This is a genomic window from Streptococcus sanguinis, from assembly GCF_008329445.1.
Lineage (GTDB): Bacteria > Bacillota > Bacilli > Lactobacillales > Streptococcaceae > Streptococcus > Streptococcus sanguinis_O.
In genome coordinates this window covers 460,984-518,654 of the sequence record NZ_VIBR01000001.1, presented here as the reverse complement: position 1 = coordinate 518,654, position 57,671 = coordinate 460,984, and the positions used below count along the sequence as shown (strand labels likewise).

At 42.3% G+C, this 57,671-nt stretch carries 59 protein-coding genes and 3 pseudogenes (2 of these 62 only partly in view); 6 read left to right on the top strand and 56 right to left on the bottom strand.

Annotated features, from left to right (window positions below; genetic code table 11):
* From FKX92_RS02670 to lepA, 13 genes are all read right to left on the bottom strand, one after another.
* Positions 1-1,064 carry the 5' portion of a TrkH family potassium uptake protein gene (locus FKX92_RS02670; RefSeq protein WP_149565450.1) on the bottom strand. Its footprint begins 286 nt before the window's first position, so only the first 1,064 of its 1,350 coding nucleotides appear in the window; the start codon lies at positions 1,062-1,064; its stop codon lies off the left edge, out of view.
* Positions 1,061-1,612: a putative immunity protein gene (locus FKX92_RS02665; RefSeq protein WP_002900218.1), complete on the bottom strand. Its 552-nt coding sequence runs from the start codon at positions 1,610-1,612 to the stop codon at positions 1,061-1,063. The genes FKX92_RS02670 and FKX92_RS02665 overlap by 4 nt, the downstream gene beginning before the upstream one ends.
* A 252-nt stretch (positions 1,613-1,864) precedes the next feature.
* Positions 1,865-2,104 carry an RNA-binding protein KphA gene (gene kphA / locus FKX92_RS02660; protein ID WP_002895313.1) on the bottom strand — a complete coding sequence of 80 codons (240 nt, stop codon included), beginning with the start codon at positions 2,102-2,104 and terminating at the stop codon, positions 1,865-1,867.
* Positions 2,105-2,123: 19 nt separating this feature from the next.
* On the bottom strand, positions 2,124-2,396 hold the full coding sequence (rpsP, locus tag FKX92_RS02655; RefSeq protein ID WP_002895310.1) for a 30S ribosomal protein S16: 273 nt from the start codon (positions 2,394-2,396) through the stop codon (positions 2,124-2,126).
* 127 nt (positions 2,397-2,523) lie between these two features.
* Positions 2,524-3,351: a hypothetical protein gene (locus tag FKX92_RS02650; RefSeq protein ID WP_149565449.1), complete on the bottom strand. Its 828-nt coding sequence runs from the start codon at positions 3,349-3,351 to the stop codon at positions 2,524-2,526.
* Positions 3,352-3,362: 11 nt separating this feature from the next.
* Positions 3,363-4,052 carry a YjjG family noncanonical pyrimidine nucleotidase gene (locus tag FKX92_RS02645; RefSeq protein ID WP_149565448.1) on the bottom strand — a complete coding sequence of 230 codons (690 nt, stop codon included), beginning with the start codon at positions 4,050-4,052 and terminating at the stop codon, positions 3,363-3,365.
* Positions 4,053-4,257: 205 nt separating this feature from the next.
* Entirely contained in the window at positions 4,258-5,184 is a 927-nt protein-coding gene (locus FKX92_RS02640) for a cysteine peptidase family C39 domain-containing protein (protein ID WP_149565447.1), read from the bottom strand.
* Positions 5,185-5,237: 53 nt separating this feature from the next.
* Complete coding sequence (locus tag FKX92_RS02635; protein WP_149565446.1) at positions 5,238-6,071, bottom strand: AraC family transcriptional regulator; 834 nt, start codon at positions 6,069-6,071, stop codon at positions 5,238-5,240.
* 197 nt (positions 6,072-6,268) lie between these two features.
* Complete coding sequence (locus FKX92_RS02630) at positions 6,269-6,763, bottom strand: YkgJ family cysteine cluster protein (protein WP_125409360.1); 495 nt, start codon at positions 6,761-6,763, stop codon at positions 6,269-6,271.
* Positions 6,764-6,929: 166 nt separating this feature from the next.
* Entirely contained in the window at positions 6,930-7,574 is a 645-nt protein-coding gene (locus FKX92_RS02625) for a hypothetical protein (protein WP_149565445.1), read from the bottom strand.
* 104 nt (positions 7,575-7,678) lie between these two features.
* The gene (gene pnuC / locus FKX92_RS02620) at positions 7,679-8,470 is read right to left on the bottom strand and encodes a nicotinamide riboside transporter PnuC (RefSeq protein ID WP_149565444.1); all 792 of its coding nucleotides are present in this window, start codon (positions 8,468-8,470) and stop codon (positions 7,679-7,681) included.
* Positions 8,471-8,798: 328 nt separating this feature from the next.
* Positions 8,799-9,431, bottom strand: a complete 633-nt coding sequence (locus FKX92_RS02615) for a hypothetical protein (RefSeq protein WP_149565443.1) — start codon at positions 9,429-9,431, stop codon at positions 8,799-8,801.
* Between the two features lie 42 nt (positions 9,432-9,473).
* Positions 9,474-11,297, bottom strand: a complete 1,824-nt coding sequence (gene lepA / locus FKX92_RS02610; RefSeq protein WP_149565442.1) for a translation elongation factor 4 — start codon at positions 11,295-11,297, stop codon at positions 9,474-9,476.
* A gap of 122 nt (positions 11,298-11,419) precedes the next feature.
* Between lepA and FKX92_RS02605 the strand changes: the two genes are divergently transcribed.
* Positions 11,420-12,235, top strand: a complete 816-nt coding sequence (locus FKX92_RS02605) for a Cof-type HAD-IIB family hydrolase (protein ID WP_149565441.1) — start codon at positions 11,420-11,422, stop codon at positions 12,233-12,235.
* Positions 12,236-12,313: 78 nt separating this feature from the next.
* Here the strand turns inward: FKX92_RS02605 and FKX92_RS02600 are convergent, their stop codons facing one another.
* The 6 genes from FKX92_RS02600 to FKX92_RS02575 all read right to left on the bottom strand — a co-directional run bounded on the left by FKX92_RS02600 (position 12,314) and on the right by FKX92_RS02575 (position 17,827).
* On the bottom strand, positions 12,314-12,679 hold the full coding sequence (locus FKX92_RS02600; protein ID WP_002918883.1) for a TIGR02328 family protein: 366 nt from the start codon (positions 12,677-12,679) through the stop codon (positions 12,314-12,316).
* Between the two features lie 51 nt (positions 12,680-12,730).
* Complete coding sequence (gene hemH, locus FKX92_RS02595; RefSeq protein ID WP_187759367.1) at positions 12,731-13,825, bottom strand: ferrochelatase; 1,095 nt, start codon at positions 13,823-13,825, stop codon at positions 12,731-12,733.
* 194 nt (positions 13,826-14,019) lie between these two features.
* Positions 14,020-15,303 (bottom strand): glycosyltransferase, encoded by a 1,284-nt coding sequence (locus FKX92_RS02590; protein ID WP_004186629.1) that lies wholly within the window; start codon positions 15,301-15,303, stop codon positions 14,020-14,022.
* Positions 15,272-15,919 carry a hypothetical protein gene (locus FKX92_RS02585; RefSeq protein ID WP_187759366.1) on the bottom strand — a complete coding sequence of 216 codons (648 nt, stop codon included), beginning with the start codon at positions 15,917-15,919 and terminating at the stop codon, positions 15,272-15,274. The genes FKX92_RS02590 and FKX92_RS02585 overlap by 32 nt, the downstream gene beginning before the upstream one ends.
* On the bottom strand, positions 15,912-17,054 hold the full coding sequence (locus FKX92_RS02580) for a glycosyltransferase (RefSeq protein ID WP_187759365.1): 1,143 nt from the start codon (positions 17,052-17,054) through the stop codon (positions 15,912-15,914). Before FKX92_RS02580 ends, FKX92_RS02585 begins: the two co-directional genes overlap by 8 nt.
* A 2-nt stretch (positions 17,055-17,056) precedes the next feature.
* On the bottom strand, positions 17,057-17,827 hold the full coding sequence (locus FKX92_RS02575; RefSeq protein WP_149565437.1) for an SDR family NAD(P)-dependent oxidoreductase: 771 nt from the start codon (positions 17,825-17,827) through the stop codon (positions 17,057-17,059).
* 138 nt (positions 17,828-17,965) lie between these two features.
* Here FKX92_RS02575 and pepT point away from each other — a divergent pair, with 138 nt between their 5' ends.
* Entirely contained in the window at positions 17,966-19,189 is a 1,224-nt protein-coding gene (gene pepT, locus FKX92_RS02570) for a peptidase T (RefSeq protein ID WP_149565436.1), read from the top strand.
* 45 nt (positions 19,190-19,234) lie between these two features.
* Here pepT and ifs read toward each other — a convergent pair whose 3' ends face one another.
* The 25 genes and pseudogenes from ifs to FKX92_RS02445 all read right to left on the bottom strand — a co-directional run bounded on the left by ifs (position 19,235) and on the right by FKX92_RS02445 (position 43,827).
* Complete coding sequence (gene ifs, locus FKX92_RS02565; RefSeq protein ID WP_149565435.1) at positions 19,235-20,122, bottom strand: NAD glycohydrolase inhibitor; 888 nt, start codon at positions 20,120-20,122, stop codon at positions 19,235-19,237.
* Between the two features lie 129 nt (positions 20,123-20,251).
* Complete coding sequence (locus tag FKX92_RS02560; RefSeq protein ID WP_149565434.1) at positions 20,252-21,130, bottom strand: DUF4299 family protein; 879 nt, start codon at positions 21,128-21,130, stop codon at positions 20,252-20,254.
* A gap of 26 nt (positions 21,131-21,156) precedes the next feature.
* A complete protein-coding gene (locus FKX92_RS02555) occupies positions 21,157-21,588 on the bottom strand; it encodes a hypothetical protein (protein ID WP_149565433.1) in 432 nt (143 codons plus the stop codon).
* A gap of 33 nt (positions 21,589-21,621) precedes the next feature.
* Positions 21,622-22,044, bottom strand: a complete 423-nt coding sequence (locus FKX92_RS02550; protein WP_061589062.1) for a hypothetical protein — start codon at positions 22,042-22,044, stop codon at positions 21,622-21,624.
* A gap of 11 nt (positions 22,045-22,055) precedes the next feature.
* Positions 22,056-22,478 carry a hypothetical protein gene (locus tag FKX92_RS02545; protein ID WP_061589063.1) on the bottom strand — a complete coding sequence of 141 codons (423 nt, stop codon included), beginning with the start codon at positions 22,476-22,478 and terminating at the stop codon, positions 22,056-22,058.
* A 282-nt stretch (positions 22,479-22,760) separates the two neighbouring features.
* Positions 22,761-23,420: a DUF6572 domain-containing protein gene (locus FKX92_RS02540; RefSeq protein ID WP_149565432.1), complete on the bottom strand. Its 660-nt coding sequence runs from the start codon at positions 23,418-23,420 to the stop codon at positions 22,761-22,763.
* Positions 23,421-23,504: 84 nt separating this feature from the next.
* Positions 23,505-23,933 carry a hypothetical protein gene (locus FKX92_RS02535; RefSeq protein ID WP_149565431.1) on the bottom strand — a complete coding sequence of 143 codons (429 nt, stop codon included), beginning with the start codon at positions 23,931-23,933 and terminating at the stop codon, positions 23,505-23,507.
* Between the two features lie 47 nt (positions 23,934-23,980).
* A pseudogene (locus FKX92_RS02530) lies at positions 23,981-24,727 on the bottom strand (PoNe immunity protein domain-containing protein).
* A 40-nt stretch (positions 24,728-24,767) separates the two neighbouring features.
* Positions 24,768-25,244 (bottom strand): hypothetical protein, encoded by a 477-nt coding sequence (locus FKX92_RS02525; protein WP_149565430.1) that lies wholly within the window; start codon positions 25,242-25,244, stop codon positions 24,768-24,770.
* Positions 25,245-25,340: 96 nt separating this feature from the next.
* Positions 25,341-25,880, bottom strand: coding sequence for an ankyrin repeat domain-containing protein (locus FKX92_RS02520; RefSeq protein WP_235787720.1), 540 nt, complete (start codon positions 25,878-25,880; stop codon positions 25,341-25,343).
* Positions 25,867-26,412 carry an ankyrin repeat domain-containing protein gene (locus tag FKX92_RS02515; protein WP_149565429.1) on the bottom strand — a complete coding sequence of 182 codons (546 nt, stop codon included), beginning with the start codon at positions 26,410-26,412 and terminating at the stop codon, positions 25,867-25,869. Before FKX92_RS02515 ends, FKX92_RS02520 begins: the two co-directional genes overlap by 14 nt.
* A gap of 311 nt (positions 26,413-26,723) precedes the next feature.
* Positions 26,724-26,930, bottom strand: a complete 207-nt coding sequence (locus tag FKX92_RS02505; protein WP_262405210.1) for a hypothetical protein — start codon at positions 26,928-26,930, stop codon at positions 26,724-26,726.
* Between the two features lie 83 nt (positions 26,931-27,013).
* A complete protein-coding gene (locus tag FKX92_RS02500; protein ID WP_149565428.1) occupies positions 27,014-27,220 on the bottom strand; it encodes a hypothetical protein in 207 nt (68 codons plus the stop codon).
* Positions 27,221-27,257: 37 nt separating this feature from the next.
* Entirely contained in the window at positions 27,258-27,737 is a 480-nt protein-coding gene (locus FKX92_RS02495) for a hypothetical protein (RefSeq protein WP_149565427.1), read from the bottom strand.
* Between the two features lie 216 nt (positions 27,738-27,953).
* Positions 27,954-28,475 (bottom strand): annotated as a pseudogene (locus tag FKX92_RS12265) (pneumococcal-type histidine triad protein); the annotation flags it as partial.
* 984 nt (positions 28,476-29,459) lie between these two features.
* Positions 29,460-31,499 (bottom strand): annotated as a pseudogene (locus tag FKX92_RS12260) (pneumococcal-type histidine triad protein); the annotation flags it as partial.
* A gap of 9 nt (positions 31,500-31,508) precedes the next feature.
* On the bottom strand, positions 31,509-32,438 hold the full coding sequence (locus FKX92_RS02485) for a metal ABC transporter solute-binding protein, Zn/Mn family (RefSeq protein ID WP_149565425.1): 930 nt from the start codon (positions 32,436-32,438) through the stop codon (positions 31,509-31,511).
* Positions 32,439-32,719: 281 nt separating this feature from the next.
* Entirely contained in the window at positions 32,720-35,899 is a 3,180-nt protein-coding gene (gene carB / locus FKX92_RS02480; protein WP_149565424.1) for a carbamoyl-phosphate synthase large subunit, read from the bottom strand.
* 23 nt (positions 35,900-35,922) lie between these two features.
* Entirely contained in the window at positions 35,923-36,999 is a 1,077-nt protein-coding gene (locus FKX92_RS02475) for a carbamoyl phosphate synthase small subunit (protein WP_187759364.1), read from the bottom strand.
* A gap of 114 nt (positions 37,000-37,113) precedes the next feature.
* On the bottom strand, positions 37,114-38,031 hold the full coding sequence (locus FKX92_RS02470; protein ID WP_002895276.1) for an aspartate carbamoyltransferase catalytic subunit: 918 nt from the start codon (positions 38,029-38,031) through the stop codon (positions 37,114-37,116).
* 107 nt (positions 38,032-38,138) lie between these two features.
* A complete protein-coding gene (locus FKX92_RS02465) occupies positions 38,139-39,422 on the bottom strand; it encodes a uracil-xanthine permease family protein (protein WP_002906386.1) in 1,284 nt (427 codons plus the stop codon).
* Between the two features lie 8 nt (positions 39,423-39,430).
* Positions 39,431-39,949 (bottom strand): bifunctional pyr operon transcriptional regulator/uracil phosphoribosyltransferase PyrR, encoded by a 519-nt coding sequence (gene pyrR / locus FKX92_RS02460; RefSeq protein WP_125356853.1) that lies wholly within the window; start codon positions 39,947-39,949, stop codon positions 39,431-39,433.
* A 234-nt stretch (positions 39,950-40,183) separates the two neighbouring features.
* The gene (locus FKX92_RS02455) at positions 40,184-42,712 is read right to left on the bottom strand and encodes a pneumococcal-type histidine triad protein (RefSeq protein WP_149565422.1); all 2,529 of its coding nucleotides are present in this window, start codon (positions 42,710-42,712) and stop codon (positions 40,184-40,186) included.
* Positions 42,713-42,848: 136 nt separating this feature from the next.
* Entirely contained in the window at positions 42,849-43,481 is a 633-nt protein-coding gene (locus FKX92_RS02450; RefSeq protein WP_125444935.1) for a Pr6Pr family membrane protein, read from the bottom strand.
* 7 nt (positions 43,482-43,488) lie between these two features.
* Positions 43,489-43,827 carry a zinc ribbon domain-containing protein YjdM gene (locus tag FKX92_RS02445; RefSeq protein ID WP_125356852.1) on the bottom strand — a complete coding sequence of 113 codons (339 nt, stop codon included), beginning with the start codon at positions 43,825-43,827 and terminating at the stop codon, positions 43,489-43,491.
* A 275-nt stretch (positions 43,828-44,102) separates the two neighbouring features.
* Here FKX92_RS02445 and FKX92_RS02440 point away from each other — a divergent pair, with 275 nt between their 5' ends.
* A complete protein-coding gene (locus tag FKX92_RS02440) occupies positions 44,103-44,627 on the top strand; it encodes a hypothetical protein (RefSeq protein WP_149565421.1) in 525 nt (174 codons plus the stop codon).
* A gap of 20 nt (positions 44,628-44,647) precedes the next feature.
* A complete protein-coding gene (locus FKX92_RS02435) occupies positions 44,648-45,199 on the top strand; it encodes a transcription repressor NadR (protein WP_187759363.1) in 552 nt (183 codons plus the stop codon).
* 101 nt (positions 45,200-45,300) lie between these two features.
* Here FKX92_RS02435 and FKX92_RS02430 read toward each other — a convergent pair whose 3' ends face one another.
* From FKX92_RS02430 to FKX92_RS02380, 11 genes are all read right to left on the bottom strand, one after another.
* Positions 45,301-45,597: a hypothetical protein gene (locus tag FKX92_RS02430; protein ID WP_149565420.1), complete on the bottom strand. Its 297-nt coding sequence runs from the start codon at positions 45,595-45,597 to the stop codon at positions 45,301-45,303.
* 44 nt (positions 45,598-45,641) lie between these two features.
* Positions 45,642-46,109, bottom strand: coding sequence for an 8-oxo-dGTP diphosphatase (locus FKX92_RS02425; RefSeq protein ID WP_149565419.1), 468 nt, complete (start codon positions 46,107-46,109; stop codon positions 45,642-45,644).
* A gap of 22 nt (positions 46,110-46,131) precedes the next feature.
* Complete coding sequence (locus FKX92_RS02420; protein ID WP_262405208.1) at positions 46,132-46,557, bottom strand: hypothetical protein; 426 nt, start codon at positions 46,555-46,557, stop codon at positions 46,132-46,134.
* A 73-nt stretch (positions 46,558-46,630) separates the two neighbouring features.
* The gene (locus FKX92_RS02415; protein ID WP_125338534.1) at positions 46,631-47,074 is read right to left on the bottom strand and encodes a hypothetical protein; all 444 of its coding nucleotides are present in this window, start codon (positions 47,072-47,074) and stop codon (positions 46,631-46,633) included.
* A complete protein-coding gene (locus FKX92_RS02410; protein ID WP_149565418.1) occupies positions 47,052-47,588 on the bottom strand; it encodes a hypothetical protein in 537 nt (178 codons plus the stop codon). The genes FKX92_RS02415 and FKX92_RS02410 overlap by 23 nt, the downstream gene beginning before the upstream one ends.
* Positions 47,578-48,123 carry a DUF1697 domain-containing protein gene (locus tag FKX92_RS02405; RefSeq protein ID WP_149565417.1) on the bottom strand — a complete coding sequence of 182 codons (546 nt, stop codon included), beginning with the start codon at positions 48,121-48,123 and terminating at the stop codon, positions 47,578-47,580. Before FKX92_RS02405 ends, FKX92_RS02410 begins: the two co-directional genes overlap by 11 nt.
* Before the next feature lie 35 nt (positions 48,124-48,158).
* On the bottom strand, positions 48,159-48,656 hold the full coding sequence (locus tag FKX92_RS02400; protein ID WP_149565416.1) for a GNAT family N-acetyltransferase: 498 nt from the start codon (positions 48,654-48,656) through the stop codon (positions 48,159-48,161).
* Between the two features lie 30 nt (positions 48,657-48,686).
* Positions 48,687-49,463: a hypothetical protein gene (locus FKX92_RS02395; RefSeq protein ID WP_149565415.1), complete on the bottom strand. Its 777-nt coding sequence runs from the start codon at positions 49,461-49,463 to the stop codon at positions 48,687-48,689.
* Positions 49,464-49,569: 106 nt separating this feature from the next.
* Complete coding sequence (gene uvrB / locus FKX92_RS02390; protein WP_002904675.1) at positions 49,570-51,558, bottom strand: excinuclease ABC subunit UvrB; 1,989 nt, start codon at positions 51,556-51,558, stop codon at positions 49,570-49,572.
* 161 nt (positions 51,559-51,719) lie between these two features.
* On the bottom strand, positions 51,720-52,667 hold the full coding sequence (locus FKX92_RS02385) for a CPBP family intramembrane glutamic endopeptidase (protein WP_149565414.1): 948 nt from the start codon (positions 52,665-52,667) through the stop codon (positions 51,720-51,722).
* 75 nt (positions 52,668-52,742) lie between these two features.
* The gene (locus FKX92_RS02380; protein ID WP_149565413.1) at positions 52,743-53,678 is read right to left on the bottom strand and encodes a CPBP family intramembrane glutamic endopeptidase; all 936 of its coding nucleotides are present in this window, start codon (positions 53,676-53,678) and stop codon (positions 52,743-52,745) included.
* A gap of 195 nt (positions 53,679-53,873) precedes the next feature.
* Between FKX92_RS02380 and FKX92_RS02375 the strand changes: the two genes are divergently transcribed.
* Both FKX92_RS02375 and FKX92_RS02370 read left to right on the top strand, forming a co-directional pair.
* Positions 53,874-56,042: an ABC transporter substrate-binding protein/permease gene (locus FKX92_RS02375; RefSeq protein ID WP_149565412.1), complete on the top strand. Its 2,169-nt coding sequence runs from the start codon at positions 53,874-53,876 to the stop codon at positions 56,040-56,042.
* Positions 56,042-56,782, top strand: coding sequence for an amino acid ABC transporter ATP-binding protein (locus FKX92_RS02370; protein ID WP_002895249.1), 741 nt, complete (start codon positions 56,042-56,044; stop codon positions 56,780-56,782). Before FKX92_RS02375 ends, FKX92_RS02370 begins: the two co-directional genes overlap by 1 nt.
* Positions 56,783-56,839: 57 nt before the next feature.
* Here the strand turns inward: FKX92_RS02370 and FKX92_RS02365 are convergent, their stop codons facing one another.
* Positions 56,840-57,671, bottom strand: the final stretch of a protein-coding gene (locus FKX92_RS02365) for a serine hydrolase domain-containing protein (RefSeq protein ID WP_125382372.1). It continues 947 nt past the right edge of the window; only the last 832 of its 1,779 coding nucleotides appear in the window; the start codon falls outside the window, past its right edge; it ends in the stop codon at positions 56,840-56,842.

Genomic DNA, 57,671 nt, shown 5'->3' with positions numbered 1-57,671 from the left:
ACTGTCACACCAAAAGCCTTCTGCACTAGCTGAGGAGACAGCGTTCTCCGTCCCATATTGGTATGAGGCAAGCCCAGGATTTCCTTTCGAGCAAAAAGCAAAAGAACTAGGAAGGTCGTAATTTTCAGACCGCCCGCTGTACCACCCGGAGCCCCTCCCAGAAACATCTGGAGCAGATAGATAAACAGGGTTACTGGACGAGCAGCTGTATAATCAATGGAAGCAAAGCCAGCTGTCCTCATACTGACTGTCTGAAAAAAGCTGACCAGTAGCTTATCGCCAAAGGAAAGATTGCCAATCGTTCCAGGATTATTGTACTCCGTCCAAAGACTCGTGACCGTCCCAAAGACGAGAAGACCAGCAGTTAGCAGCAAGACTACCTTAGTATGAAAGTGAAGCCCCTTCTGTTTTCCTCCCAATTTAGTCGCCAAGTCAAACCAGACCATAAAGCCCAGTCCCCCAGTGATGATGAGGAGAGCCAAGGTGATATTAACCAAAACATCTGTCTGAAAGCCCAGTAGGCTATCATTACCAAAATTATCAAAGCCCGCATTACAAAATGCAGAAACGGCTAAAAAGATAGAATTAAAAATCCCTTTTCTCATACCAAACTTGGGAATGAAGCGAATCATGAGAAGGAGCGCACCCAGTCCTTCGATAGCAAAAGTCGTGATAAAAATCGAACGGACAAATTGACCTAAGGTACGATTGTTACCATAACTAAAACTATCCCGCAGAATACGGCGATCCTTGAGGCTGAGCTTTTTCCGACTTTCCATGGTGAAAAATCCGATAAAAGTCAGGATTCCCAAACCACCAATCTGAATCAGCAACATACAAAGGAGCTGTCCCCAGACATTGTATGTATCCACAACCGATTGAGTAAAAAGCCCTGTCACACAGACCATCGAGACAGCTGTAAAAAGATGATCCAGATAGCTCGCTTGGGAACTTGCCGTCTGCACCCAAGGCAGACTGAGTAGCAAGGAGCCACAGAATATCACCAGAAGAAAAGACAAGATAATCTTTTGCGCTGGTGACAAGCGTGAAAATAAATGCTTCATAAAGTTTCCTTTCCTGATCTAATAAAAGCAGAGGCCAGCTCTATCTGTCTTTCTCTTTCCTTGACAGCCCGCTGCATATCATCTGGACTCTGCAAATTTCTGACTTTGATGGCATAATCCGCTGCGACAATAGCATGGCCCCGCATGTGGCCTGTTGCAACTGCTTGGGCAAAGACACGCGCAGCATATTTACCGATTTGTGATTGGGCTTGCTGCGACAGTTTGTTAGCCAAGAAACCAGCCTGCCTTAGTTCATAGGCAGATGCCCTACCATCAAGTCGAGCCTGAAAAATTGCTCTTACCTGAGTCAAAATCTTCTGCTTTTCAGACTCATCTTCCGCATCTATCAGAGCTATAAAGCTTGACGCCATTTTCATAGCCCATCGAGCCAGTTGCCCCTGAGGAAGCTGTTCCAAAACAAGCTCCAATTCCAATCTCTCCTCACCATCATCCAGGATTTTCAGCTTGTATGGACTCGGTAAAATCACTTGGCTATTCTCATAACACTTGCGCTCATGAGCGTTCCAAGCATAATCTTCTGGCTTCATATGTCCTCCAGTTTCGAATTTTTCTAAACTCGCCCCTGCATTTCGTTCTTCTCTTAAATGAAGTGTCTAGTTCTCACATACGCTCGAACTGCATCAATTCCCCTAAATTCAACTGCGCCTAACGGCTTATTTCATTAAGGGGCTTGTACCCACGCTTTGCTGGGCATCAATTTCTCTAAGCTCACTTGAGTGCTGTGCACTCAGTTCGCTAAGAGAAATAGAAAAAAACGGGACATACTGGTCCCGTTCTTCTTATTTCTCATCAATGACGATGCGAACTTTTTTGTACTCGGTTGGGACAGAGTAAACAATCGTCCTTATAGCGGAGATAGTACGACCTTTACGACCGATTACACGTCCAACATCACTCTGATCAAGATCCAGGTGATATTCTAAAAATTCAGGTGTATCCTCAATCTTGATAGTTAAGGCATCTGGCTGTGAAATCAAAGGTTTCACTATCGCAATAATTAGATTTTCAATCGTGTCCATATGTCAACCTACGCTTCTATTATTTAGAGTATTTTGAATCGTGGAATTTCTTCAATACACCTTCTTTTGAAAGGATGTTGCGTACAGTATCAGAAGGTTGTGCACCATTACCCAACCACTCAAGGATACGGTCTTCCTTCAAAGTCACTTGGTTTTCAGCTACAAGTGGGTTGTAAGTACCAACTGTTTCGATGAAACGTCCGTCACGAGGTGAACGTGAGTCTGCAACATTGATACGATAGAAAGGTTTTTTCTTTGAACCCATACGAGTCAAACGGATTTTTACTGCCATTATTAAGGTCTCTTTTCTTTATTTTTTCTTTTGGTGAAATAGCAGAGCTATTAAGCACATGTTCTATTATAGCAGATTAAAAACAGCTGTCAAGTTTTTTTCTTGACAGAGTTAAAATTTTTTTAGATTAGTCTTTCTCGTTATTTAAAATAATCTGTTCAGACAAATTTTCATATTTTTTAAAATACAATTTGACTGAAGCGTCTTTAGGAAAAGCACCTAAATCCATATACTTATTAATGGTCTCCGGTGCATAATACTCTGTGTCTCCACTACGACTATTATAGGACCTGCTTTTTACCTCGTCTTCTGATATATTTTTCTCATCCAGTACTTGGTCTGAATGAAATTCGAAAGACCATTTTAAAAGACCAGCTTTATCCATTTTTTGGACAATCTCTTTTAGCTTATCATGATTTTCTGGATTCTTCCTGAATTCGACTAAAAACTTACTATATAGCATGAGATATTTATTTAGGCTTTCTGAATCATCAACCTTTTTAGAGGACGAAACGCTTATAGTCTGAAATAGAGCTCTGTCAAATCCTGATTTTTGCTGGTATACAGCAGTCATATCATCTTCCATTTCGCCCTCAATCTCATCAATTAAGCTAGTTATTTCTTGGTCTACCAAACAATCCAGCAGCTGATCTGCTGTTCGCTCTCCATAAAATATCTCATAAAATTCGATTTTACTGCCTTTTCGATCTGGGTGGTATTTTAGAATAGAGTACTTTTGGATATCTTCCTCGGTGAAATACAAATCAATTGTCGCACCGCCTCCCTCGTAATGATAACTGCCATCAGAACTAACCTTGACGGGCTGAAAAGGGAGCTTTTTAAAAAGAGCCTTCGTTGTTCGTATGCTTTCGTCGACTTCTTCTTTCTTAGCATAACAGGCTGTCAGTAGCAACAAACTGGCAAGAATAGAAAACAAGGCAAGGATTTTTTTCATTTGAAGTCTCCTTATGGAACCAATAGTCTGATAATGTCGTCATAAGAATAAGCGGTATAGGTCGGTTGAAAAAGACTTTCATTTTCTAGCTGCTTGGGATTGTACCAGATAGAGTCCAATTCAGCATTATTAGCGCCAGCAATATCAGCTGTCAAGGAGTCTCCAATCATCAAAGTCTGAGACAGGTCAAAATCTGGTGTCTGCTCTGCTATTTTTTCATAAAATAAAGCTTCAGGCTTCTGAGTCCCCATCTTTTCCGAGATAAAAATATGATTAAAATAAGGAGAAATGTCGGAATGGGCCATGCGGCCAGTCTGAATAGCCGTGATGCCATTGGTCGCTCCGTAAATCTCATAATCAGCTTCTGTCAGACTGTCCAAAAGCTCGCTTGCACCAGCGTAAGTTTGTCCTTGCTGAGCAATATGCTGCTGATAAAGGAAGGCTAACTCGGCGCCATCCTTCTCAATGCCAAAATGGGCAAAAAGACGAGAAAAGCGAGTGTTGACCAGCTCTGGCTTGGTGATTTTCCCCTGCTCCAGTTCCCGCCAAAGCCCCTTGTTCATGGGAATATAATAGTCTTTGTAGGTCTGAATCTCCGTCACGCCCTGCTCCTCCAAAAACTGAGTCAAGGCGATGTCTTCTGCCGTATCAAAATCCAGCAACGTATGGTCAAGGTCGAAAAGTAGAAATTTGTATGACAAGGTAGAAATCCTTTCTGAAACTGTAGTAGCTTCATTATACCACAATGCATAAAAAACCAGCCGCTCAAAAATAAACGGCTGATTCTCATTTTATTTCACCACAGGTATCCAGAGTTCCATTTGATAGTCTGGCACCCCTGGTTTCAATCCTGCTGCATTACATTCTTTTATTTCCCAAACAGCATCTTCGTTTTTCTCACTTCCTCTACTCTTCTTTATAGTGAATACACAAATCTCTAAATTTACTATCTAACGCTGCAATATCATACAAGACTTCTGACAGTTTCTGATAATCTTCCTTGATACAAAATAGATGAGCTTGGCCGAACAATCTTGCTAAATTTTCTTTTATTTCTGATCTGACAGCATCGTATTCTTTTAAGAAGTTGCTCATGTATAGATTTCTGATAGAAGCTAATTTGAAACTAAAGTATTGATGAAGATGCTTTTGTTCTTCATTCAAGCCATTGTCCGCTACCGACTTAGCATATTTTGCAATCACATTCTCCTCGCCGTACTCATATCGTTGCTTCATCAGTATAGATGTTTTCTGGTAAATCTCTTTGGAAGTAGGAGATTTGATTTTTTTGAAGTTTCCCCACATGGAGAAAGAACCTCTTTTATAGTCGATATTTTTAGCTTCCCAGGCTTTTAAAAATTCTGAGAAACTCATTTTCATACTAGCAAAGCCTGCTGGATCATGGAAATAGATAAACTCATCATCTAGATCATAAACTGAAACAAAATGGTCCACCCCATACAAATGAATATGATTGGGGTTATAAGTCAGATAACCCATGTCCAAAGGGCCAAGAACAACTGACCCGCTGAGCAAGAACTTACTTAAGATCTCTCTGATAGAGGGAAGATTCAAATCATTTGAATCCTTTATATAGTATTCATCATATGTAAAACCCAGAATGTTTAAAGAATGGCTGATAGAACTATCTGGCATTCCATTATCAAAGAAAACTAAGGGGTGTTTTTCATCTTCCTTTACAATACTGGCGCCATTTCCCATTACCATAATGGCTTCCAAAAACTCAGGGCGAACATCATAACCGTACGAATGCAGCGCCATCGCAAGTGAATATGTATAACAAAGAGAAACGTCCCCAAAATACATCTGCATAGCATCATCCTCCTCTGTAATCAACGCCTAAAAAATGACTTGCAATCACCATTTTATTTCACCACTGGTATCCAGAGTTCCATTTGATAGTCTGGCGAGGACATGTCTCCCTCGGTGTAAACTTCAAAGTCTGGTGCTCCTGAGTGGCGATAGCCAGTTTCTGGGAAAAAGACTTCCAAAACATATTTCCAAGCATGGTGGATGCTGCCTGGTATAGCGCCTTTGACGGGTACGATGGCATATTCAGCTTCTGCGATTTCTTTGATTGACAGACCTAGTTCTTCTGCTTTAGCTTTATCCTTCACATCATAGGCAGCCATATAGTTGATGATTTCGCCTTCTTTGACATCCGAGCAGACACCAAAGGATTGGCCACTGCCCAGACTTTCTAGGCTTTCAAAGGTGTGATTTACATAGAGCTGCTCCCATGCAGACGGGCACTGGCTATTGTCAATAGCTTCCAATAGGACGCCTGCCACGGTAAAAGCAGGTTTCTTTTGAATCTTGATATCCATGTTCTTTCCTCCTGTAATCTTTAAGGATAATTGAAGTCTAGGAAAGACCCGATAAGGTTTTCCATTTCGAACTTCCGAGGGAGTAACACCATGGAATTTCTTGAAGGCTGCGCTGAAGGCATCCGCAGACTCATAGCCGTATTTCAGTGCTATATCAATGACTTTCTCAGATCTTTCCCGCAAGTCTGTCACTGCTTCTGACAGCCTGCGATTGCGTAGATATTCTGCTAAAGTCATATCTGCTAGGATGGAAAAGAGCCTGCTAAAAAGAGCATAAGAATAGCCTGATAATTGCTGGAATTTCTGCAAGTCCACTTCTGCATCCAACTTACTTTCCAGATATTCCATGGTTCGATTGAATTGATGCATCATATTCTTTTTCACCTCACAAAAGATACTAAGACCGTTAAAAGCAAAGTGAAAATAGGAAAATTAACGGAGGGGCTCCTGCTCCAAGAAAATTTTATCTTTTTCACACAGCTTTTAGGCCGTGTTCAATTCTAACTATAATCTAACAGATATAAGATACTTCCGCCCTAGAATTTTTGTACAAGATTTAGAGGAGGATTTTACAAACTATCCCGCAGCTTCTCCACAAAGAGATAAGCCGCAGGACAGGTCAGGGTATTTTTGATTGTCAGATGATTAATCTGATGAATCTTCTTGCGGTCTGTATGGGGGAACTCACGGCAGGCCTTAGGACGGACATCATAGATTGAGCAGAGATTGTCTCCACCTAAAAAAGGACAAGGCATGGCCTTGAAAACCTTGTCACCGTCTTCGTCTACCTGTAGAAATTCCTCTTCAAAAGCCGGCAGCTTCATCTTGAAATACTTGGCAATTCGGACAATGTCAGCTTCCTTAAAGTCTGGCCCCAGAGTTTTACAGCAATTGGCACAGGCTGTACAATCAATCTCCTCAAAGACCTCATCATGGATTTGCTGGGCAATCTTATCTAGGTTTTTTGGTGGCTTTTTCTTGAGACTGGCTAAAAATTTTCGATGCTCTTTCTGCTTCTGCAAAGCTAGCTGATGATATTTTTCAAGGTCGATTTCTTGGGTCATATATTTTTCTTTCTGTATTCAAATTGTTTTTATTATATCATAAAATGAGCGCTCTTAAATGTTGTCAAATTTAAAGAATATTAGATATCTCATCTAACAAAAAATCTGAGAACGAGTCCCAGATTTGCTTTTTATGAACTTAGAGAGCAATCATCAAATGCGGTCGCTAAATGCTTTTTCCACCGTCCTTGCTGACGCTCCATGTATCTTCGATATAGGGGATAAACTCATACAGAGTGTCTTCATCACCTTCAAAGGACATCATATAGACCTTATCGCCTTGTTTGAAGACCCAAACCGTTAGGTTTTGAGTGGATTTTAAAACAACATTAATCTGAAAGGCTTCATTTCCAGCTACGGTACTCTTTGCTCCCCAAAAATCATCGACTTCCTTATTATCCTTCCAGTGATAAGCAATGCGTTGGGCAATGGTTTCAGCGTTGAATTCTTCACCCTCTCCGATATTGGCTTTTTCTTTTGTATAAGCGTTCATCGTGACAATGTTATAGCCACTTCCATCCGTATACTGGACGCTATCGCCACCATCTACATCTGTAAACTTAATCCAATTATCAGGAATACTAATATAGCCATAATCATCAGAGCCAACCCGCTGCGTACCAGTAGTCTTTGACGAATCTTTTTCTTTACGACTGCTACTACTTGTATCGCTGTCATCTCTCAGGGAAACTCGACTGGAAGAATTAGATGGTTTCCGACTGCTATAGCTCTTAATAAGGCTACAAGAGGACAGGGAGAGGCCGGCTAAGATTATCAGGGAGAGCAGAAAGTACTTCTTTTTCATGGTCATTCCTTCCTAAATCTAATAAATTTTACTAATACTAGTTTACCATATTTTTAGGACGAAAGGAAAGAGAGACATTGTCACATCCGATTGCTTTTCCGTTTGTAGGACTATGATTTTTTAGCAGCCTTATTCCACTGGTACCATCCGACCAAGCTGTTGATTAAATAGATCAAATATTTCCCTTGAATCTGAAGGCTTTCACCCCACCAAAGGTAGATAGAAAAAATATTGGTCGCTGCCCAGAAAATCCACTGTTCGCGATAAACAGCCGTCATCAGGATTTGCCCTACACCATTTGTCGCATCCGTGATTGAATCACGATAAGGACGATTGGCACCCACAGACTGATAAATCAAGCCAAAGACCAACCACCAAAGCACACTAAGCGATAGATACTTTGTCCATCCTTTGGCATCTAGCTTACGAGCAACAAACTCTTGCTTTTCTTTTTTGAACTGACCTTGGTAAATCCACACCAAGAGTCCAATTGGCTGCATGATTGTAAAGTAAAGAGTCGTCAGGACCTCACCATAGAAACCTTTCTGCAAAGCCAAAATCAAGTAAATCACAGAATTGATCAAGCCAAAGAGGTAATTGCTAGCCCGTCCTTCAGAAACGAAAATTACACAGATAATCCCGGTTAGACTGCAAATCATCCCCGTCCAATCCACGATGCGATGTTCATATATCAGCTCCAGCCAGAGCGGAAAACTCCCTAGAATCAAGAGATAGGCCCATTGACCTAGACTGCGATGAGCAAACAAATCGTCCCAGATAAGCTTCAAGGTACCAGAAAAGCCGAGCTTCTTCATACTAGTCACCATGCGTTTATAGCCACCAGACATTTCAGAAAGCGTCAGCTTCATGTTTGCGATTTTCTTTTGGATATAAGTATTCATTCTTTCTCCTTTTGTTTTTTAAGAGCCGTGTCAAATTGACTTACGGATGCAACGCTCTATTATTTTCGAACACGCATAAGATTTGTCTTATGCAGTGTTCACATTTTATCATATTCCTATTTCAGAAAATGTCAAGTAAAATCAAAAAAAGATTTTCTAACGTTCGGATTTCAAGAAAAGACCTACAAATTTTTGTAAGTCTTTTTACTTGGATTCGTTAGTGGTTGAACGTTTTTTCGATTTATTGCTATATTTTTGTGAAACATAATTAGCTTCTACACTGAAAAAACAAGAGACTTAATAAATAAGCCTCTTGTTTTTTAAACTATTATTCGCTGACTGCTCCCTTGCCATCAAGGCTCCAAGTATCTTTCATGTTTGTAATGAAATCATCAAGAGTTTCTTCGTCGCCTTCAAAGGATAGTATATAGACTTTGTCATCTTTTTGAAAAACTAATGTATTAGCAAGTTGCCCCGATTTCAGAATGATGTTTATTTGAAAGGCTTCTATTCCTGAGACAGTACTTTTAGAGCCCCACATCTTCTCAATATTATCTTTTTGACTCCAATTATAGGCTACATGCTGAGCAATTGTTTCTGCATTGAAAGTCTCACCATCTGATACTTCAGCTTCTGCCTTGGAAACAGCATTCATGGTAACGATATTATAAGCAGAACCGTCGGTGTATTGGATAAGTCCCTCAACCTCTGCATCAAAAAATTTAATCCATTTACTTGGGATATCGATATAACCAAACTCTGGAGAACCAACACGTTTTGTTTCTTGATTGGTTTTGTTCTTGCTTTTTTTAGAAGAAGAATTTGAAGACTTCTTTTTCACTTGTGCACTGGAACTAGTCGAAGAACTAGATTGATCAGGCTTTTGTCCAGACTTGGCACACGATACAAGAGTAAGTGAAGTTAATACTAGAACTGCTCCAAGCAGATACGATTGTTTCATGTTTTTCTCCTTTTGGGATATATTACCTAGAGATATAAGGTTTTATTCCTCATCCATACTCAGGACACTGAGGAAGGCTTCTTGTGGGACTTCGACAGATCCGATAGCTTTCATCCGTTTTTTACCGGCTTTTTGTTTTTCAAGGAGTTTCCGCTTCCGAGAAACATCACCACCGTAACACTTGGCCAAGACATTCTTACGCAAGGCCTTGATGTCTGTCCGAGCCACGATTTTCTGTCCGATGGCTGCCTGAATGGGTACTTCAAACTGCTGACGAGGAATGATTTTCTTGAGCTTGTCTACAATCAGCTTACCACGCTCATAGGCAAATTCCTTGTGAACGATAAAGCTAAGAGCATCAACCTTGACGCCATTAAGGAGAATATCCATCTTCACCAACTTGGACGAGCGATACTCAGAGATTTCATAGTCAAAGCTAGCATAGCCACGAGTAGAGGACTTGAGCTTGTCAAAGAAGTCAAAGACGATTTCAGCAAGCGGGATCTGATAGATGACATTGACCCGATTATCATCGATATAGTCCATGGTCACAAAGTCACCGCGCTTGCGCTGAGCCAACTCCATCACCGCTCCGACAAATTCCTGGGGCACCATAATCTGCGCCTTGACATAAGGCTCTTCAATGGAATCAATCTTAGTCGGATCCGGAAACTCGCTCGGATTGGACACATCAAGGGAAGCACCATCCGTCATATTGACCTTATAGATAACGGACGGCGCCGTCATGATCAGATCAATATTAAACTCACGCTCCAAACGCTCCTGAATGACGTCCATGTGCAGCAAGCCCAGGAAACCACAACGGAAACCAAATCCTAGCGCCTGCGATGTTTCTGGCTCAAACTGCAGACTGGCGTCGTTTAACTGGAGCTTTTCAAGCGCCTCACGCAGGTCATTGTATTTATTGGACTCGATGGGATAGAGACCAGCAAAAACCATCGGGTTCATCTGCTTGTAGCCGTGCAGAGGTTCTGCGGCTGGATTGTCCGCCAAGGTCACTGTATCTCCGACCCGCGTATCCTGTACCGTCTTGATAGAGGCTGCGATATATCCAACATCCCCTGTTGCTAGGAAATCGCGGCCAATAGCCTTGGGCGTAAAGATACCGACCTCAGTCACGTCAAAGGTCTTGCCATTGCTCATGAGCTGAATGGTATCCCCCGGCTTGACCACACCGTCCATAACCCGTACTTGCAGGATTACCCCACGATAGGCATCGTAGACTGAGTCAAAAATCAAGGCTTTTAGTGGTGCTTCAACATTTCCAGTCGGTGCTGGAACTTTCTCCACAATCTGCTCTAAAATTTCCTCAATTCCGATACCAGCCTTGGCAGAAGCTAAAACTGCTTCGCTAGCATCCAGACCAATCACGTCTTCAATCTCTGCCCGCACCCGCTCTGGATCCGCAGCTGGCAGGTCAATTTTATTGATAACTGGCAGGATTTCCAAGTCATTATCCAGCGCTAGATAAACATTAGCTAAGGTCTGAGCCTCAATCCCCTGAGCCGCATCCACGACCAAAATGGCCCCTTCACAGGCAGCTAATGACCGCGATACCTCATAGGTAAAATCCACATGTCCAGGCGTGTCAATCAAGTGGAAGATATAGGTTTCGCCGTCCTTAGCAGTATAATTGAGCTCGATAGCATTAAGCTTAATGGTAATGCCGCGCTCCCGCTCTAAGTCCATGCTGTCTAAAAGTTGGGCCTGCATTTCCCGGCTGGAAACCGTTTCAGTTGCCTCCAAAATCCGGTCAGCCAAGGTTGATTTCCCATGGTCAATGTGGGCAATGATGGAGAAATTGCGGATCTTCTCCTGACGTTTTTTTAAATCTTCTAAATTCATTTTTCTCATCCTTTTAGGGTATTCTATTTATTATAACACAAGACCAGTGATTTTTCCTATAAACTCGGACTTTCTCTGTAAATTATGCTATACTAGTCAGAGAATAATTTTGGAGACACTTTATGATTAAAATTCTTGCACTTGATATGGACGGCACCTTGCTCAACAGCAAAAAAGAAATTCCTCAGGCTCACATCGAAGCTCTGCACCGAGCTATTGAAAAAGGGGTTAAATTAGTCCTCTGCACAGGTCGCCCCTTGGTCGGCGTCAAGCCCTATTATGACAAGCTAGGTCTGGCACAGGAAAACGAATATGTCATTGTGGACAACGGCTGCGCTACACACCAGACCAGCGACTGGAGTCTGGTAGATTGGCAGGAGCTGAGCGGTCAGGATATTCGCTATCTCTACTCCCTGTCTGAAAATAGCCCTGTTCAGTTAACTCTCTTTGATGAAGAGCATTATTTCGTCGTCGGAGAAAAAGCCAGTTCCTATGTTGTGAATGACGCTAGCTTAGTCTTTACTAGTCCAACCGAGATTAGTCTGGAAGAGGCATGCAGCGGTCAATACAGAATGTTTCAAGCTATGTTTTTAGGCAGCCAAGAGCAGGTAGATGCTTTTGAAGCCGACTTTGGCCAAGAAATCTGCCAGCGTTTCAGCGGCGTTCGTTCTCAGCCAGTCATTTACGAGGCCATGCCAGCCGGTGTGACCAAAGCCTTTGCCCTAGAGCGATTGGCTAAACAATTGGACGTCAATCCTCAGGAAATCATGGCAATCGGTGATGCTAACAACGATATCGAGATGCTGGAATATGCAGGTCTCGGTGTTGCTATGGGTAATGCTTCAGACTATATCAAAAACCTAGCCGATGCCGTCACAGACAGCTGTGAAGAAGATGGCGTCGCTACAGCTATTGAGAAGTTTATTTTGAACCCATAAAAGTCAAAAAGGAAGAGCAATGTCTCTTCCTTTTTTTGTTCTATAACCTTAATACTATGCCGTCTTGGCACTTGGAAATCAGACAATATCTATTCCCTTCTCTTTCAGATTTTCCAAGCATTCTTGCAGATAGGCTGCGTCATGCTCCGGATAAATGGGATGTTCAAGCTCCTCAGCTGGTAACTGCCGGTACGGAGGACATGACTTCCCACGGTAGTCTTTATCCAGCCAAAGGCTGTCTGACTGATAGCCCCGTCGTTGCATCTCCTCCATAATCAAGAGATGATAAGAATACAGGCAATAAGGGCTGTGCTCAAAAACATAGTTGACCGTCGCATGCGGCTTGCCCCAACCTCGTCCACGTAAGGCTGCACACTCTCGGTGCTGGCCTAAAAGCTGCTGGCGCGGAAGTTTTTCAATTAAATCTTGGTGCCAAAGTCTCACGGTTTTCTCCTTCTAGAATAATCTTATAAAATCATCAACGAATATGAACAATCAGCTCTTGGGCAGTTTTCCTGCTTTCTCCAGCATTTTTTTGACAAAATACGGCATCTTAACATTCTCGCGCCCCTTTTTCTCAATCAGCTTCTTGACGAAATCTGGCATTTTCAGCTCTGCATCCTCTGCAAGAATCTGGCTGCTCTCCTCCGACGGCTGCAATTCATTGAAGGTTTCTTCTTCTGGAAAACATTCTTTGAAGGGTTCATGCTCATGGTGGCGGATAGTTTGAATCAGGGCCTCAATTAAACGGTCGTCTGCATTGGGCATAGGCGGTCTGTGATAAGCAACACCCAGAACATTGCAAAGTTCCTTACACTCCACGTCATTGTCAAAAAGGACCTCTATATGCTCACTGATAAAGCTAATCGGCACAAAAATATAATGCTGCGGATGTGTTTCTTGCTGTCGCATGTAGTCCAGCACGTCAGGTTTGATCCAAGGGAGTCCGATGTCACTCTCACTTTGCCAAACATTGAGATAATCCTCTTCTGTCAGACCTAACCTTTCAGCAGTCAAACGGGCATTGTCATAGATCTGATCAATGTAAGGATCTCCAAAATCCAAGGCCAGAATAGGCACACTGTGGGCTGAGAAGAAAATCTTGAAGGTCTCTTCTCTAACCTCTTCTGTAAGAATCTTTCTCAGCTCCTCTGCCCAATAATCAAGAATAGCTTCTTCCTGATACCATTCCTTAATGATATTAAAGCGGATGGAATCACTCTGGATAAACTTCTCATAGCCCATGACAGAATAGTAAGAAAAATGCGGCTCTAGAATCAAACAGATACAATCCTCAATACCATCCTCTTCCATCTGCTCAATCACATCTGGTATAAAAGGATGTGAAAATTTATTGGCAAAATAAACCGCATACTCGCCAGCCAAACGCTGACGAACCTTTTCCACCTCTTCTAGACTGATACGCTGCAGAGGCGTTCCACCGATGAGGACATAGTTATCATAGAGGGTCTGAATTTCATGGTCTTGCGGCCTGACACCGCGGCGAATATTGGTAAAAAATTCAGCCACTCCCTCAAAGCTAATCTCCTCTGGCGAGCCAAAAGTCATCATTAGAATTGCTTTCTTCATTATCTTTCCTCTTCAGTCACTCCGAGAAAGCCAAGCTGGCTTTCCAACGACTTTCTTGTAATCACTTTCATTTTAACATCTTAAAAAAGACTTGAATAGACCAAAAACCTATTCCTTGAAAAGAATAGGAAAATTTAATAATTCAGACACTTTAATATTAGAAGTATGCTTTAATAGTTTGTTGAGTTTTCCATTTATAAATTAAGCTTGAGCAGGCGCCCCAGCTCTTGATAGAGAATTTCTGTAGGCTCATATTCTTTACTTTGCTGGGCAAGAGTTTTCAACTGAGACCAGTCCGTGCGATCTGTCAATTCCTTAAAAAGCCGCAGAACTTCTGTATCGGTCTTTTTGCGAGAAACCAACCCCACCTGAGCTAGCTCAGCACGAACGGCATTGTCAAACTGGTCATAATCCTGCGGCAAAATGAGACTGGGAATCTCCTGCTCAATACAAGCCATCATGATACCCGTCCCTGCATGGTGAATGGCAAAATCTATCTTGTCCAAGATATCTGTATAAGGCAAATAGTCAAAGAGCAGCAGGTTTTCAGCAAGTCTCTTCGGAGCATTGCCCAAGCCACTAGCTTCACCCAAGGTAACGTAAAATAGGTAATCTGGGTAGAGCTGACTTAGCTTTTTCGCTCGCTCCACCATGCGCTCCTTCTCCCATTTCAAATGAGTGCCGCAAGTCACTAAAACCCGCTTCTTTTCGGTCTCAAAATAAGACTCATGTGCTTCAGGTAGACGATCAAAGGACAGGCATTTGTAGCCAACCCAGCGAAGATGCTTAGGAAAATCATCTCGAAATTCTAGCTCTTTCATGCCCAAAGCCAAGATAGAGTAAGGCGAGTAAATAGCTTCTGTGCCGTCTTCCCGATAGAGTTTAAAATCTTGATAGTCTCCCAAACTCTTCCGGACTAAAGCAAAGGCCATTTTCTTTCCACAACGAATAGCTTGCCTGCCTAAAGCATCTCTGAATTTGTACAAGACACCTTGGTGAGGTTTCCAGCCTCCTAAATAAGTCGGAGTTGTCGTCCGGCACTCAATCGCAACCGGACTCGGAATCGTGGTTATCCAGGGGATGCCAAAGCGATCAGAAATCAGGCCTGCTGGTGAAGCAACAAAATCCGCTATGACCAAATCCGGTTGATCTCCCTCTTTCCAAATTCGATTTAATTCGTCTATAACTTCTGGAATTAGTCTAGAATTGGCTCGAAACTGCTGATAGGTAATCAAAGGATTGCTTTGCTGCGGGGTGTTGGCGATGTCCTCCATCACCGTCGGTCTTTCTGGAAAGAGTGCTAGACAATCAAAACCGATTTCCTCTACTAACTCTTTCTTTTGACAGCCAGTGATAACCCGAATCTGAAAACGTGGATCCGCTAGCAGAGGCTTGACTACGGTCAAAGTAGGCAGCAGGTGGCCACTAAATGGCACACTAATCACATCAATCTTTATCACTTTTTCTAATCCAGTCATAAACTAATCCTTTCACATCTTCCCTGTATTCATAATCAAAATGGTTGCTACCCACTATCACATCAGCTAGATGGCCATCTAGACATCTGCTGTAAATATCCTTCCTGCCCTTGATGACCAGCGAGTCAATATCCTTGCGATTTAGGAGTCTCCGTGAAACAGGCCCCAGCGCAATCACTCTCAGTCTGATCGGCAGATTTTCCTCACCCAAGCTCTCCAGCCACTGGGTCAGGATATTGAGTCCCGAGCTCTTGCAGATAATGACAGCATCCTCAACATCCAGTAAAGGAGACAAATGCCGCTGCAAAGCCTCCTGAAAGCGAGAATTGTAGAGAGTATGCCAATAGTAACGGATATTGGAAATGGAAGCTGTCAACAAGGAAACTTGGGTTAGTCTCCCGTGCTCAAATCTCTGGTTAAACGGAAAATTACTAGCCACCACTGAGAAATCCGATGGACAAATCTGTTCAAGAAACTCAAGCTGTCCTGCAGTTAAACTAGCGCTCTCCAAATGGCTGCTGCCACTGAGAAAAAGCAAGACTTTGCTTGATTTTAGCAAGGTTTGGTCTGGCGACAGAGCATCCAATTTATCCAAATACTGCTTCATCTTACTCATAGCGGATTTTCCCATCCGTCACTCGAATCTTCCTTCCCCGCCAGTTAATCACCCGCGGACTGAGCAAGACATAGAGGAAAAGCCAAGGCAAGACTAGGTCATTCAGCACCTCGTAGAACACTTCATCAGGATACGGCCGAGCAGTTAGGATAAGGCGACGATAAGCTAACATCCAAACTGCCTTGACCAAGAGCAAAAGCAAAGCCAACAGCTCAAAAGGCCAGCCAAGAAAGAAACTAATGAGCAAGGCAGGAAAGGACAGAAAACTAGGAAGAACAATTAAAATAATAACCTTCCAGTCCAAGTGTTCCTTCAGATAGATAGAGCTAAAAAGCAGCCAACGCTTCATTTGTAGCAAATATTGCTTGGCATCCTTGATCGTAGTCCGAACATTACAAGTCACCCGCGTCTGGATAATCTCCACTCCCTTGCTGCGCAGAAAATCCGCTACAGCCAAATCATCACAAAGATAGTCTTTTATAGCACTGAAGAGCTTCTGCTCCCTAGCCAGTTCAAGTGGCAGGATGTAGAACATTCCATTAATCGAGTGATTAGCTTTAACTTCTGCCATGGTAAAATAGGTAATGAAAGAATTTCCATTGACAAAAGCTGCTACTAGCTTGGACCAGAAATTGCTTCGCTCTTGATTATAGGGAATGCCGGTCAAAATAACACTCTCACCTAGATAATCTGTCAACTCTCCCATTTTTGAAAAATCAATGACACTGTCGTCATCGAGAACAATCAGATATGGCCGGGTCAGCCCATCTATAATCTGCTCAATTTTATAACTCTTAGGATTAATCCCCTGGGGGACATCCCCCATGAGAAAAACGCGAATACGCTGGGCATAGGAAGGATTTTGACAAATCTTATCAGCCACTCGCTGCGCCTCTGGATCAGACTGATCAATCAGCCAGTAAAACTCCACTGCTTCTGTCTGCCGGAGATTGGCTAGTAAGTCATTTTCCAAACGAGGGTCACCAGATAGGATGGGCTGGACCACCGTATAAAGCTCCTCTTGAAAGTCCGATGAAGAGCTCTGCCCTTTTTTCAAATAAGCCAAAGATAAGAGCCAACGCAAGATAAAGAGAAGCAAATAGGCAGCAGCCAGCAAGAAAAAAATAAGTTTCATGATCAAAGCCCCTTTCGTAGATAAGCGCCAATCAAACGGATAATCCATCTTTGTGGAAGTAACTTCATGAGCCAAGCCAGTAGTCGATATCTCTTGCCCACTATAGCATAGGAACAGCCTTGCTGAAGGAGTCTGATGATGCGTCGTGCTGCTATCTCCGGGCTCATTTGCAACTGACTTCCACCCAAAGTATCCTGCAGCTCTGGAGGAAAGATAGCAGTCTGAACCGGTCCTAAAATGTAACAACAAACTGTCACTTCAGAGCCTTTGAGGCGCAGCTCTTCTTGCAAGGCTAGACAGTAAGTCTGCAAAGCGGCCTTACTGGCGCTGTATGCTGCCAGATAAGGATGGGGACAAAGGGCTGCCAGAGAGGAAAGCTGGACAAGCCTTATCTTGCGATTGCGCTCCGCAACTTGCTTGATCAGTCGAATCGGCGCTTGGTAATTGACCCGCCAGAGAGCCTTTTCATCAGCTTCCGAAAGAGATAGCGCTGGACCAAAATTAGCCAGACCGCAGCAATTAATCAGTAGATCCGCATCTAGCTGCTGAGCAAAATCATCTACCGCAGCTGCATCCAGCAAATCCAAAACTCTGCAGGAAAGCTTGGCCTGAACCCCAGACAAGTCCTCTTGCAACTGAGTGAGTTTAGCTTCATCTCTGCCAACCAAGACCAGCTGGTCTGTCCTTTGAGCCAGTTCTATAGCCAGCTGACGACCTATACCTCCCGAAGCCCCCAAAATCACAGCTTTGCTGATTATTTTTTCCATTTGCATAGATATAGTTTACCAGATTTTGACAAGATATAAAACTAATTGCTAGATTTTGCCTTTATACCCAAGAAACGAAAAACATTTCTCACTCTCTCCTGAATATGCTAAAATAGATTTAAATGAAATGAAAAAGGAGCATTTATGAAATATCCTAATCTTTTAGAGCGTTTCCTGACCTATGTCAAGGTCAACACGCGCTCAGACGAGACATCTACTACTACACCCAGCACCCAGAGTCAAGTGGACTTTGCCAACAAGGTCCTCATTCCTGAAATGAAGAGGGTTGGCTTGGAAAATGTCTACTACCTGCCTAACGGCTTTGCGATTGGAACTCTGCCAGCCAACGACCCTAGCTTTACCCGCAAGATTGGCTTTATTTCCCACATGGATACGGCGGATTTCAACGCGGAAAACATCCAGCCGCAGGTCATTGAGAATTATGACGGTGGAGTGATTCCGCTGGGGCAATCTGGCTTTAACTTAGATCCTGCGGACTTTTCCAGTCTCCATAAATACAAGGGCCAAACCTTAATTACAACTGATGGAACCACTCTTTTGGGAGCAGACGACAAGTCAGGTATTGCTGAAATCATGACTGCTATCGAATACCTGTCTGCCCATCCAGAAATCAAGCATGGAGAAATTCGAGTTGGCTTTGGACCGGATGAGGAAATCGGTATCGGGGCTGATAAGTTTGACGCTGAAGACTTCGATGTGGACTTTGCCTACACAGTGGATGGCGGACCTCTAGGTGAGCTCCAGTACGAAACCTTTAGCGCTGCTGGAGCAGAGCTGACCTTCCAAGGCCTCAATGTCCATCCAGGAACTGCTAAAGACCAGATGGTCAATGCTCTCCAGCTGGCTATTGACTTCCACAACCAGCTGCCAGAAGCCGACCGGCCAGAGAAGACTGAGGGCTACCAAGGCTTCTACCACCTGATGAACCTGATCGGTACTGTCGAAGAAGCTCAAGCTAGCTACATTGTCCGCGACTTTGAGACAGAGGCTTTTGAAAATCGCAAAGCTGCTATGCAGGCTATTGCTGAAAAGATGAACCAAGAGCTGGGCAGCGAACGCGTTATCCTGACCCTCAAAGACCAGTATTACAACATGAAGCAAGTCATTGAAAAGAACATGACACCTATCCATATCGCCAAAGCAGTCATGGAAAGTCTGGACATCCAGCCTATCATCGAGCCTATCCGAGGCGGAACTGATGGCTCTAAAATTTCCTTTATGGGCATCCCGACACCTAACCTCTTTGCCGGCGGCGAGAACATGCACGGCCGCTTCGAATATGTCAGCCTAGAAACCATGGAACGCGCTGTCGATACCATCATCGGCATTGTTTCCTATCAAGAGTAAAAAAATAAACCACAGAAGTTCAAGAGGGATTTCTGTGGTTTTTTCTCACTCTGGCAATTCTACCTTCAAGCTCATATCTGTAGGTTGTAACACTTTCTGAACAGCTGCGAGAAAGGCCAAACCGTTGTCAGATGGAGAATACTGGAATGTGATATGGATGACTTTTTTATCAAAGTTATCGCCATATCGTTCCACATACTGCTTGCTTTCGAGGAAGTAGATATAGTTATTGAGTTTTTCTTGAAGTTTCAAGAGATGCTCCTCTTCTAATGACTCTATCCATTTGTTTTCATCAATCAACAACAACTCTAGATGGTCATCTGCAACACCCATCGCATCAATACTTGTAACGTCTAGTTCAATTTTCTCAACTGTTTTAATGGTTTCTACTACATTAGGTGGATTGTAGTATTTTTCCTTGAATTCCTTGAGAATCTTCTCTACCTTTTCTTCGTCACACTGTCTGTATTCTGGATTACGTTCTAATACATTACACAACCCTTCATAGGTATACGTTCGTTTTTGATCATCTGATAGGTGGGAAGTGCTTTCTATAATATTTCTTACCAATTCATCTGTTTCAATAACAAAGGGAATATCATAATAATTCGTTACAAACCATTTTTGATTAGAAATATATTGAGTGACCTTCTTTAATTTCATTAGATCATTAGATAAGCTAAAATCTTTCAAGATTTCAAAAGTTCTGCGCGCTATATCCCTATCACCTTCCACATACAAAGGATATAAGCAATATTCTATCAATACTCCAATATCTGTACTATCAAGTTCATAAGAATCTCGTTGTCGAAAACGATACCTAGCTTCCGTCCCTAGAAAAACTTCAGCTTCTTTCCCTTCTTTCATTATTTCACGATAGTCTTTTACAAAATTTTGATAATTTTCTTTATTTTTCAATTTATATGTCTGCATTTATTTACTCCATTGATTAATTCTGAAAATTTCCAAACTTGGCTGATTTTTCAGCCTGATAGAACATATTTGTCGGAATGTAAAATCATATCAAAGAAGATTTCTCAAAAGATATTTTTATCCGACTTTTTAAATTTTGGCTAGTATCTGCTGCAAAGTATCAGGTGAAATCGGGTCAACAAGAACATATTTGGCATCCAGCATATAGATACCTTCAGTCAATGACTCCAAGTACTGACGATAAGGAACTTCGGCTAGTTTTTCCCCATTGGCTGTCATGATAAATAGTCGTGCAACTGCAACCTTACTTCCTTGATACTGTTGCAAATATTGAGGTTCTAGCTCTGGATGAGATGGTAAGATTGTTCGTCCTTCACTATTTAGATAGTTGACAGGAATGATGATATCCTCACCATCCTGCTCTACTTTAAAAACTTGTTGCTCAGAGTAATAAGCATTCAGCTGTTGGGTAAAGCGCAAACGCTGGTCATAACTATTTAAGAGTTGCTCGTCCGGCACATGGATAATCTGCCCTAGGTAGAGTTCATTGATGTAAATAGGACGTTTCACTCCCATAATTTCCACGATGGGATGAACTTTTACTTCCTTAGTCAATTCTGAAAGAGCTGATAAGAAAATATCTGTGAAATGAAATTCTAGAATAGAATCTTTATCATACGCCACACCATCATGTTCACATACAGTTACGTCTAAGAGAATGAGCAAGGTTTTCAAGAACATCAAGGCCCCAGTCCAGTCAGAAGCTGTCGCCAAATCTGGAACAGATACCTGATAAGCTTGACCATCAAAAGATAGACGGAACCCTAAACTAGACTTCTCTTTGACCCCAAACTGAACAGAATGGAAATCCGAAATAAGAGAGTCTGCAGATGGCTTTAAGTCCGCATCCTTAGCGGAAACGCTGTAACATTCAAAAAGTTCTGCTTGAAGCACCTCACCAATCCTTAATGATTGGTTGCTTTTTATTGAAAAAATAACTGATTTCATAATAAACTACTTTCTTACTATCTTGACTATATAGGGAGATTTTTTCGAGTTCGAATTAGAGAAAACTTTTCTGCCTCGATTGGTAAAGAACAATAATACAAATGTCCATACCTACTTTCAACTAAATTCTCCTTCTTCCATAGTCCATTTCTATTTAAAAATTCTATATCGTCAGAAACAATCGTTACCCATGAATTAGGCTTATCTAAATTATCATCACTTCGTTGAAAAATATCCCATTTCTGTTCATTAAACCAAATATGATCTATAATTTTATATTTTTTTTCAACCTGTTTTTCTGTCAAATATTTTCTATATTGTTTCAACTCTGAATCAAATAATTTATAGCCATTAGTCTCTGATAAAGGATCATAAGAAATCAAATAATATCCTGTACTATCACGATCAAAGTATTGGTGTTCAATTCCATCAACCACTATGTATAATTTATCCATCATCCCTCCATGTATTCAATATATAACAGTCATTTTCTACTTTATTGGTGATACATAATCATCTGGAAGTTTGCCTTCAGATTCTATCCACTGTTTCTCAGCAATTGGAATCAATTCTTCAAGTTCTTCCTTAGAAAACAGTTTCCTATTTTTAGGGACATCTATCAAAGAACCTGGATATTTACTTATAAATTTTCTTCTAGACTCTTTTCTCTCTTCTTCCGTCGGTGGCCAACAATCGTTTTGAACCTTCCAAGATACTTCATGTAGCGTTCTTTCCCCACTCTCTAGTAAGGCAAATAACTCATTTGGTAATTCATAAACTACTAACCAAGAAGCTACGGTTCCCTCTTCTGAAACTAAATAATATTTATCCTTATTTTTCCAGATGGATTTCCCATACCCTTCAATTTCCTCAAACTGGATAACATCTTCCCATTGTAGTCTTGTTGGTTTCATTTATACATTCCTTACTTAAGTGGTGATACATAATCATCTGGAAGTTTGCCTCTCCAGTCAATCCACATTTGCTCAGCAATTGGAACTAATCTTTCAAGCTCTTCCTGAGTAAATAACTCTCTAGTTTCAGGTAAATCAATTAATGATGTAGGGCTCTCTTCTATGAATCGTTTCTCACTAGCTTTCTTTTCTTCTTCTGTCGGTGGCCAACAATCGTGCTTAACCTTGCAAGATATTTCAAGTAGAGTCCGTTCTCCACTCTCTAGTAAGGTAAATAATTCTTGTGGTAATTCATAGACTACTAACCAAGAAGCCACAGTTCCCTCTTCTGAAACTAAATAATATTTATCCTTATTTTTCCAGATAGATTTCCCGTATCCTTCAACTTCTTCAAACCGAATAACATCTTCCCATTGTAGTTTTGTGGGTTTCATTTGTATTCTCCTAGTACAAGTTCTACTCTCAGCATTAAATATCATAAAAATCAGGCTTCTATTTCTCTTCCTCAATAGGCTACGCCATCTTTTATTCATTTTCTAGTTTCTAAATCCAAATAAAAATAGAAATCTCTTCGACTTTTCCGACACATCAAAAGGTACTAATCGGAAATTTTACCTTTGCTTATTATAACATATTGGGACTTAGGTGGTACTGAAAAAACACAGTGCTCTAAAAAAAGAGAAGATGATTATTTCCTCTATATTTCGCTAGTCTTTTCACTCCGGCAATTCTATCTTCAAACTCATATCTGTATTCTGTAATGTCTTCTGTACAGCTGCTAGGAAGGCTAAACCATTGTCAGAAGGGGAATATTGAAAGGTGATATGGATGACTTTTTTATCAAAGTTATCTCCATATCGTTCTACATACTGCTTGCTTTCGAGGAAGTAGATATAATTGTTAATTTTTTCCTGCAGAATTTCCAGATGGACTGCTTCTATTTCTTCCTCCCAGCCAACTGAATCCACCAGAAGAAGCTCTAAATGACTATCAACTATACCAATAGCGTCAAGCTCGCTAGGTTCCAGTTCTGAAACAATGGCTTGGGTGACAATTTGTGTAAATTCCTCTGCTGTGAAAAGACGACGGCTATTTTTAGGATTCTTCAAAATAAAGGAAGGATGATTTTCGATGAAGAGCTTACCAGACTCATCTTGTGTATACTGTTTTTTAGATTTCCAAAAACCATACTGCGCATAATTCATCAACTCTTTGCCAGTATGTTCTCCCGACATGTAACTATCTGCAGCTTCTTTGGGAATTTCTCTAATCACTTCTGGATAAGTAATATTAAAAGTTGGGTAACGCAAGAAATACTTATCACCATCTTGACAGATTTCCAACATGTCTTTTTGACTTACATAAATTGATTCCACTCTTATCTCCTTTGTCGTTTACCAAATATCTACTAATTGTTTATTCCCTATTTATTGGCTGTTCTTATGATGTAGTCCAGCTTACTATAAAGGCCAGTGCCCTGTTTCAGCATAAATCATAACTTCATATGCTCCTCTAGAGGATTCAAATGCTTTATCCATCAGTTCTTTAGTAATAGGATAGCGAACTTCTGGACCCATAGCCCCGCCAATTTCTTTAAAGAAGCTAATTTCGTAATAGCCGTCTGTCTCATATACAATAAATCCGTTACCTCTATGTACAATCGTATCCAATCGATTATAGTCTTCTAACTCATCTGCTTTAGGCCAACGATGATGTTCACAATAAAACATTACTTCTAAAGAATCTTTTTCTGATTTTGAAACACATTCTGCTAATTCTTGACTAATGTGAAAGTTAAGCACTTCTTTCCCTCTACTCCACAAAATCTGATAATCATTATTGTTTTTTAATATCGTACAATTTTTGTATTGTTGAATTTCTGTTGTCATATAAACACCTATTCAAATACCTTTATTATTAGTTAAATTAAAATACTCTAAACTTCAGCCCTTTTCGCAATCAAATCATAAGGGAAATACGGAATGCCTTCCAATTCCTTGTAATACAAGCCCTTGAGTTTGCAGAGAGCGCCAGATTCAAAAGACCAATAACCTACATGATTTTTGACATTCTGCTTATGCAAATCATACCATCCTGCATCTCTGCTCCCTTGATACCATTTCTTGATCAAATATTATTGCAACAGTTTGAGGGCCTGTTCAGAATTCTCTTCTTCAATAATTTTCCTAGTAAAGCCATAGGGTCTTGGAAAATTATAATTAATCCGAATCTTCCAAGCTGGATAACGATATTGAATCAGGTAGTCAATCAAATAATCCTCTGGATCATCTTTTTTGATCAAATCTACCAGCTGTTCAAAAATCTCCTTATCAATCTCTAACAGAATACCAATAGAAAGCGCCCATACCATTTGTTCATATCCCCATTCCTTATGCCATACTGGAACTAAACAAGCCACAAATGAGATGTATTCCTCTTTAAAATCTGACAAAGAAGCCCCACTAGAATAAGTTGCAAATAAAATATCTCTCTGATAAGACAAGATAGTCGCTAAAGTTGAATGATACACTTCTATTGTTGGCTTCTTATAGTTTTCGATTCCATTATCTAAATCAATTTGAAGTTTTATTAATTTCTCTTGAAAATACTGCAATGCCTCTTTATTTGACATTAGACCATCTTTATAATTCTTTTCTGTACTTAAAGTATCGCGTATATTCATATTATATTTCCTTTATTAAGGCCAAACAACCTTTATCTCTCTAACCTTCTTCAGTTGGAAGATGATCTAGATTTATTGGTTTAGGATTTAAACGTTTCAATACTAATTCACAGAAAAAATTATTATTTAACCTATCAGGTGAACTTAAAGTAAAGTTATTCATAATTAATAAGGGAATAAATTCTGAACCAATTGTATTATAACCCGTCAAATACTCTAACCCATAATTTAAGTTTTTCGGATTTTCAGTACCAACTGTCCAGTAGGCTCCTTTGGCTTGTAAGCGAAAAACCTCACCAAGATAGACCCAGCAATTAAAGAAATCGTCAATATTTTCAGGATCATTTTTGACATCATTCTCTCGAACGAATTGAGCCAAATCCTTCAAGCTTTCTAAACTCATATCTAGATGATAACCTTGCTTACTAGCTTTTTGCTTTATTGCATCCAAGGTATCATCAATATAAAACATAAATTCCTCAAAATTTTCCTGTATTTTTTCTTTGTTTAATACCATGTGGCCTACCTTTTTTACTTTCGTTTAATTGTGAGATAGCGAATAAATTTATCAAAAAGAATGTTATTTGAAGTAGAAAAATCGCTCCAATCATTCTTATTTCCTCTGAAAATCTTCCAGCAAGGGAAGTAATTCTGCTCTCCAAGGAAAAATTTTTGTCAACTCTAAACAAGAAGGTACACAAGAGCGCTCATCGACATATGCTCCAGCGTTTAAAAGAGCTTTGTACATAGGAAGTAAATCTTCAGTGGAGGCTTTTAATGTCGCAATTGCATATGATAGAGGCGTTCCACCGTGAGAATCCTTCAAATTCACATCTGCTCCATTCTTTATAAGTAATTCTGCTTCCTGTAAGAGATATTGGGGATCAGCAGACCAATTTGCCTTTGCAGATCCTAATAGTAAATGAAGGGCAGTACTCTTAGTTTTTGATTGATGATTTACATCAATTCCTTGATGAATCAGATATTCTGCGATTTGCATTCTATTGCCACAATTACTAGATTCCGTAAATAGTAACTCTAGCATGGAAAGATTATCATTCGTAAATTCTTGATGTATTTCTCCATTATGGTATTTCTGAAACGATTTTAAATCTGCATTTCTAATAGACGACTCTAAATCATAAACTCTCATTACTTCTACCTTCTTCATAGTCTTTGATAATATCAAGCAGACTACTTCTCCAAGAATATTCTTTCGCATAGTCTAGACACGATTTAACAGATTTGTTTTTTAACTTATAATCCGAACCGGCCTCTAGTAAAAGCATATATAGAGGTTCTAACTCTTCCGTTGCTAATTTTAATAACGTTACTGAGTAAGTCATCGGAATAGAACCAAATTTGTCAACTGCATTTACATCAATTCCTGCATCAATGAGTAATTTCGCCACCTCATATGCATATTCTATTTTAGGCCACCAATTAGCTTGGAAGAAATAATGAAGAGCATTTCTGTTTTCTTTTTTTGACAAAAAATTTACCTCTACCTTCTCAGACAGCAGATATTTAATAATTTTCAATTTCTCTTCCGGTAAATTATTGTTAAGCATAGCCGTACATAACAAATTAAGTTTTGTATATTTATCAATTTGTGTTATGTCTCCATTGTAACTTTCTATAAACTCATTATATGTTCCATCTTGAACAATATCGAAAATATCCATCTCATCTCCTATTCAAACTTATGACTTCTATTAGCAGAAGGTGTTTCAATTCAAAAATTATCTGGATTAAATTGGAAATCCTTCAATTCTTGTAAAGTAATTTCACGATTTTTGTATCTAACAAATCTCATTTAAATCTCAGTCCTAGTATTGTCAAATCTCATTATACCATACAAGAGATGAAGGCCCAAAGAGCATAAAAAGAGAGCAAAAATTCGCTCCCCTTAAATCACTCTGATAAGCATGCTCTCATCTCTCTTAATATCCAAAAGAGAGAACCGATTTGATTCTCTCATACTCATAATTTTTTACTATTTTTCTCTCAATATACTTTCTAAACCGACAAAAACAATATCTCTCAAGACTTCGTTATAATTACTATAGTCTTTTTTCGTTTTAATCGCATCAAATGCAGTCTTAATTTGTCCATCTACAATTAAAGTTAAACCTTCGACTTTCTGATCTGAGCCTTCCTTGCCAAATGTCTCGTTTAAAATAATTAATTTATTATCTGACATTATATTTACCTTCCTTTACTATCCAATAGCGTTCGTTTTCAGGAATCAACTTTTCAAAATTTTGACGGTAAGATTAGCCTAATTTATTCGCGATCAATTATTGTTGAAATGCCTTTAAAGATAATATCAGATATAGCTTCTGGATATCCGTCATAACCTTTTTGTTCCATCAAGATATCAATCACACCTTTAATTTTTCCGTCCAGTATCACAGTAACTGCAGGAACTAATTCATCTGTTTCACCTTTTTTAAACATCTCTTGAATTACAGTCATTTTGTCGTCATTCATTTATTTTATTCCCTCTATTCTCTTTATTTTCTTTGTTCTATCCACGTTTTATGTTTTTGTCAAACACATTATCCCCTATGTCTGCCCAAAACTTATATTCTTTCGGAATTAAATCTAGGAAATGTTGATATTTCCCTATCCATGGAGCTGAGATATATTCCTCAAAAGAAATATATTCTGCATAATTAGAATATAGTAACAAATTATCCATATCAACTAATAAAGATGGAGCGAAATCATAAATAGCATTCAGTTTATCCATTTTATACTCATTAGCAAAGACTTTCCTTAGCTCTGACAGATCGCAACTATATTTTTGCATATCTTCTAAAAAATAGAGAATATTCTCAGGCAATAAAATCGGAGAACGTAATCTCTCTTTATCAATCTGATCTAAATTATATCCTGTTTCTTCGTAATTAATATACCATAGCTCCAAGTCAGAAATATACCAAGAATACTGATTTTTGTACTTAAAAGCGACAACAATATTTTCACCATATTTTGCTCTAATCATTTTTTCACACATTTAATTATTCTAGCATTTTGTCCATATTCAATAAACCATTAGTTTATTGAATATGGAAGATCAACATCTATCAGTCTCTGTTTATTTTAACACAATATCAATCAAATAAGTATAGGCTTGTGAAAATCAAAAACGAATGATGGTCTTAGACTTAGTTTAGTCTTCATCATTCGTTTTATTGTTGTTTTACATCAAAATATAATATTAACTAATCTGAACAGTTTTCAGTTGGCCATCAGCTCCTGTAAAGCTGATGCTTCTGCTGGCTGGATTATAGCTGAAAGTCTCTGAGCTGACACCGTAGAGCTGAGAAAGCTCCTGCAATTTCTGGTTGAATGCTTCCTCTGACATGCCAAAACTCGCTGCTAAGCTTGATTGACCAGTTGGGTTTGCAGCTGTCGAAGCTTCAGCCGGTTTGTCAGATTGGTTTTGGGCTGCTTCTCCAGTGGCAGATTCGGAAGGTAGATTGCCATTTTGCGCAGTTTCTGGAGCACTGCTGCTTGCTAGCTGACCAGAAGCAGGCTGTTCAGCCGGTGCTTTCAGGAAGCCTTTTTGCACCGCATAGGCATCTGCAGCTTGACGATCAGCTTCTGACAAGTCTTTCTTGTAGATATAATGCTCGTGGTCTAGATGGGCTACTCGATAGCCTTGCTCGTCCGCTCCGACCATATCCTGCAGATTAAAGTGATAGTCATCATCGTTGCTATGCTGAGAATCGGACTCGCTTGTTCCCTTAGGATTGACAAGTGACTTCTGGAAGGCCAGGATTTCCTTGAGCAGCTCTTTCTTGTCAGTAGCTCTCTGTCCAAGCTTATCAAAAAGCTGGTCCAGCTGCTGGTATTGCTGCTCACTTCCTTGATTCTTTTCCAAATACTGATGAATAGACATGAGCAGATTATAAAGCTGTTGATAAACTTCCTGATTTTCCGTATTAGCTGGCTCTTCCTTTTGTCCGGCAATGGTCCGGCTCATCTGATCCAAAAGCTTCTGACTGGCTGCCAGCAAAGCTTGCTTATCTGAGCTGCTGCTCTTTAATTCCTTGTCTAATTCTAAGATTCTAGCCGCATAGTCTGCTCGGCTATTTTGGCTCTTTACTTCTCCAAGCAATTCCTGCGCTTTTCCAAGAAAGACAAGGGCTTGAGCACTCTTCTCGCTCTCATCCGAGGTGCCAAAATCATCATAAATTCCTTTCAAAAAGTCATAAATCATGGCCTTATAGGTTGGTTGATCAGGCTCTCCCTGATCTAGTTCTGTCTTTTCAGAGGACGCAGAAGGTTGGCCGCTAGCAAGGGCTGCTGCAATCTCTTTCTTAGTCTGATAGAGGGCAGGGAAAAGCTGTTGGAGATTGGTCGCTTCTATAAAGGCTTGGGACTTATAGAGAGTCAAGGTCAGCCCAGCCGCTTTTCTGCGCAGCTCAGGGCTCAAGCGCCCATCCTCTAACGCTTGGTAGAAATAGCGAATATAATCAACCGCTGTGACGCCTGTCCGATCATGATAATCTTCTAAAGCGGATAATACTTGTCCTAGCTCTGCCATTTCAGCTTGATTCTGGCCAGCATAAGCATTTTGCAGACGCTGCAGCAAGTCAGCTTTCTTCAGCCCATAGCTATCCGTATCAAGCCGGTTCATTCTCTCCAAAAGTCCTTGATAGGTCTTGTCTAGCTCGGTCTCTTGGATTGGCTTGACCGTCTGATCCACATGGATAAACTGCTTATCAAAGTTATCCAGACTGCTCAGATAACCAGCTGTTGAGTTGCTAGGCAGCTTCTTCATGGTTTCTACAAACTGCCCCAAAGCAAGCTCAATCCGCCGCTGCATAAGAGGATCATCGGCATAGAGACGCTGACTGTCCGCTTTTAGGCTTTCTACTTTTTGTAAAACAGCAGCCTCATCATAATCGCCCTGCTCATACTTAGATTGAATCTGAGGCAGACGATTTTTCAAGGCTTCTGCTGCGCCCTTGGACTGGATCTTGATATAGTGATTGTGGTCGCCATGAGGAATGACAAATTGACCATCTTCTACCTGCAGACTGTAAGGCGAAAGACCTGAGCGCAAGGCTGTTGTGTAGAGCTCATTCATGAAGTCCAGCTCTGCATTGCCAGTTACTAAAGGAATGCGAACATGCTCCTTGCGGACAGCATAGGGGTGGATATGTGTCGGATCGTAGGCCTGGTCAGGGTTATTAAAGACAAAGAAGCCATTTGAGATGCGAACCGCTTCCTTGGGAACGCCATAGGTTTGGCAGATATAAGCAATCTTTTCCTCATCGCTGGCATCGCGTGAATAGCGTTCAGCGTCATTGACTACTGCTGATGGTTTTACTGGTTGCTGCTTAGCCAAGACCCGCTCCGCTGCTTGAATCTGTTCAGAAGTCAAGTCTTTCCTGTAAAAGTAATGCGCATGGTCTCCGTGCGATACCATGTAGCCTTGGTCGTCCTTGCCAATGACAGCCTCCGCATGAAAACCATGATCGTGCTCAGGCTGAGACGGTAGCTGAGGCTTCAAAGCTTGCAGTGGATCGCCCAGCGGCTCGTAAGTATATCCAATAGGAATCAAGCGGGCAATATTCGCCTCTAAGTCTGACAGCTTGTCATAAGGAATGAAATGATGGTGATCTCCGTGGGGAATAACGATTCCATTTTCTGTCCGACGGCTGATTTTCAGCGGATCAAACACCACGCCGTCCCCTTCATGATAGCGCTGAGATTGAGGCAGGGCATAGAGTTGCTGCAGCAAACTTGGCAAGGATGGCTGAGATGGTTGAGACGGCTGGAGCGGATTGGACGGACTCGGCTGAGTAACCACTAAGCCCGGACTTGACTGCTCAATCTTTGAATGATTTGGTAGCTGTGGAGACGGATTTGAGACTGATCCACCCTGATTGCCAGCACTATTTTGATTCCATGTGTTAGAAGATACTATCGGCCTACCGTAGTTAGGCGGATTCACCCGTCCGCCGGCCTGCCTGCTATTCCAGTAGCTCTGAGCCGCAGCCAATTCTGCTGGTGACAGGTCGCTCTTAGGAATGTAGTGAAAATGCCCGCCATGTGGCACGATAAAAGCATCGCCAGTATCTTCGATGATATCAGACGGACTAAACGTATAACCATCATCCGTCCTATATCCCCCTTGGCCTTGGTAAGAAACTCCTGCAAGGTCTGTTGCCGTCTTTCCCGCAGCGAGGGACTTGCTAGGCTGGCTGAAATCGCGAGTCTTGCTTGATTTTGTTGCGGAAGATTTGCCACTATCGCCTTCTTCCTTGGTCTTATGCAGCTTCTTCTGCCGAGCAATCTCATCTACCGAGCGGACATTGCTGGTATGTTTGGCATCCTTGAGGTAGAGATAATACTTCCCCTCCACCTTAATGATATAACCATCCTTGACCTCATTGACAATATCTGCTTCCTGCAGCGTGTAGTTAGGATCTCGGATAATCAGCTCTTCGCTGATAATGGCATCAAAAGGCACCTTCCCGTCAAAGTAATGATAATGGTCTCCATGGGAAGTGACATAGCCCTGATCTGTGATTTTCACGACGATTTGTTCTGCTTCGATACCTTCTTCATCATTGATTTGATCAGATGTCAAATTTTTATCCGTCTTGTCGCCCGAAGTCTTGTCCTCAATATAGGCTACTTTGTTATCTTTGGTCTGAGGTCGGGGCTGAGCTTGCCATTGGATAAGACCGTAAGTTCCGATACCAAGAGCTAATACAGCAGCTGAAGCAAGAAAATATTTCTTTTTCATGGTTGTCTTTTATCCTTTCAAATCTTTAGCTAAAACAGCTAGATTTTCTTCTAAATTTTCTAAATAAGATAGTTGGTTGGCTGGGTCTGCTTCCAGAGGATTCAGCTCCTTGATTTGTACACCGGTCGCCTTGACCAAGGTTTGAGCCACTTTGGAAGAAGCATTGCTTTCCACAAAAATGGTCTTCACCTTGTGCTCTTTGACAAAGTCTTCTATCTCTGTCAGCTGGCGCGAACTAGGCTCCTGCTCCGGTGAAATACCGGCAATGCCCAACTGGGTCAGCCCGAAGCGCTTGGCTAGATAAGAAAAGGCTGTATGTTGCGTGACAAAGGTCTTGTTGGGCACTTTATCAAAAATCTCCTGATAGCGTTCTGTCAGCTTTTTGGCCTCTTCTTGAAATTTTCGAGCATTGGCCTGATAAGTATCCCGATGGTCGCTATCCAGCTCCGACAGTCTGTCAGCGATAATCTGAGCTTCCTCCGCAGCCTTCTGAGGATCCAACCAGGTATGGGGGTCATAGAGCGTCTTCTCATCCACTCCCTCTCCCGCTTGGACATCTTCCAAGCCAGCGACTCGATCCAGCTTCATACCCTGGGAAGCCTCAAGGACTTGAACCTTGGAATTCTTGAGACTAGGATTCAGCTCGCCAGCCCAAGACTCCAAGGTCCGTGAGTGATAGACAAAGACATCTGCATCATAGATGGCTGCCACGTCATTGGCCGAAGGCTCAAAATCATGAATACCGCTACTAGACTGAATCATGCGCACGTCATTCAGATTGCCTGATATAGCCTTAACCATGGAGTAAATAGGATAAAAGCTAGTTACAATTTTCAATCCTTGCGAGGGACTAGATTCCTTTTGAGACTGACACCCCCAGAGACACAAGGCCATAGCCAGCAGACTAAGGCAAGCTGAGATTTTTAAAGCGCGTTTCATAATATCTCCTTAACTTATTATTAACCGGTTTATTAACCGGTTAATATCATACACTTTGTCAACTTCTTTGTCAAGTTTTTTAAGAAAATAAAGCAAAAAAGAAGTAGAATTCCTTCCCGCTTCCTCTTTGCTTTTAATTCCAATATATTGAAAGGTTATTTATTATGACTATTCAAGGACAGAATAAGCTTGGACAGATGCATTCTCAAGCTTAACCGTATGAGATTACTTTTCCGACGTACAGACAGTCAAATGACAATCTGGAATTGAAAACTCCATCTCTATATCGCCTCTGTAGTGAAACTGCGGCTTTCCAGCACTTTCAGCATGGCATCGGCCGTGTCCAAGGCTGTGAAGAGTGGAACTCCATGCTCAATAGCTGAGCTGCGGATAATTTGACCATGTTTGTCAGCTGTCCGCTTGGTTCCGACCGTGTTGATAATAGCCTGAACCTTGCCCTTGCGGATATAGGCTGGGATGTCCTTGTTATCATCACTGCCGATTTTTTCCACCAGACGGACGTGTAGACCATGATTTTCAAAATAAGAGGCTGTCCCCTTGGTTGCCCAGATACCATAGCCAATATTAGCAAAACGCTGAGCCAGCTGCAGGGCTTCTTCCTTGCTGTCGTTTGCAATAGTAAAGACGACATTTCCAAAGTTTGGCAGATGGAGATAAGAAGCTTCAAAAGCCTTATAGAGTGCTTTTTCGAGCGTACGGTCACTGCCCATGACTTCACCAGTAGACTTCATTTCAGGTCCTAATAGACTGTCGACCTTCGCTAGCTTGGTAAAGGAGAAGACTGGCGCCTTGATATGAACCATTGAACTTTCTGGATGAAGGCCATCTTCATAGCCCAGCTCTGCCAAAGTTTCCCCAAGAATCAAACGACTCGCTACTTGCGCCATCGGAATATCAGTCACCTTGGACAAGAAAGGAACAGTCCGGCTGGCCCGTGGATTGACCTCAATGACATAGACCTGCTCATCCTTGATGACGAACTGAATATTCATCATGCCAATACAGTTGAGTCCCAGAGCCAAACGCTTGGTATAGTCTGCAATAGTATCCTTGACTTTCTGAGATAGGGTTTGTGGAGGATAGGCCGCCATGGAATCCCCTGAGTGAACTCCTGCCCGCTCGATATGCTCCATAATCCCAGGAATCAAGACCTGACGGCCATCAGAAATGGCATCCACTTCGCACTCATCACCAACAATGTAAGAATCCACCAAAACCGGATGGTCTGGACTGGCCTTAACCGCTGTCCGCATATAAGAGCGTAGATCCGCTTCGTTTTCTACGATTTCCATGGCACGGCCACCCAAGACATAGGAAGGCCGCACCAGAACGGGGAAGCCAATCTTACGAGCAGCCTCTACTGCCTCCTCTTCATTAGTGGCCGTCTGACCCGGCGGCTGCGGAATATCCAGCTCTTTCAATGCCTGCTCAAAGAGATCTCGGTCTTCAGCTCGATCCAAGTCCGCTACTTGGGTACCTAAAATCTTCACACCTGCCTTGGACAGTGGCTCCGCCAGATTAATGGCTGTCTGTCCGCCAAACTGAACGATAACACCTTTAGGCTGTTCCAGCTCAATGACATTCATGACATCTTCAAAGGTCAGTGGCTCAAAATAGAGCTTGTCAGAGACAGAAAAGTCAGTCGATACAGTCTCTGGATTGCTGTTCATGATAATTGCTTCGTAGCCAGCTGCCTGAATAGCCTTTACAGAATGAACGGTCGCATAGTCAAACTCGACTCCCTGCCCGATTCGGATAGGACCAGAACCCAATACAAGAACAGATTCCTTGCTGGATTTGATAGATTCATTTTCAAAGCCATAGGTAGAGTAGAAATAAGGCGTCGCAGACTCGAACTCAGCAGCACAGGTATCCACCATCTTGTAAACCGGTACAATCTTCTGCTCCTGCCGGATGCGACGCACCTGCTCAGCTGTCATGTCCCACAAGTCAGCAATCTTAGTATCCGCAAAGCCATTTTGCTTGGCTTTCTTAAGCACATAGCTATCTCCGATATGACTAGCCAGCTCCTGCTCAATTTCGTAAATATGGAACAGCTTATCCAGAAAAAAGACATCAATCTTGGTCAGTTCGGCAATTTCATCAGGACTGTAACCACGGCGAATAGCCTCTGAGATATAGAAAAGCCGGTCGTCTTGCGCCTTGACAATCTTCCTCATCAGCTCGTCATCGCTTACTTGACTGAGAGCAGGCAACTCGCTGTGGTCCACACCAACTTCTAAAGAGCGGCAGGCTTTGAGCAGACTCTCCTCAATATTGCGACCAATAGCCATGACTTCCCCCGTCGCCTTCATCTGGGTTCCCAGACGGCGCTCACCCTGCTCAAATTTATCAAATGGAAAGCGCGGAATCTTAGCGACCACATAGTCCAGAGCAGGCTCAAACATAGCATAGGTGGAGCCAGTCACCGGATTAATGATTTCATCTAATGTAAGCCCGACTGCGATTTTCGCTGCCAGCTTTGCAATCGGATAGCCAGTCGCCTTAGAGGCTAGGGCCGATGAGCGGGAAACCCGCGGATTGACCTCGATGACATAGTATTTGAAACTATGCGGGTCCAGAGCCAGCTGTACATTACAGCCGCCCTCAATCTTCAGTGCTCGAATAATCTTGAGACTGGCGTCCCGCAGCATCTGGTATTCATAGTCTGAAATGGTCTGACTAGGTGCAAAGACAATAGAATCCCCTGTGTGGATGCCAACTGGGTCAAAGTTTTCCATATTACAGACGACCAGCGCATTGTCTGCACCATCCCGCATGACTTCGTATTCGATTTCCTTAAAGCCTGCTATAGAGCGCTCAATCAGACATTGAGTAACTGGAGAGAGTTTGAGGCCATTCTCTGCGATTTCCTGCAGCTCTTCTTCATTGCTACAGATACCACCGCCAGTTCCTCCCAGTGTAAATGCCGGACGGACAATGACTGGATAGCCGATGCCAGCCGCAAATTCCAGCGCTTCATCCACTGTATTGACAATTTCTGACTCAGGGATGGGCTGGCCAAGTTCTTCCATCAGCTGCTTGAAGAGATCCCGGTCTTCCGCTTGGTCAATGGCCGATAACTTGGTCCCTAAGAGTTCCACTCCCAGCTCTTCTAAAAGCCCTGACTTGGATAATTCCATGGCCATGTTGAGTCCGGTCTGGCCGCCCAAAGTAGGCAGCAAAGCATCCGGCCGTTCCTTACGCAAAATGCGTGCAACAAACTCCAGCGTGATAGGCTCGATATAAACTCGGTCCGCAATTTCCTTGTCCGTCATAATGGTCGCTGGGTTAGAATTAACCAAGACAACACTGTAGCCCTCTTCTTTCAAGGACAGGCAAGCCTGAGTCCCAGCATAGTCAAACTCTGCAGCCTGACCGATAACGATAGGACCAGAACCGATGACCATAATTTTCTGAATATCTTTACGTTTTGGCATAGTGCACCTCTCAATCTTGCTTCCTAGTATGCCTGATGGGCATCCATCATTTCCATAAACTCATCAAAGAGATAGTCTGCATCATGCGGTCCCGGCGCAGCATCTGGGTGAAACTGCACAGAAAAGGCAGGATAATCCCGATGGCGCACACCTTCGACAGACTTATCATTGATTTCTTCATGGGTCACAATCAGGCATTCTGGCAAATCCTCACGACTGACTGCATAGCCGTGATTTTGACTGGTAAAGTCAACTCGGCCTGTCGCAATCTCACGCACCGCATGGTTGAAGCCACGGTGACCGAACTTCATCTTATGCGTCTTGGCACCGTTAGCCATGGAGAAGAGCTGATGTCCCATACAGATCCCAAAAATTGGAATCTTGCCCTGAACACCACGAATCATGTCCAGAGCCTCCGGCACATCTTCCGGATTTCCCGGTCCATTTGACAGCATGACGCCGTCAGGATTGAGCTGGAGAATTTCCTCAGCTCTGGTATCATAAGGTACTACTGTCACACTACAGTTGCGTTTGGCTAACTCCCGCAGGATAGAATGCTTGAGACCGAAGTCCACTAATACCACGCTGCGACCCGTTCCCGGAGCTGGATAAGACTGCTTGGTAGACACCTGCTTGATGTTATCAGTCGGCAGAACTGTAGCCTGAAGCTGGTCTTGCAAATGCTCAATACTATCATCCGCATTGGCAATGGTTGCTCGCATGGTTCCATGCTGGCGGATAATCTTGGTTAGCGCCCTTGTATCAATTCCCGAAATGCCTGGTATCTTCTTGATTTTGAGGAACTCATCCAAAGACAATTGCTGGCGCCAATTGCTTTCACGACGTGCATACTCATAGACCACCACTCCCTTGCAGGTCGGCAGAATGGACTCATAGTCGTCCCGATTGACACCATAATTTCCAACCAAGGGATAGGTAAAGGTCAAAATCTGGCCGTTATAAGACTGGTCCGTAATTGATTCCTGATAGCCTGTCATGCCTGTGTTAAAGACGATTTCGCCTGTCACAAAAAGATCCGCTCCAAAAGCTTCCCCTTCGAAAATCATGCCGTTTTCTAATATTAAAAGTCTCTTTGCCATTGTTCCCTCCTGTCCAAGATGCAGACCGTCCATGACCATCCACATAATATATATAATAATAGGGAGTGGGATTGCTTCACATAGCTTCACCCACTCCCGGCCTACTGTCCGAGATTATTGACGACCTTTCAAAACCGCTTCGATAATAGCCATTCTGACAAAGACGCCGTTGGTCATTTGTTCAACGATACGTGATTTTGGTGCTTCAACCAGATGATCCGCAATTTCTACATCGCGGTTAACTGGAGCCGGATGCATCAGAATCGCTGTATCTTTCATGCGGTCATACCGCTCTTGAGTCAGCCCATGCAGTCTGTGGTAATTTTCTTTAGAAAAGATGGACTCGTAGTCATGGCGCTCATGCTGCACGCGCAGGAACATCATGACATCCACTTCTTCAATCACCTCATCAATAGTCACAAACTTACCATAGTCTGCAAACTCTTGGCTCCGCCATTCTTCCGGACCTGCAAAGTAGAGCTCTGCCCCCAAGCGCTTGAGAATCTGCATGTTTGACTTAGCCACGCGCGAATGATCCAAATCCCCAGCAATCGCAACCTTGAGCCCTTCAAAGCGACCAAACTCTTGATAAATGGTCATCAGATCCAGCAAGCTTTGGCTAGGATGCTGACCAGAACCGTCTCCTCCGTTAACAATGGAAGTCGTAATGGTTGGGCTTTCGACAAGCTCTTTGTAATAGTCCACTTCAGGGTGGCGAATAACACAAACATCAACGCCAAGGGCAGACATGGTCAGGATAGTGTCATACAAGGTTTCTCCTTTATTGACCGAGCTGGTCTTGACATCAAAGTCCAGAAGATCGCAACCCAACTTCAACTCTGCTACCTCAAAGGCCTTGTGAGTCCGAGTCGAAGGCTCAAAGAAGAGGTTAGACACAATATGCTGCTCATCATAATGGACTTTAGCCCCATTTTTAAATTCGATTCCGCGTTTAATCAAGGCCATAACTTCTTCATTTGACAGAGTTTCCATAGAAACAAGGTTCTTAAGAGCGATTTGATTGGATGACATGATGTAATTCTCCTTTATGAAAGAATGAGGGCTTCCAGAGTGCTGCGAGTAAAGTCGCTCTGAGAGCAAGCTATTTTTGAACGAAAGTTAATGATGTTTTACCTAGCTCAATCCTTGGGCTCAGGCAGGACAAGATAGAGGACAATTCCCAGAATAGTTGACAAGGCAACTCCTGAGATTTGCAGACCCGAGAGCTGCAAGGTCAGACCACCGATACCAGATACCAAGATGACACTGGCAATCAAGAGATTCTTTTTATTGTCAAAGTTGGTCTGTGCTTCAATCAGAATCTTGAGACCACTCGAAGCAATTACCCCAAAGAGAGCGATGGAAATACCACCCAGCACAGGACTCGGGATGGATTGGAGCAGGGCTGAGACCTTGCCCACAAAGCTCATGACAATGGCCAGCACTGCTGCGCCAGCAATGACATAAACGCTGTAGATTTTATTGAGCGCCATAACTCCGATATTCTCTCCGTAGCTAGTCACCGGCGGTGCTCCGAAAAGCCCTGCAATAATCTGAGCCAGACCATCTCCGGTCAAGGTCTTGTCTAGACCTGGATCCTTGAAGAAGTCCTTGCCTGTCAAGCTATTTAGTACCATAACATGGCCGAAATGCTCTGTCATGGTTACAAAGGCGATAGGCGCCATGGTTAAAATCGCACTAGGATAAAATTTCACATCGTAGTCCAAGAAAGGCAGACTCATTGGTGGAAGATGGAACCAAGAAGCTTGCCCTACCTTGGCAAAAGACACAATTTCCTGGCCAGTTACAGCCCCTAGAATCAAGCTAAAGATGTAGCCGACTATCAAGCCTAGCAAGACAGGGATGATTCCCACAATCTTCTTACCATAGATATTAAAGAGGATGACTGCCAAGAGAGTGACCATTCCGATAATGAAGTAGGTCAAATCATAAACCTTTTCGCCATTTGCTACAGTCTTATTCATCACATCGCTAACAGCTGTTCCAGCCAAGCTCAGACCAATAACCATGATGATAGGCCCTACCACTACTGGCGGCAGCACCTTGTCAATCCAAGCATTTCCAGCAAACTTGACAATCAGTGCCACGATAAAGTAGACCAAACCACCGGTGATGGCTCCCTGTGCAACCGCTCCGATACCATCTGTCTTCATCAGCATCTGCATGGCCGCGATATAAGCAAAGCTGGATCCCATGTAGGCTGGAATTTTGTACTTGGTAACAGTCAGATGGGCCAGTGTTCCAAGACCGCTGGAAAAGAGGGCTACCGCTGGGTCAATTCCCACCAGAATCGGTACCAAGACTGTCGCCCCAAACATGGCGAACAAGTGCTGAAAGGATAGTCCTAAAAGCAAACCAGGCTTTGGCATATCATGCACATCATACTTAACATCTTGACTCATTTAGCTTATTACTCCCCCATAATCAAAACGCGATCTTGACCGTCTGTCTCGGTCATCTCAACGATAATCTCCTCAGTTTGGCTAGTCGGAATGTTCTTGCCGACATAGTCTGCCCGTATAGGCAGCTCACGGTGACCACGGTCTACCAAGACAGCCAGACCAACCCTAGACGGCCGTCCGTGACTGACCAGATTGTCAATAGCTGCTCGAATAGTCCGTCCTGTGTAGAGGACATCGTCGATTAGGATTACTTGACGGTCGGTAATATCTACTGGAATCACTGTCGTATCTTCCTCAACTTTGATATCATCTCGAAAAGGCTTGGTATCTACTTCTGCGACTGGAATATCGATATTCTCCAACTGAGCCAGTCGCTTCTGAATGCGGTGTGCCAAGTGAACCCCGCGGGTCTTAATGCCAGCCAAGACTATTTGGTTCAAGTCCTTGTTGCGCTCGATGATTTCATAGGTAATCCGCGTAATCGCACGATTCATGGTGATATCATCGACAACTTCTTTTGTTTTCATTCTTTCCTCCTCAAACAACAGAAAAAGTCTCCTTATTACAAGGAGACTTCAGAAAAATCTAGTCAGGTAGGCTGAAACAAGACGCACTTGCTTACACTCCACCCATCTTTTTACTTGCTCCTTGTCTATCTCTCTGGATAGAATTAAAGGATTATTTAATTTTTTATACTATATCACAAATTCAAAACTATTTCAAGAAAAAAATTGTATTTTTTCTGTTTGACTGGATAAGGGTTAGTGATTAGCTTCTTTCTCTTCTTTTTCCTTATCTTTTGAATCCTTTTGATTTTCTTTATCTTCTGCTTGAGATGGCTCGTCTGTTAATTCAGGATTTTCAGTAGTTGGCACTTCTTCTGATGAAGGCTTAGAAGAGTTTTCTAGATTCTCAGCTTGACTGTTTAACTCTGCTTCAGGAGATCCAGCTGGATGCTCGCTATCATTAGAATCTCCTTGGCCGCTTGCTTCAGCTGAGGCTGGCTTATCGGATGTTGGCTCCCCTTGGACATCTGCCTTATTAGGCTCACTTTCCTTAGGTGCTTCCTTATTTTCTTCTTTTGGATCAGACGGCTTATTATTGTCAATGCTGCCCCCCTGAACATCTGGGAAATGCTGCGCCAAAGCTTTCGGAATTTTATTTTCATTCAATTCAAGCTCTGCTTTAGGGATGTGATTGTCGCTGACATTGATATAAGTCACTGTCTTATTTGGTTCCTGCAGCGCTAAGGTTGTGATTTTATTCTTGTTGACAGCCAGATTGTCTAAAGCCCTAAACTGATTAATCCCTTCCAAGTTTTTCAGCTCATTCTCACCCAAGTTTAAATTCTTCAAGGAAGACTGATCGGCTGGAATGTCCAAAGATGTAATCTTGTTTTGACTTGCGGACAAAGTTACTAAATTTTTAGCAGCTTCAACTCCTGCCAGCGAAGTCAGACGATTGCCATTTAGGCTTAGAGTTGTCAGATTTGGATTATCCTTCAGGAAGTTCAAGCTCTCAACATTGGAATTGTCAGCTGTTAATTCTTCAAGTTTGGAAGCTTTGAAGGTATTGAGATTTAAGTTTGGATTATTGGATAAGAAAAGCCTTGTTAAATCTTCTTTTTGGCTCAGAGCAGAAATATCGTGCAGCTGATTGTGCTCTAAACTTACAGCTTTTAATTTTGAAAGCTTGGTCAAAGCAGAAATATCAGAGATATTATTGTAGTCAAGGTTTAATGACTCCAGATTTTTTAGCTTAGCTAAAGGTGTAATATCGGTAAGGTCATTTCCCGCTGCTGCAACCGTCTTGAGATTGGGATAATTCTCTAAGAAAGATAAATCAGTGATGCCATTCTGGGAGATGTCCAAGCCTTCTAAGGTCGGAATCTCTTTTAAGAAATCATAGTTGGTAACGCCTGTCTTTGTCATCCACAGCTGTTTCAAATGTTTAAATTGCAGCACTGGTCTGATGTCCTTTATCGGAGTAAAGCCAATTCCCAGAACTTCAATATTCGGCATCAGTTCCAAGCCTTTTCTTTCAAGCGGATCTTTGCGCTGGCCTATATTTAGATATTTCACAGTTGCCAGCCAGGCTTTCATCTTTTCCTTATCCTTCTCATCTGATGGGAATGGGGTATCTGCCGTAGCATGTAAAATATCTTCAATGATCTCATCATCAAATCCTAGAGTTTTCAAGGTTGCCATACCAACTGCGTCATGAGCGTGTGGATTTCCATGAGGATCAAAAGGCTTAGTCGTATCAATCTCACTGATCAAAGTCGAATGGCTGTGGTCGCCATGCGGATAGATAAATACCTTTCCTTTATCTGTATCGCTCACTTGAATCAAGCTTTCATCGATTCCTAATTGCTGAGCCAAATAGGCCTTTTTCTTGGCAACTTCTTCTTCCTTGTCTGATGGACTTGGAGTAGGTTCAGGTGCAGGAGCTGGTGCTGGTGAAGGCTGTGCTTGCCCTTGAAGGCCATAGTAGGCATCTTCAGCAGCTTTTTTATGTTCTGCGGGAATCAATGACTCCCAAGGTGAAGCAATCAGCTGCTCATAGGGGATGAAATGAGTATGACCATTATGATCTGCCAGCAATCCTGTAGCAAGTTTGCCTGTTACCCCTGTGCCTCTAAATAAGAATCCATCACTTGTAGGGTAATCAATTCCAGCAAACTGGCGTTTATTTGTCCCTTGCTGCTGGGGGACAGATGGTCTAAGCGTTGGCTGATAAATATGTCCCGTAGGATTGCTAAAAGATGTTGGACGATAGGTCGGTGCTTGTACAAGATTACTCACAGACTGTTTTAAAATGTAATGGAAATGATCCCCGTGACGCACAACATAGCCGTATTGGTCTTCTGACACAATGTCTCTAGGATTAAAGACATAGCCATCATCAGCAGTGCTCATTTGATTTGCCAACTGAGGCGAGCCTGCAGGCACTTGCCCATCTTTTGGTATCAGATAGGCCCATTTACTATTCTTTAGGTCAGAATAAAAAATAAAGTGCGTATGGCCATCATGCTCTAAAATCAAACCTTCACTAGTTCTAGCTTTAATTTGAGACTCGCTTTTGAAGAGGAAACCATCATCCGTCGGCTTATCAACACCAGGAACCTGTCCTTTTTTGGTCGCCTTACTTTTCTTCTTCACTTCTTGCTTGGTCTTCACCTTCTCTTGACTGCTTTCCTGTTGAGATGTCTGAGATTGACAAGCAGCCAAGCAAAGATTACAAGCAAGAATGATTCCTGCCAAACCTAACAGTTTCTGATTGTGTTTCATTCTTTCCTCCTTTTTGTTTAACCGGTTAATTATTAACTAGTTAACTATATCACATAAATCTGATATTGGCAAGAAAAAATAGAAGCAAAATAAAAAAAACAGATAAAATCTGTTTTTCATCTACAAGTACATGTATCTATGAAGTCTTCTTCTTTGAGAAAGAGATGGACTTTATTCCGTAAAAGACAAAACCAAAGATTAGGTAGGCTGCAAAGATAATCAAACACATCTGGATGACATAAGGCCAGCCTTTCTTAAAGACATTGAGGAAAAAGTAAGGAAATGGATTGTCCTTGGATCTTGGAATATCTATTTTCAAGAAGAAACCATTAAAGAGAGCAAAGGCCATGTAGACCAAAGGCACACTTGTCCAAGAAATCGGATCAAACCAACTGTACTGACGCGACTTGTCAAAGATTACTGTATCTAGAAGAAAGGCCAAGGGTACTATATAATGACACAGAAAATTCTCTAGACGGTAAAAATCTGTTGCAATGGGAGCCAGCAAGAGGTGGTAAACGACGCAAGTAATCATGATGGACATGGTCACCCCGCCCTTGATTCGCAAGATTTTCGGCGTTTTCCAAGCATCGCCAGGTCTCGTCATCAGATAGACCAGATAGCCCGTAAAAAGTAGGACCAAGAGATTGGACAAAACCGTATAGTACATGAGCATACCTACGCCATACTTAGTGATTTCCAGATACACACCCAAAAAGGCCAGGATAAAAAGAATAATTCGATAAATTAAGATAAAACGACGATTCATAGAGACCTCAAATTTTCTTAACAAACTCTGACTTGAGCTTCATCGCACCGAAGCCGTCAATCTTACAGTCAATATTATGGTCGCCTTCCACGATGCGGATATTTTTCACGCGCGTTCCCTGCTTGAGATCCTTGGGTGCTCCTTTGACTTTCAGGTCCTTAATCAAGGTAACTGTGTCGCCATCAGTCAGCTTATTGCCATTAGCATCGATCGCTACTGGTCCTTCTTCTGCTTCTTGAACCTCAGCTGGATTCCATTCATAGGCGCACTCTGGGCAGACCAAGAACGTTCCATCTTCGTAGACATACTCTGAATTACATTTGGGGCAGTTTGGTAAGTTGTTCATTTTCTTCTCCATTTCTAGTCAAGGCTGCTAAATTCCCATACTAGCCTTCTATATATGATTAAGCTCTTCCTTCATTTTTTCAAATCCAGCAGAACACTAATCGATGTGAAGGTCAACTAAATTCTAAAAATCTAGTTTTTCCTATTTCCACACCTTTCTAGTATAAGCTATTTTAAGCATTTTGACAAATCTCTTTTAGGATTTCCTACAGGTCTTGACCTTTTTGCAAAAACAGTGTACTATACTAGTGTATATACAGATAAAAAGGAGTCACTATGAAACCGAGATCTAAAAATCAGTTTATGACACTGACCGCTTTTTTAACTGCACTAGCCATTGTTATCCCGCTAGTTATGCCGATTAAAATTGTCATACCGCCCGCCTCCTTCACCTTAGCCAGCCATGTCGCTATCTTTTTGGCCATGTTTATTTCCCCTCTCATGACGGTAATTGTCGTGATTGGTTCTGCTATTGGATTTGGAATGTCTGGGCTTCCTTTTATCATCACTCTTAGAGCCCTGTCCCACTTGCTCTTTGCTAGCATCGGCGCTCTTTATCTGCAAAAGCACCCGGACACACTGGACAGCCAGAAGAAGACTTGGATATTTAATTTCCTACTAGCCTTGATTCATGCCTTTGGCGAAGTGGTCGTCTGCATCGTCTTTTACACAACGTCTGCCTATCCTGCTAATGCTTTCTATATCTTATTTGGTTTGGTGGGACTTGGTACGGTCATCCATAGTATGGTGGACTTTGTCATTGCTAAGTTCATCTATCAAGCACTGAAAAAGATTCGCTAGAGCTTGAAGATTCCTGACTTTTGGTTTACAATGAAGCTATGACCAAGCAAAGACGAGAAGAACTATTAAACCTTTTGAAAACATCATCTGCTGCCCTCAATGGCCAGTCACTGGCTGAACATTTCCATGTGACCAGGCAGATTATCGTGCAAGATATTGCCCTCTTGAGGGCTGATGGTGCCCCCATCCTCTCAACCAATCGTGGCTATCTTTATAAAGACCGCCAAGAAAACACTGCTGTTTATCAGCTCTTCAAGGTTCAGCATAGGGCTGAGGATATGGAAGCTGAGCTGCTGGCTATCGTGGATAATGGCGGCCGCGTACAGACTATTTTGATTGAGCATCCGGTTTACGGCGAAATCCAGACTTACCTAAAGCTGACCTGCCGCCGAGATGTCCAGCATTTTCTCCAACAGGTCGCTTCCTGTTCCTTTCGCCCCTTATCTGAACTGACAGATGGAGTCCACTATCACCTAGTACAAGCCGACTCCCAGCAGGATTTGGACTATGTAGAAGCCGCCTTGAGAGACCTAGGATTTTTACAGATAAATAACAAGCAAGAAAAAGACTGATTAGGCCCCGACCTAGTCAGTCTTTTTAGTACATACTCTTGCGCCAGCCAGCTTTCAAATGATAGATAGTCGCTATAAAAATCACTGATAAAACAATCAAATTATTCTTTAAAAGAAATTAAAAAAATTAATATTCCAGAAAATACAATACTAATAATTGACAAGGCCAAGACCCTAATCTCGTTTAAATCTGTGTACAAAGAATAAAGAAAAATGAGCAAATTAAGCAAAATCACTGATCTATAAAACCTAGATTGGCTCTGCTTCCATCCTTTTAAAGTATGAAAAGCAAATGGAAATCTCAAACCGAATCCAGCATTTCTAGAAGGAAAAAAATGGTTTAAGCCCAAAAGAAAAAATGCAACAATAGCAATCCATAATGAAATCATGACAGTCATCCACCTTTCTATCTTTGCACTTCAGACACAAAAGGAAACATTTTTTAATACATACTCTTGCGCCAACCACCTTCGATACGCTCGTGATAGTAATATTCCGACAGCTCCTCATCTTCCATCATACGTAGGAGTTCCAGCATATCGTAGGCCAAGTCCAGCTGTGGCAGGGTCTCCTTGTCTACCCAAGAAATCTCGCCCTCTTCTGTCGAATGAATCTGACCAGAAAATTCAGTCGCTTTGTAACAAAAGACGATGTAGCGAACCCTTTCATCCGTATGCCAGTTCTTTACCCCAACCAATTTCGGATGAGTAATAGTCAAACCTGTTTCCTCTAAAATCTCACGGACAACTGAATCATGGAGAGACTCACCCTTCTCAATGTGACCACCCGGAAAAGCATATCCAGACCAACGATAGCGCTCAGGAGAGCGATATTGCATTAGAAGTTTACCGCGCGATACATCTTCAACAAGGCAGATGTTTGTTAGGATTGTTTCTTGGGAACGTGACATGGATTCACTCGCTTTCTATTTGTTAATATTCATCTCGATATATTACTTCAGACTTCATCATAAAAGGATTAACCAAATCGTGGTATTCACGATAACCATGAAGCAAAGATCCCCTGACGATGATAACCTCTCTATCTACTATTTTAAAATCTACTGTAATTGGAATGCGTGAATCTTCTATAAAAGAACAAGCTAAGATTGAAACACCCCAGATACAAAAAACTGCAAAAGTACTAAAAAGCTCTAGGATAAGATGACGCTTTTGATCTATCCTTGATTTATAAAATCGAGGCCATAAATGCAACAATAAGGTCAAACCAAAGCAAAACAACCAGGTATTCCACAAAGTTGGAATAAATGCTAAACCAAACGCTAATAAAATAAGATGGATAATGACAAAGGATAACAGGGCTAGATACACTATTCTAAACACATTTAAATATTTCAAAATAAATTTTTCCTCTTCTCAAGATTATGACTAGATCTAAAACAGACTACGGATTAGCTTGCTTTCTAAGTTATTAAAACATATCTTCGTTATATTTTACTTCTGACTTCATGATAAAGGGATTGATCAATTCATGATGTTCATAGGTACTATGGACCACAAAACCTCTGACAATGATGATTTCATTATCTTGTATATGATAGTCTATATTGATGGGAATGGCTGGATCCGAGATAATTGACAAAGCAAAGAATGCCGAAAACCAAAGATAAAGCGCCACCAATCCACTGAATAATTGAAAAATAAGGTGATACCAGTGAAAATCTCTTGTCCTAAAAAAGACTATCCAAGGATGGATAAAGAAGGTCAAACAAAGAATAAAAAACCAACTATTCCACAAAACCGGAGTAAAGGATAGACCAAAAGGTAACAAAATCAAATGAAGAATGACAAAGGTTAGCAAGGCCAGATAGAGTGTTTTAAATGAAAATAACTTAGATAGATTTTCTTTGGTCATGTTTTTTCCTCTTTTTTTCATTATATTTTAAAATCAACATCGTTAACGCTGGAATGAAGAAAAAGATTAGATAGGTAGCAATCGGAAACCAAACATAGCGAGGATTCAAGTTCCACAATGGTGGCAAAAATCCCTCTCCGTCTTCTAATGCTATTCCTATAAAATAATGCAAAAGAAAAAGTAGACCATTAAGATAAAGAAAAACTTCTGAAAAACCTTTCAACGTGCTGAAGCCTTCTTCTCTTAGACTTCCAAACCAGGAATAATATGGAAGAGCAATCAAGACAACCAAATTTATATACAAAGGGCTAACATATTTAAATTCTCGAAGCGGACCCGGAATTGACTTATTTCCAAACGTTAAAAATCCCACTCCAATCGCAACCATTATAAAGAATATATAACCTAAAAGAGCTTCTACTATCCAATGTTTTTCCAACCAAATACTAAATTTATTTCCCTGAGCTTTTACTTTTCTTTTGTTTTTATTTTTCTTTTTGGTCTTACTTCTCATTCACCAACTCCACAATCTTCTGGAAAGTCTTGCCGTTTCGGATAGTCAGCTGCTTGTAAAAACTAGACTTAAGCAGTTTCTTATGGTAGTTTGACTTGAGATAGTCCGCTTGGTCAGCATTGCTATAAAAGAAAGCCGTCTGCCCAAAGTGCAGCTGCTCCTTGTCATTCGCCCAGCTGCCTGCCAGCTCTTGAACACTCTCCCTGTCTGTCTCCGGCAGATAAAAGAGAACATCTCGCCGAAAAGCTGTTTCATCATTCCACCAATCAGGAAGATTGGCTGTTTCTTTTTGAAGCATAGCAGAGCTGACAAGGACAAAAGGCAGAGGAAAATCATAAGACCGACTGAAATAAGCCGACAATATCTCCCGAATTCTCTCCTCCCGCTCCTCGCTATCAAAGAAAAGATTGCCACTATTGATGTAGGAAACTGGATTTTCAAAACCCAACCCAGCCAAATCTTTCTTCAAATCAGCCATAACGACCTTGTTTTTCCCGCCAACATTGATGCCGCGGAGTAAAAGTGCATAACGCATGTGTGCTCCTTAAAAATATATCTATTGTTTTCAGACTAACTGTTCGAGTTTCTAACGTAAATCATCCGTTTTTCTTTCACAGCTTTTCCTAGGTCAATGACCTTTTCCTCGCCGTCAAAAACAAAACCCATTTTTTCATAAAAGGCGATGGCACGTTTGTTGTCTTCTAAAACCCATAATACAATCTCTTGATAACCATCCAAGGCAGCAAAAGCAGCCTGAATTAACTGCTGTCCTACACCTTTGCCATAATAATCTTTTAAGACATACAAGTCGAAAATTTCACCCGCTATCCTAGCTGAATCTCGAAAATCACCGTAACTAACAAAGCCGACCACTTTAGCATCATCCAAAGCGATTAAGGTATTTTCAGGATACTTTTGACTATAAAATCGGCACTTATCCAAAGTCATCTGCTCTTGAAATTCCGCAGGCAAAATCTCATTATAAGCTTCTCGCCATGTCTGCCAATGAACTCGGGATTTTCCTTCTATCTCCTCAGCTGTTTCCATTGCTTTGATTGTGATGACCATTTGTTTCCTCCTTGAATAAATCAATCTCAATTATTCTGCCTGAAAACCATTGCTATCTAATTTCCCATTTTCTCCCCAAACAACTACATAAACATTTTTGGGTAAGCTAGTAAAATCAATATAGTCACTTAAACTCGCACCTTCAGGAATATCTCCTTCCAGATATAGATCGAAAAACAACAGAACCTCGTAATTTTCCGATAAACGAATGAAATCTTTTCTCAAATCCTTTATTTCTTCTGCCGATGCTTCATACTTCCCTGTCTTGGGATTATACTTTAGTTCTTTTTTAATTTGAACCAAATCACGATAAAACCCTTTTTGGTCATCAGTTACATCGTAATCTAAATCTGTTCTCAGCTCCTTAAATTTCACTGGCTTTAGAACAGACTCTTTATCAAAATATAAGGTATTCAACATAGGATGAGAATTTGTATCTAAGACAGAAGAAAATATAAGATCTTTTAGTATCGAAGATGGTTCATCGTCACTATTAGCGTAATAGGAAAAAGTCCCTTCTTCTAACTTATCTGTTAAAATTTTGTTTGCGCCTTCTGTCAGTTGAACTTTTACATCATATTCATAAGAAACATGGCTAACCCAAGTTGGAATCTCTATGTTCTTAACCTTCAATCCTAAATTATCTTCAAAAGCTGTGTTCACAACATATTCAATATGCTGCTTTTCCTCTTTTGTAACAAGTTTTGTCGGCATAAATGCCCAAATAAATTGAACTATAGGTAACATGCCTATGACAAAAATTGAAATAAAGAAAATAAATATTAGTTTAATTAAATCCTTTTTCACTTCAATTCCCCCACTTAAACTTCTCTAACTTTTTTTCACATAGTGACTCATTGACTAGAGAAGCAATTAAGAGCTTAGCTTGCAACTTTGGTGCTAACTATATTTTCTAATCCATCGCCTTTATTTCCAGAATCATATCGCGAATCTGTGCGGCCAGTTCGAAGTCGAGAAGTCCGGCAGCTTCTTGCATTTGGCCTTCCAGTTTCTTGATCATGTCCTTGCGTTCTTGTTTGTTGAGGCTTTCGATTTCGACAGTTTCTTCCTTGTCTGGCAGGGCTGCCTTGGTCACGCTTATCAGGTCACGGATTTCTTTCTTGATGGTCTGCGGTACAATGCCATGCTCTTCATTATAAGCCATCTGGATGGCCCGACGGCGGGCCGTTTCATCAATAGCTCGCTGCATGGACTGGGTCATGGTATCGGCATACATGATAACATGCCCTTCGCTGTTGCGGGCTGCCCGGCCAATGGTTTGAATTAGACCACGCTCGTTGCGGAGGAAACCTTCCTTGTCTGCATCAAGAATTGCCACCAGACTAACCTCGGGAACGTCGATTCCCTCGCGCAGCAGGTTAATCCCAACCAATACATCAAAGACACCCAAGCGCAGGTCTCGGATAATCTCAGTCCGCTCCAAGGTCTTGATGTCCGAGTGCATGTACTTGACCTTGACACCCATTTCCTTGAAGTAGTCCGTCAAATCTTCCGCCATTTTCTTGGTCAGGGTTGTGATAAAGGTGCGTTCGTTCTTTTCAACACGAGCATTGATTTCACCCAAAAGATCATCAATTTGCCCCATAGTTGGGCGGACTTCCACTTCAGGATCCAGAAGCCCTGTCGGCCGGATAATCTGCTCAATGACTGTATCCGTCTGTTCATTTTCATAGTCGCCCGGCGTAGCCGATACATAGACAATCTGGTGAACATGGCTCTCGAACTCCTCCCGACGCAGCGGGCGGTTATCCAAGGCAGATGGCAGGCGGAAACCATAATTAACCAGCATTTCCTTGCGAGAGCGGTCGCCATTGTACATGCCCCGAATCTGTCCCATGGTCATGTGACTCTCATCAATCATAATCAAGAAATCATCAGGGAAAAAGTCCAGAAGGGTATAAGGTGGCTCTCCTTCGCTTCGACCATCCATGTGGCGAGAATAGTTCTCAACGCCATTTGTATAGCCCATCTCGCGCAGCATTTCGATATCATACTCTGTGCGCTGCTTCAAGCGCTGAGCTTCCAGAAGCTTGCCTTCCTTCTCAAAGATAGCAAGCTGCTCCTCAAGCTCGGCCTGAATCTTAGCAATAGCTACTTCCATGTGGTCTTCATTGGTCACGAAGTGAGTGGCTGGGAAGATGGCCAAATGATCCACCTCACCCAAGACTCGACCGGTCAAGGCTTCAACCTCACGAATCCGGTCAATCTCATCTCCGAAAAACTCCACCCGAAAGGCATGCTCATCCCGAGAAGCTGGGAAAATCTCCACCACATCGCCTCGAACACGGAATTTCCCCCGCTGAAAGTCAATGTCATTGCGCTCAAACTGGATATCTACCAAATCATTGAGCAACTTGTCACGGGAAATCTCTAGTCCAGGACGCAGGCTAACCACGCTATCAGAGTATTCCTTAGGCGACCCTAGTCCATAGATACAAGAGACCGAAGCCACGACAATCACATCGTTACGCTCCAAGAGGGCTGAGGTCGCTGAGTGACGGAGCTTATCAATCTCGTCATTGACCGAGCTATCCTTTTCGATATAAGTATCGCTGGAAGGCACATAGGCCTCTGGTTGGTAGTAATCATAGTAGGAAACGAAGTATTCCACCGCGTTATTGGGGAAGAACTCCTTAAACTCACCATAAAGTTGGCCGGCCAGGGTCTTATTATGGGCGATAACCAGTGTCGGCTTGTTGACCTGAGCGATAACCTGACTCATGGTATAGGTCTTACCAGTACCCGTCGCTCCCATGAGAATCTGAGCCTTCTCGCCCCCCTCAATATTGTCCACCAACTGCTCAATAGCCTGGGGTTGATCTCCTGAAGGCTCGTACTTGGAAACCAATTCAAATTTATTATCTGTTATTCTGTTAATCATCTTTTATTCCTTAAATTGTGCTTCTATCATTTTACCATATTTGCCCTATTTTCTCTGGATTTGGGTGTAGGTAGAATGGCCACGCTTCTACCATCGTCTGTTCCTTGTCATACACCTCGTTAAAAGACATAAAAAATGCCCAGCTCAACTGGGCGAAATGGTTATTTCTTAAAAATCAGCTCCTGAGGCAGGCGATTTTCTTTCTTTAATGACCAGTAAAGATAGGCAATGCAGCCAATCAGGACGATACTGGCAAAAATAGATCCTTCAGCACCGAAAGCTCCGCCGGATAGCAAATCCACAGAAGATTGTGAGCTATAGTTCAAGATTGAGGTAGATGCTCCTTGGCCACTGACCTGAATACCGTAGATATTTCCTTGCACAAAATTCCAAGCGCCGTGCATGCCAGCCAGTACCCACATATTGTCATACTTGAGCATAAGGAAACAAGCAAAGATACCGTCTAGTATGATATTGACAATAGAAAGAACGGTCACACCAGGGTTAAAGAGGTGCAATGCCCCGAATAGAGCACTAGAAATCAAGATACCAATGAAGATATTTGACTTAGCACTAACTGCTGGAAAGAGCCAACCACGCGTCACTAGTTCTTCTGTTCCGCCTTGTAGAATCCAGAAAGGAATGATTGCTAGGACAAAAATCAAAGACTGTAAATTAAGCTGACCTAATTTCAGACTGCCTGTCCCCGTTACCAAGAGCAAGACAACAACCAGTGAAAACTGAACGACTCCAATAAGGAAGCCTTTGAGGAGATTTTTGAACCAGTCTTGTTTATAGAATCCCAAACTAGAAAAAGGACGCTTCTCACGATACCGAACCCAGAGGAAAACTGCTAGGGCGATAAAGAAGAAACCAGCTAGCTGAAAAAAGACCGTATAGTGACTAATGGCTGCCATTGCTTCTGTCCGATTAATCGTCGGATCTGCAAAGCCAAATAAGAGTCCGACAATGATACCGATTGGCAACATTCCGACAAAACTTAAAATTCCTCCTCCATAAACAAAGCCAATAGCAATCAAGATAGCCAACCAAATCGGCGGAATATAACGCGATTGCTTGATAGCATCCAACATACGAGATTTAAACATATAATTATTCCTTTCCTTGTTTTAATTTATTATAGCATATTATTTTAGGGTTGGCAAAAGAGGATGTTCGCACAGTTATTGTGATTTTCCCACTACCCCAGTCAAACTACCGTCTTTTTTCATCTTGAGAATCAAATAGAGGACAGCCAACAAGAGAATGAGCGAACTGAAAATAGAAGCTTCAGCGCCGAAAGCTCCACCAGTCAGCCAGCTCCATTCTGACTTAGGGATAAAATTCAGGACTGCCGCGTCCACACCAGTACCACTAACACTGAAACCGTAGATATTGCCTTGGCTAAAATTCCAAGCAGCATGAAGTCCTATAATCCCCCAGACATTGTCCGTCCGAAGCAGATAAAGACTTGCAAAGAGGCCAAATAAGGCAATGTTAACAATGGGGATAATGCCAATATCTGGATTGCCTAGGTGCAAGAGGGCAAAGAGCAGGCTTGAAGTCAGCAAACCGATGGGCAGGTTGGTCTTTTTGACAGAAACTGGCAGCAGCCAAGCCCGTGTCACTAGCTCTTCTGCTCCGCCCTGAATCATCCAGAGCGGAAGCAAAATCAAGATATAGAGAAAAGGTTCCAGCGTCAGCTGTCCCCATTCGACAGAGCCAGCTCCGCTCAACAGCATAAGCAGAGCGACTAGACTAAAGAGGAGAAAACCTACTGCCAATCCTTTGACTAGCTCCACCAAGCTTCCTTTTTTAACAAAGCCCAGAGTCGAGAACGTTCGTCCTTCAGCCCAGCGCACCCAGAGAAAGAGAGCCAGTATCATAAAAACAAAACCGAACAAGAGAAAAGGCAGGGCAAAATTGAAGAAGATTTCAAAGAATCCGCCTTGACCTAAGAAACCTAGGATAAGACTGAGGACAGCCGAAATCGGCTCCAAAGCCAGATAGGCCAATTGCTGTCCTCCTTGCACGAAAACAACTGCCAGCAAAAGAGACAAAATATAAGGAGGGACAAAGCGAGCTTGATTGACTCCGTCCAAGATACGTGATTTTTTCATAAGAACCTCATTCTAACCTTGCTTTCATTCATTTCCAGTATAGCAGACTTTGCTTTAAGTACAAAGAAAAGTTGTGGGTATTTTTGAGAAATACAGAGAGTTTTTATGTCAGAAAACCTAACATAAAAACAGGAGAAATTTGCCTAATCAGTGATTTTTTGCTATAATGCTAGAATGCTAAAAAGGAGGAAGAAAATGAAGAAAAAATTCTTAGCAGTTTTGCTAACATTATTTCCATTTTTTGCGTTAGGGGCAACAGCCCAGGCAGATACGGTCAAAATCGTGTCCGATACTGCTTACGCACCATTTGAATTTAAAGATTCTGATCAAACTTACAAGGGGATTGACGTTGATATCATTAACAAGGTCGCAGAAATCAAGGGTTGGGACATTGACATGAGCTTCCCAGGCTTCGATGCAGCCGTCAATGCAGTCCAAGCTGGCCAGGCGGATGCCATCATGGCTGGTATGACCAAGACAAGCGAGCGCGAAAAAGTCTTTACCATGTCTGATACCTACTATGACACCAAGGTCGTTATCGCGACGACCAAGGCAAACACCATCAGCAAATATGAACAGCTGAAAGGGAAGAAAGTCGGTGTCAAAACCGGTACAGCTGCCCAACGTTTCCTTGAGAAGAACAAGGATAAGTACGGCTTCACTCTCAAAACCTTTGACACAGGTGACTTGATGTATAATAGCCTTTCTGCTGGTGATGTTGATGCAGTGATGGACGATCAGCCTGTCATTGAGTACGCTATCAATCAAGGCCAAAACCTGAAAATTTCTATGAAGGGTGAGGCTGTCGGAAGCTTTGCTTTCGGTGTCAAAAAAGGTAGCAAGCACGAGCACTTAGTTACTGAGTTTAACGAGGCTTTGGCGCAGATGAAGGAAGACGGCAGTCTGGATGAAATCATCAATAAATGGACGGCTTCTAAAGGCAGCTCTGACTCAGCTGTTCCAGAGACTTCTACTCCAGCTGGTCAAAAAGCTACTCCGACAAAAGATAAATACATCATTGCCAGCGACTCATCTTTTGCCCCTTTTGTCTTCCAAGATGACAGCAACCAATACACTGGGATTGACATGGAGCTGATTAAGGCTATTGCCAAAGACCAAGGCTTTACTGTGGAAGTAACCAACCCTGGCTTTGATGCGGCTATCAATAGCGTTCAGACCGGTCAAGCTGACGGAATTATCGCCGGCATGTCTGTCACAGATGCCCGCAAGAAAACTTTTGACTATTCTGACCCTTACTATACAGCTAACTCTATCTTGGCAGTCAAGGACAGCAGCAATATCAAGTCCTACGAGGAACTCAAGGGCAAGACAGTTGGTGTCAAAACCGGTACTGCTTCTCAGACTTTCCTTGAGGAAAATAAGAGTAAATATGGCTACTCTATCAAAACTTTCTCAGATGCAGCTTCCATGTACGACAGTCTCAATACTGGCTCTGTCGCAGCTGTGATGGATGATGAGCCCGTTGTCAAATACGCTATCAAACAAGGTAAGAAGCTTAAAACACCTATCGAAGGCACACCAAGCGGCCAAGTCGCTTTCGCAGTTAAAAAAGGCAGCAATCCTGAGCTGATTGAGATGTTTAACAATGGACTGGCCAACCTCAAAGAAAGCGGCAAATACCAAGAGATTTTAGACAAGTATCTGGCTAGCGAGGAAAAGGAATCCACTGTAGATGAGTCCACTATTTGGGGCTTGCTGCAAAACAACTACCAAGAACTTCTTAAAGGTCTGGGAGTGACGATTGCTTTGGCACTGATTTCATTTGCGATTGCTATGGTAATCGGGATTATCTTTGGTATGTTCAGCGTCAGCCCTTATAAACCGCTGCGCTGGATTGCAGAAATCTTTGTCGATGTCATTCGTGGTATTCCACTGATGATTGTGGCAGCCTTTATCTTCTGGGGGATTCCTAACCTAATCGAATCCATGACTGGTCAACAAAGCCCAATCAATGCTTTCGTCGCAGGAACCATCGCCCTCTCTCTCAATGCCGGCGCCTATATCGCTGAAATTGTCCGTGGAGGTATTCAGGCCGTTCCAGTTGGGCAGATGGAAGCCAGCCGCAGCTTGGGAATTTCCTACTCCAAGACCATGCGGAAGATTATCCTGCCACAGGCAACCAAGATTATGCTGCCAAACTTTGTCAATCAGTTTGTCATCGCACTCAAGGATACAACGATTGTCTCAGCTATTGGACTGGCCGAGCTCTTCAAAACGGGTAAGGACATCATCGCCCGCAACTATCAGAGTTTCCGGATGTATGCTATCCTAGCCGTGCTCTATCTCATCATTATCACGCTCTTGACCCGCTTGGCAAAACGCTTAGAAAAGAGGATTAAGTAATGGCAAAATTAAAAATCGATGTGAACGATCTTCATAAATACTACGGGGAAAACGAAGTCCTAAAGGGGATTACTGCTAAATTCTACGAGGGAGATGTGGTCTGCATCATCGGTCCTTCTGGATCTGGTAAGTCAACCTTCCTGCGCAGTCTCAACCTGCTAGAGGAAGTGACCAGCGGGACTATCACGGTTGACGGCTTTGATCTGACGGACAAAAAAACTGATGTGGATCTGGTCCGTGAAAATATCGGTATGGTCTTCCAGCACTTCAACCTCTTCCCACACATGACTGTTCTGGAAAATATCACCTTTGCTCCTGTTGAGCACAAACGCTTGACCCAAGACGAAGCAAATAAGCTGGGTATGGAGCTTTTGGAAAAGGTCGGCTTAGCTGATAAGGCAGATGCTAGTCCAGACAGCCTGTCCGGCGGTCAAAAGCAGCGGGTAGCTATTGCTCGCGGTCTGGCTATGAATCCAGATATCATGCTCTTTGACGAGCCTACTTCTGCCCTTGACCCTGAAATGGTCGGCGACGTTCTAAACGTTATGAAGGATCTGGCCCAGCAAGGTATGACCATGCTGATTGTGACCCATGAGATGGGCTTTGCCCGTCAGGTAGCCAACCGCGTTATCTTTACCGCTGATGGTGAATTCCTAGAAGACGGCAAGCCTGACCAAATCTTTGACAATCCGCAGCATCCACGTCTTAAAGACTTCTTGGACAAGGTACTGAATGTATAAAACCAAACGAAGAGCCAGCTTATATGCCGGCTCTTTTCTTGTTTCAAAATTTTTAAACTACATCACCCACCATTGGTAAAGTGACCAATAGAGAATATTGGCGACAATAGCCAACGCAGATAGGCTAGTCAGAATCGTCAGGAAGAGGCGGCCTTTCCCGAGACCTTTTCGAGCCTTGCTAAAGAGCGGATAAACCGCACATCCTGCTAAGAACAATCCCAAACCAGCAAAGACCATATAACGCCACTGAGCGATGATACTGAGATCCGTAGTGCTTGAACTAAGCAGGAGCAAGAGTAAATTTCCAGCTGAGACCACTACTCCTGCAGCTGTCAAGATGTGCCACCATTTCCAAGCTCGATTTTGCTTGCTTTTCACCTTGCCAAAGACCAGTCGATAAAGGACTAGCACAAGCCGAACAAGTAGATTACCCAAAGCATAAACGACACTAAGACAAGCCAGAGCGTTCAACCCAAACTTAGTCCAGATTTCCCAGTCAGGGACTTTCTCAAAATCACTGACCATAGTAGCGATTCGCGTTTTGCCATTTCCACTTTTATAAATAGTCCAAAACGAACGATCCATTCGCTCCGAAGACGGCTTCTTCATATGAAGCAAATTACCTGGAAAGAGCTGATACAAAGAAAGCGGACCTTGGTTAAAATTCCGAAGGATTTGATAGTAGCCAGGTTCGAACTTTTTCTGAGTCTCTGCACTGGCTGTCGGACGTTTTCCGAAAATCAATTCTGGCATGCCATCATTATAAATTTCTTCCACGCCTTGATTGGTCATGATCACCTGGCCGATACCATCCTTCAGATCCAGCAGGAGATAGCTGGAAAAACCATTTGTATTTCCTCCGTGCCCTAGCACTGTAACGCCAAATTTA

What these genes read in the sequence shown, in the direction of transcription:
- FKX92_RS02665 (WP_002900218.1), bottom strand. Translation starts at nt 1,612, where the DNA reads ATGAAGCCAGAAGATTATGCTTGGAACGCTCATGAGCGCAAGTGTTAT.
- kphA (WP_002895313.1), bottom strand. Translation starts at nt 2,104, where the DNA reads ATGGACACGATTGAAAATCTAATTATTGCGATAGTGAAACCTTTGATT.
- rpsP (WP_002895310.1), bottom strand. Translation starts at nt 2,396, where the DNA reads ATGGCAGTAAAAATCCGTTTGACTCGTATGGGTTCAAAGAAAAAACCT.
- FKX92_RS02650 (WP_149565449.1), bottom strand. Translation starts at nt 3,351, where the DNA reads ATGAAAAAAATCCTTGCCTTGTTTTCTATTCTTGCCAGTTTGTTGCTA.
- FKX92_RS02640 (WP_149565447.1), bottom strand. Translation starts at nt 5,184, where the DNA reads ATGCAGATGTATTTTGGGGACGTTTCTCTTTGTTATACATATTCACTT.
- FKX92_RS02635 (WP_149565446.1), bottom strand. Translation starts at nt 6,071, where the DNA reads ATGATGCATCAATTCAATCGAACCATGGAATATCTGGAAAGTAAGTTG.
- FKX92_RS02630 (WP_125409360.1), bottom strand. Translation starts at nt 6,763, where the DNA reads ATGACCCAAGAAATCGACCTTGAAAAATATCATCAGCTAGCTTTGCAG.
- FKX92_RS02625 (WP_149565445.1), bottom strand. Translation starts at nt 7,574, where the DNA reads ATGACCATGAAAAAGAAGTACTTTCTGCTCTCCCTGATAATCTTAGCC.
- pnuC (WP_149565444.1), bottom strand. Translation starts at nt 8,470, where the DNA reads ATGAATACTTATATCCAAAAGAAAATCGCAAACATGAAGCTGACGCTT.
- FKX92_RS02615 (WP_149565443.1), bottom strand. Translation starts at nt 9,431, where the DNA reads ATGAAACAATCGTATCTGCTTGGAGCAGTTCTAGTATTAACTTCACTT.
- lepA (WP_149565442.1), bottom strand. Translation starts at nt 11,297, where the DNA reads ATGAATTTAGAAGATTTAAAAAAACGTCAGGAGAAGATCCGCAATTTC.
- FKX92_RS02605 (WP_149565441.1), top strand. Translation starts at nt 11,420, where the DNA reads ATGATTAAAATTCTTGCACTTGATATGGACGGCACCTTGCTCAACAGC.
- hemH (WP_187759367.1), bottom strand. Translation starts at nt 13,825, where the DNA reads ATGAAGAAAGCAATTCTAATGATGACTTTTGGCTCGCCAGAGGAGATT.
- FKX92_RS02590 (WP_004186629.1), bottom strand. Translation starts at nt 15,303, where the DNA reads ATGACTGGATTAGAAAAAGTGATAAAGATTGATGTGATTAGTGTGCCA.
- FKX92_RS02585 (WP_187759366.1), bottom strand. Translation starts at nt 15,919, where the DNA reads ATGAGTAAGATGAAGCAGTATTTGGATAAATTGGATGCTCTGTCGCCA.
- FKX92_RS02580 (WP_187759365.1), bottom strand. Translation starts at nt 17,054, where the DNA reads ATGAAACTTATTTTTTTCTTGCTGGCTGCTGCCTATTTGCTTCTCTTT.
- FKX92_RS02575 (WP_149565437.1), bottom strand. Translation starts at nt 17,827, where the DNA reads ATGCAAATGGAAAAAATAATCAGCAAAGCTGTGATTTTGGGGGCTTCG.
- pepT (WP_149565436.1), top strand. Translation starts at nt 17,966, where the DNA reads ATGAAATATCCTAATCTTTTAGAGCGTTTCCTGACCTATGTCAAGGTC.
- ifs (WP_149565435.1), bottom strand. Translation starts at nt 20,122, where the DNA reads ATGCAGACATATAAATTGAAAAATAAAGAAAATTATCAAAATTTTGTA.
- FKX92_RS02560 (WP_149565434.1), bottom strand. Translation starts at nt 21,130, where the DNA reads ATGAAATCAGTTATTTTTTCAATAAAAAGCAACCAATCATTAAGGATT.
- FKX92_RS02555 (WP_149565433.1), bottom strand. Translation starts at nt 21,588, where the DNA reads ATGATGGATAAATTATACATAGTGGTTGATGGAATTGAACACCAATAC.
- FKX92_RS02550 (WP_061589062.1), bottom strand. Translation starts at nt 22,044, where the DNA reads ATGAAACCAACAAGACTACAATGGGAAGATGTTATCCAGTTTGAGGAA.
- FKX92_RS02545 (WP_061589063.1), bottom strand. Translation starts at nt 22,478, where the DNA reads ATGAAACCCACAAAACTACAATGGGAAGATGTTATTCGGTTTGAAGAA.
- FKX92_RS02535 (WP_149565431.1), bottom strand. Translation starts at nt 23,933, where the DNA reads ATGACAACAGAAATTCAACAATACAAAAATTGTACGATATTAAAAAAC.
- FKX92_RS02525 (WP_149565430.1), bottom strand. Translation starts at nt 25,244, where the DNA reads ATGGTATTAAACAAAGAAAAAATACAGGAAAATTTTGAGGAATTTATG.
- FKX92_RS02520 (WP_235787720.1), bottom strand. Translation starts at nt 25,880, where the DNA reads ATGAGAGTTTATGATTTAGAGTCGTCTATTAGAAATGCAGATTTAAAA.
- FKX92_RS02515 (WP_149565429.1), bottom strand. Translation starts at nt 26,412, where the DNA reads ATGGATATTTTCGATATTGTTCAAGATGGAACATATAATGAGTTTATA.
- FKX92_RS02505 (WP_262405210.1), bottom strand. Translation starts at nt 26,930, where the DNA reads ATGTCAGATAATAAATTAATTATTTTAAACGAGACATTTGGCAAGGAA.
- FKX92_RS02500 (WP_149565428.1), bottom strand. Translation starts at nt 27,220, where the DNA reads ATGAATGACGACAAAATGACTGTAATTCAAGAGATGTTTAAAAAAGGT.
- FKX92_RS02495 (WP_149565427.1), bottom strand. Translation starts at nt 27,737, where the DNA reads ATGATTAGAGCAAAATATGGTGAAAATATTGTTGTCGCTTTTAAGTAC.
- FKX92_RS02485 (WP_149565425.1), bottom strand. Translation starts at nt 32,438, where the DNA reads ATGAAACGCGCTTTAAAAATCTCAGCTTGCCTTAGTCTGCTGGCTATG.
- carB (WP_149565424.1), bottom strand. Translation starts at nt 35,899, where the DNA reads ATGCCAAAACGTAAAGATATTCAGAAAATTATGGTCATCGGTTCTGGT.
- FKX92_RS02475 (WP_187759364.1), bottom strand. Translation starts at nt 36,999, where the DNA reads ATGGCAAAGAGACTTTTAATATTAGAAAACGGCATGATTTTCGAAGGG.
- FKX92_RS02470 (WP_002895276.1), bottom strand. Translation starts at nt 38,031, where the DNA reads ATGTCATCCAATCAAATCGCTCTTAAGAACCTTGTTTCTATGGAAACT.
- FKX92_RS02465 (WP_002906386.1), bottom strand. Translation starts at nt 39,422, where the DNA reads ATGAGTCAAGATGTTAAGTATGATGTGCATGATATGCCAAAGCCTGGT.
- pyrR (WP_125356853.1), bottom strand. Translation starts at nt 39,949, where the DNA reads ATGAAAACAAAAGAAGTTGTCGATGATATCACCATGAATCGTGCGATT.
- FKX92_RS02455 (WP_149565422.1), bottom strand. Translation starts at nt 42,712, where the DNA reads ATGAAACACAATCAGAAACTGTTAGGTTTGGCAGGAATCATTCTTGCT.
- FKX92_RS02450 (WP_125444935.1), bottom strand. Translation starts at nt 43,481, where the DNA reads ATGAATCGTCGTTTTATCTTAATTTATCGAATTATTCTTTTTATCCTG.
- FKX92_RS02445 (WP_125356852.1), bottom strand. Translation starts at nt 43,827, where the DNA reads ATGAACAACTTACCAAACTGCCCCAAATGTAATTCAGAGTATGTCTAC.
- FKX92_RS02440 (WP_149565421.1), top strand. Translation starts at nt 44,103, where the DNA reads ATGAAACCGAGATCTAAAAATCAGTTTATGACACTGACCGCTTTTTTA.
- FKX92_RS02430 (WP_149565420.1), bottom strand. Translation starts at nt 45,597, where the DNA reads ATGACTGTCATGATTTCATTATGGATTGCTATTGTTGCATTTTTTCTT.
- FKX92_RS02425 (WP_149565419.1), bottom strand. Translation starts at nt 46,109, where the DNA reads ATGTCACGTTCCCAAGAAACAATCCTAACAAACATCTGCCTTGTTGAA.
- FKX92_RS02415 (WP_125338534.1), bottom strand. Translation starts at nt 47,074, where the DNA reads ATGACCAAAGAAAATCTATCTAAGTTATTTTCATTTAAAACACTCTAT.
- FKX92_RS02410 (WP_149565418.1), bottom strand. Translation starts at nt 47,588, where the DNA reads ATGAGAAGTAAGACCAAAAAGAAAAATAAAAACAAAAGAAAAGTAAAA.
- FKX92_RS02405 (WP_149565417.1), bottom strand. Translation starts at nt 48,123, where the DNA reads ATGCGTTATGCACTTTTACTCCGCGGCATCAATGTTGGCGGGAAAAAC.
- FKX92_RS02400 (WP_149565416.1), bottom strand. Translation starts at nt 48,656, where the DNA reads ATGGTCATCACAATCAAAGCAATGGAAACAGCTGAGGAGATAGAAGGA.
- uvrB (WP_002904675.1), bottom strand. Translation starts at nt 51,558, where the DNA reads ATGATTAACAGAATAACAGATAATAAATTTGAATTGGTTTCCAAGTAC.
- FKX92_RS02385 (WP_149565414.1), bottom strand. Translation starts at nt 52,667, where the DNA reads ATGTTTAAATCTCGTATGTTGGATGCTATCAAGCAATCGCGTTATATT.
- FKX92_RS02380 (WP_149565413.1), bottom strand. Translation starts at nt 53,678, where the DNA reads ATGAAAAAATCACGTATCTTGGACGGAGTCAATCAAGCTCGCTTTGTC.
- FKX92_RS02375 (WP_149565412.1), top strand. Translation starts at nt 53,874, where the DNA reads ATGAAGAAAAAATTCTTAGCAGTTTTGCTAACATTATTTCCATTTTTT.
- FKX92_RS02370 (WP_002895249.1), top strand. Translation starts at nt 56,042, where the DNA reads ATGGCAAAATTAAAAATCGATGTGAACGATCTTCATAAATACTACGGG.